Raw genomic sequence first — 57671 nt, forward strand, 5'->3', positions numbered from 1 at the left:
GCCGGTCTTTCTTCCCTGACCGAAACCCCGGTAAGTGGATCGTCTAGGGTGGGACCGCCGCCGAGACCTCCTCGTGACAAAGATGCAGCATGCGGACACACTCCCGAAATATCGGCAGGCCTTTACGTCATCTGGATGTCATGACATATTGGCCGGGTTCCTGGCTTTAAGGACATGTCGGAGGGTTTGCATGGGATTGCGGAAAAGGTCGGTAGGCGCGGTCGCGGTCCTCGCCGTGTCCACGCTGGGGCTCGCCGCGTGCGGCCAGTCGTCCGGCGGCGACTCCGGTGGCACGATCGAGTTAACGATCGCCCAGAACGCCATCGCGGGCGGCAAGAACGCGGCGGCGGCCGAGTTCCTCGCCAACTGGGTCGCCCCCAAGTTCGAGGCGGCCGAGAAGGCGAAGGGGAAGGACGTCAAGGTCAAGTTCGTCCCCAGCGGTGTCGACGACGAGCAGTACAAGACCAAGCTCTCCCTCGACCTGAAGTCAGGCAAGGGCGCGGACGTGATCGACCTCGACGGCATCTGGGCCGGTGAGTTCGCCGAGGCGGGCTACATCAAGCCGCTGTCCGAGGTGGTGGGGGCGAGCGCCGACAGCTGGGACGGCTGGCAGCAGATCCCCGAGTCGGTCCAGGGACTGGCCACCTTCAACGGCAAGAAGTACGCCCTGCCCGTCGGCACGGACGGCCGGGTGCTCTACTTCAACAAGACGCTCTTCCAGAAGGCCGGGCTGCCCGCAGACTGGCAGCCGAAGAGCTGGCAGGAGATCCTCGACGCGGGCGCCAAGCTGAAGACGGCGGGCGTACCGGTGCCGATCCAGATCAACGCCGGCACCGCGATGGGCGAGGCCACCTCGATGCAGGGCGTGCTCCCGCTGCTGGCGGGCGCGGGCGGCGAGGTGCAGAAGGACGGCAAGTGGACCGGCGCGTCCCAGCCGCTCAAGGACGCGCTCGGTCTTTACCAGAAGATCTACGGCGGCAGCGGCCTCGGTGACCCCAAGCTCCAGCAGGAGGCCAAGGGCCGCGACAAGTCCTTCCAGCAGTTCGCCGGCGGCAAGATCGGCATCCTGATGGAGGGCGACTACTTCTGGCGCGGCGTCGTCAACCCCAAGGACGGCGTGGCCAAGATGGCCGACCGCGACCAGACCGTCGGCTACGCCCTGATCCCCGCCATGGAGCCCGGCAAGGGCCTGCGCGGCCAGGACTTCGTCAGCATGTCGGGCGGCGCGCTGCGGACCGTCAACCCCAACAGCAAGCATCCGAAGGAGGCCTTCGACCTGCTGGCCTTCACGCTCTCGCCGGAGGGGCTGAAGGAGGAGACCAAGAACGGCAACGTGCGCATCACCCCGCGCACCGACGTCAACAAGGAGATCCTCGCCGGGGAGCCGCTGCTGACGTTCATCTCGGAGAAGGTGCTACCGCTGACGGCCTACCGGCCGCCGGTCGCCGTCTATCCGCAGGTGTCGGCCGCACTCCAGGAGGCCACGGCCGCCGTCGTCGGGGGCACGGCACCCGACCAGGCCGCCGCGGACTACCAGAAGAAGCTCGAAGGAATCGTCGGTGGCGCAGGCAATATCGCCTCCTGAAGCTCTCGAGGACGCACCGGCCCGTCGCTACAGCTCGGACGCGGCGGGCCTGGGCAGGCTGAGAGCGGGCGCGTTCGTGGCGCCCGCTCTGGCGCTGATCGCGGTGTTCCTGGTCTTCCCCGCGCTCTGGGTCCTCTACCTCGGCCTCACCAACTACCGCCTCACCGGAGCCGCCGCCGCCGAGCCCCAGCTCGTCGGCCTGGACAACTTCGTCAAGGCGGTCTCCGACCCCGCGTTCTGGAACTCGACCTGGCTGACCGTCCAGTTCGTGCTCGGCTCGGCCGTCATCGGCCAGGTCGTGCTCGGGTTCACGATCGCCTGGCTGATGCGCGATCGCACCGGACCGCTCAAACGGACCGTCGAGGGCCTGGTCATCCTGGCCTGGATCCTGCCCAGCGCGGTGGTCTCGTTCCTGTGGGTGGCGCTGCTCGACCGCGACGGCGGCACGCTCCAAGCGCTGCTGCACGTCCCGGGATTCGCGCCGCTGCTCGACCACCCGATGCTGTCGATCGTCATCTTCAACACCTGGCGCGGCGCCGCCTTCTCGATGATGTTGTACGGCGCCGCGCTCGGGAACGTGCCGCCCTCGCACCTGGAGAGCGCCCGCCTGGCCGGAGCCTCCGGCTGGCAGCAGTTGCGTGACGTGGTGTTCCCCCACATCAGGGGACACATCCTGACGAACCTTCTGCTGATCAGCCTGTGGACGTTCAACGACTTCACCCCGTTCATGCTCACCGCGGGCGGGCCCGACGGTCAGACCGAGGTGCTGGCGGTCCACGTCTACAAGGTCGCGCTGCAGGGCAGCGAACTGGGCTACGGCGCGGCCGTCTCCACGGTCATCCTGCTGATCAACCTGGTCGTGGCGGTGTTCTACCTGCGCCTGCTCAGGAGTAAGAAATGACGCGGTTCGTGCTGGGCCGGATCGGCTTCTACACGCTGATCGCGGTGCTGCTGGCCTTCTTCACCATCCCCTTGCTGTGGCTGGCCGCCGCGCCGTTCACCTCGGACCCCACCTACGAGGTCCGGGTGCCCGACTTCACGCTGGACAACTTCACGGCGATCCTGGAGCATCCGTACGCGCTGCCGTCGCTCCTGAACTCGCTGGTGCTGGCGGTCGGCACGGCCCTGCTCGTGGTGGTCTTCGCGGCGCTGGCCGCGTACGCGCTGAGCCGGGTGCGGCTGCCGGGCCGCGACGCGCTGCTCTACGCGCTGCTGCTGCTGTCCTCGATCATCACCGGGACGGCCGCGATGGTGCCGCTGTTCCAGCTGGCCGTCGAGCTGAACCTGATCGACTCGCAGTTCGGGGTGATCCTCATCCTGACCGGCGGCCTGCTGCCCGCGGCGATCTTCATGCTCAAGGACTTCATGGACTCCACGCCGAAGTCCTACGAGGAGTCGGCGCGCGTCTTCGGGGCCTCGCCGCTGCAGATCGTCCGCCACGTGGTCGTCCCCCTGGTACGGCCCGGACTGGCGACGATCGCGGTGTGGGCCGTGGCCAACGTGTGGGGCAACTTCCTGATGCCGTACCTGCTGCTCAGCGATGTCGAGAAGCAGCCCGCGGCGGTCATCATGTACACGCTCTACACCGAGGGCGGCCAGGCCAACCTCACTCTGCTGTCCACGTTCGGCCTGCTCTATTCGGTCCCCGTGGTGCTCATGTACCTGTTCGTCAGCAAGAAGTATGGCTTCCGCTTCCACGGAGGGATCAAGCGCTGATGGCCGCAATCGAACTGCGAGCCCTGACCAAGGTCTACCCCGGGGGAGTCAAAGCGCTCGACTCGCTCGACCTGGCCATCCCCGACGGCGAGTTCTTCGCCCTGCTCGGCCCGTCCGGCTGCGGCAAGACCACGCTGCTGCGCACGATCGCCGGGCTGGAGACCGCCACGAGCGGCGCCGTCGTCATCGGCGACCGCGACGTCACCGGCGTCCAGCCGGGCGGCCGGGACATCGCGATGGTCTTCCAGGACTACGCGTTGTTCCCGCACATGGACGTCACCGACAACATCGCCTACCCGCTGCGCATCAAGAAGGTCGGCAAGGCCGCCCGGCAGCGCAAGGCCGAGGAGGTCGGCGCCAGGCTGGGCCTGGACCAGCTCATGGACCGGCGCCCCGGCCAGCTGTCCGGCGGCCAGCAGCAGCGGGTCGCGCTGGCCCGCGTCATGGCGACGCAGGCGCAGGCGTTCCTGTTCGACGAGCCGCTGTCGAACCTCGACGCCCGGCTCCGCCTGGAGGCCCGTACGTTCCTGAAGAAGCTGCAGCGCGAGCTCGGCGTCACCACCGTCTTCGTCACCCACGACCAGGCCGAGGCCCTGGCCATGGCCGACCGGATGGCCGTCATGGAGGCCGGGCACATCCGGCAGATCGGCACGCCGGCCGAGGTGTTCCAGCGGCCCGCCAACACCTTCGTCGCCGGCTTCATCGGCTCGACGCCGATGAACCTGCTCGACGGGACCGTCCGCGGTGACACGCTGGAGGTGGCCGGATGCAAGGTGCCGGTCCCCGTCTCGGCCGAGGGACTGCTGACCGACGGCGAACGGATCGTGTACGGCGTGCGGCCCGAGTACAACACCTACTCGGCAGAGCCCGCCGAGGGCTCGCTGGGTGGAAAGGTGGTCATCGTGGAGAACCTGGGGGCGTCCCACCTGGTGACGCTGGAGGTCGGCGAGGTGCTCGTGCAGGCGGTCGTGCCCGAGGGCGGCGAGCCGTCGATCGGGGCCGACGGCTTCGCCGCGCCGCGCCGCGACCGGGCCCTGGTCTACCGGGACGGCGAGCTGGTGTCGGCATGACCGTGATCCGCGGCCACTGGAGCCTGGACGACCGGCTGGAGCGGATCCTGCGCGAGTTGCCCTTCGAGGTGCCGGCCGGGACCGGCGCGCTGACCGTACAGCTGAGCTTCGACCGGTCACAGGGCGTGCTCGACCTCGGCTGCGGCTCGCCCGACGGGTTCCGTGGCTGGTCGGGCGGCGCGCGCGACGAGTACACGATCACCGCCGACTGGGCGACCCCCGGCTACCTGCCCGGCGAACTGGAGCCGGGGACGTGGCAGGTGTGGCTGCGGCTGCACCGGGTGCCGCCGCAGGGGCTCGACTACACGCTGCAGATCCACACCGAGGCCGCCGCGCCCCCACGGCCGGTGACCGAGGAGCCGCCCCACGGGGACCGGCCGCCGCGCCGCGACCTGCCGGGCGTCGACGGCCTGCGCTGGTTCGCGGGCGACTTCCACTCCCACACCGTCCACAGCGACGGCGTGCTGACCATCCCCGAGCTGGCCGAGCTGGCCAAGGGCCGTGGCCTCGACTTCCTGGTCGTCACCGACCACAACACCGTCAGCCACCACCCCTGGCTCGGCGACGATCGAGGCATCGCCCTGCTGCCCGGCCAGGAGGTGACCACGGATCGGGGGCACGCCAACGTGTTCGGCGACGTGGGCTGGGTGGACTTCCGGCAGCCCGCCGACTCCTGGGCCCGGCACGCCGCGCGCGAGGGCGGGCTGATGTCGATCAACCACCCGCTCGGCGGCGACTGCGCCTGGCTCCAGCCGCTGAGCGAGCGGCCGCGGATCGCCGAGGTATGGCACTCCGGCTGGTGGGACCGGCGCTGGGGCGCGCCCTTGGCCTGGGCCGACGCCTGGGGCCCCGATCTGGTCGCGATCGGCGCCAGCGACTTTCACCGCGTCGGCGACGACGGCCTGCCGGGCGCGCCGACCACCTGGGTCCTGGCCGAGGACACCAGCACGATCTTCGATGCCGTCGCCGCGGGCCGTACCGCGATCTCCGCGGGCCCCGGCGAGCCGCTGCTGCTCAGGCTGGGCGACGAACTGCTCGCGCTCGACGCCGACGGCCTCGTCCTGGTGCGCCCCGGCGGCGATCGCCAGGTCATCCGCGGTGAGCGGGTACTGGTCCCCGCGAGAGAGGGACGGCACCGCCTGGAAACGTACGAGAACGAGGTGATCGCCATATGCGCGTGACACGAGTCGCCAACGCCCCTGTGAGTTTCGGCGTGTTCGAACTGGCCGACGCGCCGCCTCCGCTGAGCGCCGACCAGATGGTCCGTGCGCTCGCCGACGCCGGTTACGCGGGCATCGACCTGGGGCCCATCGGCTATCTCGGCACCGGCGCCGACCTGGTGGAACGCCTCGACGGGCTGCTGCTCGCCGGCGGCTGGGCCGACCTGCGCTACAGCGACGCCGTGGAGTTCGAGAAGGGACTGGCCGCGCTGGACGCGACGCTCGACGTGTTCGCCGCCGCGCCGCCCGCCCCCGAGCACCTGGCGCCCCGGCCCACGCTCGGCTGCTCGGGCTCTCCGGCGAGGTTCGCCAGGCCGGGCGGGAACGCTCCCGGGCTGGCCGCCGCCGACTGGCCCGGCTACGCCTCCCGCGTCCAGATCGCGGCCGACCGCTGCCGCGAACGCGGCTTCGAGCCAGCCTTCCACCACCACCTCGGCACCTACGTCGAGACGCCCGAGGACGTCGAGCGGCTGCTGGAGCTGACCGACGTACAGCTCTGCCTGGACACCGGCCACCTGCTGCTGGCCGGCGGCGACCCGGTGACCGCCCTGCGCGACTGGTCGGATCGGGTCGGCCACGTGCACGTCAAGGACGGCGACACCGCGATACTCGGCCAGGCCCTCGCCGACGGCGTGGATCTGCGCGAGCTCATGGGCCGGGGCGGCTTCGCGCCGCTGGGCGAGGGCGAGCTGGACCTGCCGGGCGTCGTCCGCGCGCTCGACGAGATCGGCTACCAGGGCTGGATCATCATCGAGCAGGACACCCTGCCGGGTCGCCGGTCAGTTGAGCGGAACATCGCCGATCAAGCCGCCAACCGCGAGAAGCTGAGAGAACTGGGACTGTGACTCCCAGGCTGACCCCACGCTGGAGGATCGGGTTTTGAAGATCGCGCTTGTCGGGTGCGGCGCCGTCACGCAGGCGGTGTACGTGCCGCTGCTGTCGAGGCGCCGCGACCTGTTCGAGGTGACCGCCGTCTGCGACCTGTCGCGGGCCCTCGCCGACGTCGTCGGCGACCGGCTGGGGGCGCCCGGGCGCTTCACGGCCGTGGAGAGCATGCTGGCCGAGGGCGGGTTCGACGCCGTGCTCATCCTCGCCTCCGGCTCCCACGGCGAGCCGGTACGCCGGGCGCTGGCCGCGGGCTACGCCGTGCTGTGCGAGAAGCCGCTCGCGCTGACCAGGGCCGAGGTCGAGGCGCTGCCCGAGGGGCGGCTGATGGTCGGCTACATGAAGCAGTACGACCCGGCCGTACGCCGGGCCGAGGAGCTGCTGGCCGAGCTGGGCGGCCCGGCCGCGATCCGGTCGGTCGAGGTGACCGTGCTGCACCCGAGCGCCGAGTCCCAGCTGGCCTTCGCGAGCCTGACGCCGGCCCGCGACGTCGACCCCGCGCTGCTGGCCTCGCTGCGCGCGGCGGAGCACTCGCTGGTCTCCTCGGCGCTGGGGGAGTCGGCTCCCGACTCGGTCCGGGCCCTCTACGGGGTAGCCCTCGGCTCGATATGCCACGATTTGTCGCTCCTGAGGCGATTTAGTGGGTCGCCAGCGGAAATTTCGGCTGTTGAGACGTGGGGGCCGGGGCCCGGGTCCGTCGAGATCTCCGGAACGCTGCCGGTCAGCGGGCGGTTCTCGATCCGGTGGCACTACCTGGAGGACTACCCGGCCTACCGGGAGACCGTGGTCATCCACCACGACAAGGGCTCGCTGGAGCTGGTCTTTCCCTCTCCCTACCTGATGAACGCGCCCACGACGCTGACCGTGGTCTCGGGTGACGGCTCGGGCGGCGAGAGCCGGACCGAGTGGCGTGACGTCACCGAGGCGTTCGAGGTGCAGCTGGCCGCCTTCCACGCCTACGTCACCAAGGACGAGCCGCCGCTCACCGCCGCGGCCGGCGGACTGGCCGACATCGTCACGGCCCAGAGCATCGCCGCGCGCTATGCCGTACAGCATGACCTGCCCATCGGAGGGGAAGCCGCGTGAGCGCCGAAATCGTCGTCGTCCCCCACACGCACTGGGACAGGGAGTGGTACGAGCCCTTCCAGCGCTTCCGGCTGCGGCTGGTGGCGCTGCTCGACGAGGTGCTCGACACGATGGAGCGCGAGCCCGACTACCACTTCACCCTCGACGGGCAGCTGGCCTGCGTGGACGACTACCTGGAGGTCCGGCCGGAGAATCGCGACCGCATCGCCGCGCTGGTCGAGTCCGGGCGGCTGGCGGTCGGGCCGTGGCAGATCCTGCTCGACGAGTTCCTGTGCTCGGGCGAGAACATCGTGCGCAACCTCGAACTCGGCATGAACCGGGCCGACAAGCTCGGCGGGGCCATGGCGGTCGGGTACCTGCCCGACATGTTCGGGCATACAGCGCAGATGCCGCAGATCCTGCGGCGGGCCGGGCTGCTGCACGCCTGCGTCTACCGGGGTGTGCCGTCGTCCGTGGTGACCGACGCCTTCGCCTGGGTCGCGCCCGACGGCACGGCGCTGCGGACCCAGTACCTCCCGGCCGGCGGCTACGGCAATGGGGCGCACCTCTTCGAGGATCCGGCGCGTCTGCCGGAGCGGGCCGCCGAGTTCACCGAGCGGATGCGCGAATGGCACGGGCCCGAGGGGGCCTTGCTGGCGATGTACGGGACCGACCATTCGGCCCCCGTGCGCGGGTTGCCCGGCATGGTGGCGGACATCGGCGCCCGCATGGACACCTTGTCCGGATACATCGGCGCTTATTCGGGTGATGTGGAGGGGCTGCCCCGAGTCTCCGGCGAGCTGCGCTCCCACGCCCGCGCGAACATCCTGCCCGGCGTCATCTCCGTACGCGCCCACGTCAAGCAGGCCATGGGCCGGGCCGAGCGGATGGTCGAGCGCTACGCCGAGCCGCTGGCCACCCTCTGGGGTGGCGACTGGCCCGGCCGCTTTCTCGACATGGCGTGGTGGCGGCTGGTGGACGCCAGCGGGCACGACTCGGTGACCGGCTGCGGCGTCGACGACACGGCCCAGCAGGTCGCCGCGCGCATCGCCGAGGCCGAGCACCTCGGGCAGGCCGTACGCGACATGGTGACCGCCCGGCTGTCCGCCGCCGTCCCGTCGGACGGGGTGCTCGTCGTCAACCCGACGCCCGCCACGCGGCGCGGCGTCGTGCTGGTGGACGTGGCGGGCCGGGATCCCCTGGTGGACCCGACCGGCGCGCGGGTGCCCGCGCAGACCCTGGAGTACGCGCCCACGCTGCTGCTGGACGCCGAGATGGACCCGGCCACGGCGCTGACGTTCATCCATGGCACGGAGCTGTACGGCCAGCACATCACCGGCTGGTCGGTGGACGACGGCACGCTGACGTTCACGGTGACGCGGGAGTCGGCGACGACCTTCAACGTGGCGCAGCTGCGCGGGGCGCTGGACGGGGTGACCCGGGTACGCATCGTCGCCGAGGCCCGCCGTACCGTCGCCGCCCTCGTCGAGACGCCACCTTTGGGACACACCAGCATCCGACCGGCGTCTGCCGACACCCTGCGCGACACCGGCCCGGCGCCCGACGGCTCCGTGGCGGCGTCGGGCGGCTCTCCCGCCGAGTCCGGTGGTGCGGGTTCGGCATCCGGTGCCTCCGCCGCGATGAGCGCGCCGGTCGCCGGGGTGCGGGCCGAGGAGCGGGCGCTCGACAACGGGCTGCTGCGCGTCGAGGTGGCGGCGGACGGGACGCTGGCGCTGACCGGCGCCGAAGGGGCCACCGTCACGGGCGCCGGCCGCATCGTCGACGGTGGCGACGTGGGCGACACCTACAACTACGCGCCCCCGGCCGACGACCGGATCGTGTCGGACCCGGTGTCGGTCGAGCTCACGCTGGTCTGCTCGGGCCCGCTGGTGGCCGCCTTCGACGTCCGCCGTACCTACCGCTGGCCCGCCGCCGGCCAGGGCGTCGAGGGCACTCCCGAGATCCCGGCCGCCGCCAGGACCGAGGCGACCGAGGAGATCGTCGTCGACACGCGGGTCGAACTGCGGGCCGGAGAGCCGTACGTCAGACTGCACGTCTCGTTCGACAACCGATGCTCCGACCACCGGGTACGCCTGCACGTACCGCTGCCCACGCGGGCGGCGGCCTCGCACGCGGAGGGCCAGTTCGCGGTCGTCACCCGCGGCCTGTCCGCGGAGGGCGGCTGCGGTGAGGAGCCGCTGCCCACCTTCCCGGCCTCCGGGTGGGTGGCCGCCGGTGGCGTCGCTGCGCTGCTGGAGCACGTCACCGAGTACGAACTGGTGGAGGACGGCGCGGAGCTCGCGCTCACCCTGCTGCGCTCGGTCGGCTACCTCTCCCGCAACCTGCACGTCATGCGCCCCGAGCCCGCCGGTCCCCAGCTGCCGACCCCGGCCGCTCAGTCTCGCGGCCTGCGCTCGGTCAGCCTCGCGCTCATGCCGTACGGCGGGTCGTGGGCGGCGGTGCCGCCGGCGGCCGAGACCTTCCGGCACGACCTCCTCGTGGTGCCCGGCATCGGCGACCCGTCACTCGCCCTGCCCCCGGCGGCCTCCGGCCTGTCGGTGACGGGCGACGGCGTGGTCATGACCTCGCTCAGGGTCCGCGACGGCCGACACGAACTCCGCGTCGTGGCGTACTCGGAAACCCCCACGAACGCGACCATCTCCGGCACGTTCACTCAAGCCCGCCACGCCGACCTCCGCGGCCGCCCAGGCGACCCGATCCCTGTCTCCTCCGGCACGATCCACCTTCCTCTGCGCCCTTGGGAGATCGCCACCGTCCAACTTGGAAACTGAGAGTATTTTCATGACTACGTAGAGTAATATCTCGGCCATGATCACCCCATTGCACGAGGGGCTGGTCGGGATCACCACTCTCGACCCCGAACTTACGGCGCGGATGCTGCGCGAGCTGTTCGCCCTCCCGATACCCGACAAGTCCAAGGGCACCCAGGTGTCCTGCGACCTGTCGGAATGCGTGCCGGCCGTCTACCGGGCGGACGCGGCACTGCTGTACGGCGATGACCCCAAGAAAGCCGAGCTGGGGGTCATCGCCGAGGTTCAACTGGAGCAGGACGAGAGGAAGCGGTTGTCCTGGCTTGCCTACATCGCCAACCTCCGCGCCCGCGACAAGTGTCCTGTCTGCCTCGTCGTCATTTGCCCCAAGCGAAGGACCGCCGAGTGGGCGGCTCTTCCCATCGAAACCGGCCATCCGGGCCTGACTCTCACCCCGCTGGTGATCGGGCCCGACAACACTCCCGTCATCACGGATGTGGTCGAAGCCGTCGGCAACATCGGCCTGGCGGCCATCTCCGCGATCACGCAGAGCAAGCATCCGCTGATAGCGGACATCCTCGCCACCCTGACGGAGGCTTTGGACAGCCTCGATTCGGACGTGGCCCGACGCTACGCTGAATATGTCACCGTGGCGCTGACCGGCAACGCGCAGAAGGAAATGGAGCGACTCATGGCCACAGAGACCTACGTCTACCAGGGAGAGTACGCACAGAGCCTGCTCGCCAAGGGCGAGGCAAAGGGCGTGGCCAAGGGGCGCGTCGAGGAGGATATCGAGTCCCTGCTCATGGTGCTCGAGACTCGAGGGATGGCGCTGTCCGACGGCGACCGTGAGCGCATCACGACCTGCGGTGACATCGCACGCCTCCGGCTGTGGCTGAAGCGGGCGGTTCTGGCCTCCACGGTGGAGGAAATCTTTGCCTGAGAGCTACCTCTACCAGGGGGAGTACGCCCAGAGCCTGATCGCCAAGGGGATGGTCAAGGGGCTCCTCAGGGTGCTCGCGGCCTGCGAGGTCGTGTTGTCCGACAGTGACCGCGAGCGCATCTCGACCTGTGATGACGCCGCACAACTCGAGCTGTGGCTGAAGCGGGCGGCTCTGATCTCCACGGCAGAGGAACTCTTCGCCTGACCCGCAGCCGAACGATGACTTGAGGCGGGCGTACAGACCCGCCTCCAGTCAGCTCAGCGCGTCCCCCACGAGTACGTCTGCTTACGCAGCTTCAAATACACGAACGACTCGGTGGCCCGCACAGCCGGGATGGCCCGGATCTTGCTGAGGATCTCCAGCAGGTGCCCGTCCCCCTCGCACACCACCTCGACGATCACGTCGAAGGACCCGGCCGTCAGCACGACATAGTCGATCTCGTCGATGGCCGCCAGTTCGTCCGCGACCGACTCCAGGTCGCCCTCGCAGTTGACCCCGATCATCGCCTGGCGCGGGAAGCCGAGCGTCAGGGGGTCCGTGACCGCGACGATCTGCATCACCCCGGCCTCCTGCAGGCGTTGTACCCGCTGCCGGACCGCCGCCTCCGACAGGCCCACGGCCTTGCCGATCGCCGCGTACGGCATGCGCCCGTCGCTCTGCAGCTGTTCGATGATCTGCTTGGAGAGATCGTCGAGCACGAACGGCCCAGAGGGCGCGTCACTGTTGCGTCGTACGCGGGGCGGCGTGGACATTGCGAGGATCCTCCTAGCGGTCCGGCGTTGCGGGCGCATTCCCGCGGTGTTGCCGTCCTGGTGCGACATGGTGTCAGTTCTGATCGCTCTGTCAAGCGAATTCGTAGCAATTTGGTATATTCGCCACGAAATCCCTTGTCGTGAGGCGTGTGCTCTGTAAGAGTCTCGGCATCTCAGCCACCTCACCAGGAGGTCATATGACCGAGCTTGTCGAGGTCATCCATAGACACAGCACCTTGGTCAGGCGACCGAAGGAGAGCGCATGAGCACCCGTCTGCAGAACTTCGTCAACGGTGCGTTCGTGGACGCCAAGAGCGGCCGATTCTCCGATGTCATCGACCCCTGCACGGGCGAGGCCTACCTGCGGGCCCCGATCTCGGGCAGCGAGGACGTCGACGCCGCCTACGCCGCCGCGGCTGCCGCGTTCGAGTCATGGGGCCGGACCACCCCGGGCGAGCGGGCCAACCTGCTGCTCAAGGTGGCCGACGCCATCGACGCCCGCGCCGACGAGATCAACGAGGCGGAGTGCCTGAACACCGGCAAGCCGCGGGCCCGCATGGCCGAGGACGAGACCCCGGTCGCCTCCGATCACTTCCGCTTCTTCGCCGGCGCGGCCCGTACGCTGGAGGGCCCCACCTCGGGCGAGTTCCTCGCCGAGCACACCAGCGTGATCAGGCACGAGCCGATCGGGGTGATCGGGCAGGTCACGCCGTGGAACTACCCGATGATGATGGCGGTCTGGAAGATCGCCCCGGCGCTGGCCGCCGGCAACACGATCGTGCTCAAGCCGTCCGACACCACCCCGGCCTCCACGCTCAAGCTGGCCGAGATCCTCGGCGAGGTGCTGCCCGCCGGGGTCTTCAACGTGGTCACGGGTGACCGGGAGACCGGCGCGCTCGTCGTGGGTCACCCGACCGCGGCCATGGTCGCCATCACCGGCTCCGTCGGCGCCGGCATGTCGGTGGCCAAGACCGCCGCCGACGACCTCAAGCGGGTGCACCTGGAGCTCGGCGGCAAGGCGCCCGTCGTGGTCTTCGAGGACGTCAAGGACCTGCGCAAGGCCGCCGGCGACATCGCCACCGCGGGCCTGTACAACGCGGGCCAGGACTGTACGGCCGCGTGCCGCGTGCTGGTCCACGAGAGCGTGCACGACGAGTTCGTCGCCGCGCTGACCGAGGCCGCCGCCGGCACCGTGACCGGTGACCTGTCCAACGACGAGGCGCTGTACGGCCCCCTCAACAACGAGAACCAGCTGGCCAGGGTGCAGGGCTTCATCGAGCGCGTTCCGGCGCACGCCAAGGTGCTCACCGGTGGTCACCGGATCGGCGAGAAGGGGTACTTCTTCGCCCCCACGATCGTCGACGGGCTCAAGCAGGACGACGAGATGGTGCAGAACGAGGTGTTCGGCCCGGTCATCACCGTCCAGACCTTCTCCGACGAGGCCGACGCGCTGGCCAAGGCCAACGACGTCAGGTACGGCCTGAGCGGCTCCGTCTGGACCTCCGACCACGGCCGCGCCATGCGCATGTCCAACAGGCTCGACTTCGGCGTGGTCTGGGTGAACACCCACATCCCGTTCGTGTCGGAGATGCCGCACGGCGGCTTCAAGCACTCGGGCTACGGCAAGGATCTCTCGGTGTTCGGTCTGCATGACTACACCCGGGTCAAGCACGTCATGCACTACATCGGCGACTAAGGACTGTGCCGGGACATGGCCGAGTTGAACGCGATCGAACTGGATGACGTCGTCAAGGAGTACCTCTCGCACGGCGAGGTCGTTCAGGCCGTGAAGGGCATAACGCTGGGCATCGCCGAGGGGGAGTTCTTCTCGCTCCTCGGCCCGTCCGGGTGCGGCAAGACCACGACGATGCGGATGGTCGCGGGGTTCGAGGACCCCTCGCGTGGCGTGGTCAGGCTGCACGGCAAGGACGTGACGGATGTCCCGCCGAACAAGCGTGATGTGAACATGGTTTTCCAGTCCTACGCGCTGTTCCCGCACATGAGCGTGTGGGACAACGTGGCGTTCGGGCTCAAGCAGCGCAAGGTGCCGCAGCAGGAGATCAGGCAGCGCGTCGGCGAGATCCTGGAGATCGTCGATCTCACCGGCCGGGAGAAGCGCCGGCCGCGCGAGATGTCCGGCGGCCAGCAGCAGCGGGTGGCGCTGGCCCGCGCCCTGGTCAACAAGCCGCGGGCGCTCCTGCTCGACGAGCCGCTCGGCGCGCTCGACCTCAAGCTCCGCCAGGCCATGCAGATCGAGCTCAAGCGCATCCAGCGCGAGGTCGGCATCACGTTCGTGTACGTGACGCACGACCAGGGCGAGGCGCTCACCATGAGCGACCGGATCGCGGTCATGAACGACGGCCTGGTCGAGCAGCTGGCCGGGCCGCGCGAGATCTACGAGCGGCCCGCGACGGCGTTCGTGGCCGGGTTCATCGGCACCTCCAACCTGCTGGTGGGCACGGCGGCCGGCGGCGTGCTGACCGTCGGCGGCGGCCGGGTGCTGGTGCCCGAGCGGGACGGCCAGGTCACCGTGACCGTCCGGCCGGAGAAGATCACCATCTCGACGGAGCAGCCCGACGGCGATGTCAGCGCCGTGCCCGGCACCGTGGCCGAGGTGGTCTACCTGGGGACCTACAACAGTTACGCCGTGAGCCTCGCGGACGGGGCCGAGATCACGGTGTTCCAGCAGAACGCGCTCGACTCGACGACCACTGCGGAGCGGGGCGATCCCGTCTGGCTGTCGTGGAGGGCGCAGCACTCTTATGCGATCGGAAGTTGATTCATGGACCCCTCGCTCAACCCAGCCCTCCTGAGGGGCATGACCCAAGCCCGTACCCGTCGAGACGCCTTCAGGATCGCCGGTCTGTCCGCCGCCGGGCTCGCCCTGGCCGCCTGCGGCGTGCAGGGCAAGAAGGCGGCGCCGCCCAAGGCCGACGCGGTCAAGGAGTTCTGGGCCAAGCAGACCAAGCACGGCCGCGTGGTCTTCGCCAACTGGCCCGAGTACATGCCTGAGAACCAGGCGCCGCTGAAGAAGTTCCAGCAGGCCACCGGCATCTCCTACGAGTACAAGGAGGTCATCCAGGAGAACGCCGAGTTCTTCGGCAAGGCCGACCCCGTACTCAGGGCGGGCCAGTCACTCGGCTTCGACATCGTCGTGATGACCAACGGCGTCCAGCTCCAGCACATGATCGACCTGGGCTACGTGACGGCGCTCGACCACTCGCAGATGCCGAACTTCCTGGCCAACGTCGGCGACAAGTACAAGGATCGCGCCTACGACCCGGGCAACGTCTACACGATGCCGTACACCTCGGGCGTGACGGGGATCGCCTACAACACCAAGTACGTCAAGGACGAGCCCAAGAGCATCGAGGCGCTCTTCGATCCGAAGTACAAGGGCCGGGTCGGCATGATGAGCGACGCGCAGGAGATCGCCAACTTCGGCATGTTCGCCCTGGGCCTGGACCCGGAGAAGTCGACCGAGGCCGACTGGCAGAAGGCCGGGGCGAAGCTCAAGGCCCAACGCGACGCCGGAATTGTCCGGAAATATTATGACCAGAGCTATATCGATGCCGTGTCCAAGGGCGACGTCTGGATCAGCATGGCCTGGTCGGGCGACGTCTTCCAGCGGCAGCTGGCCGGTGAGCCGGTCAAGTTCGTCGTGCCCGAGGAGGGCGGCACGATCTGGACCGACAACATGCTCATCCCCAAGAACGCCGCCAACCCGCTCGACGCGCTCATCCTCATGGACTACCTCTACCAGCCGGCCGTCGCCGCCGACCTGGATGAGTTCATCCAGTACGTCACGCCGGTGCCGGCCGTACAGGATCTGCTGCGCGAGAAGGCCGGGAAGGCGACGGGCGAGGCGAAGAAGTCGCTGGAGGACATGGTCGACAGCCCGCTGATGTTCCCGTCGGAGGCCGACTACGCCAAGCTGCGCACCTACACCAAGTTGAGCACCAAGCAGGAGCAGGTGTTCAACCCGATCTTCCAGTCGATCACGCAGGCGTAGCCGATGAGGCGGCTCACCCCCTACCTGCTGGCGCTGCCGAGCTGGATGTGGCTGGGAATCTTCCTGGTCGTGCCGATGGCCGCGATGGCGTCGGTGTCGTTGCAGACGGGCAACGCGATCGACGGCTTCGCCATGACGTTCAGCTTCTCCAACTACACCGACGCGCTCAGCCGCTACAGCCCGCAACTCCTGCGCTCCCTCCTGTACGGCGGGCTCGCCACGGTGGCGATGCTGGTCATCGGCTACCCCGTGGCGTACTGGATCGCCTTCAAGGGCGGCGCGCGCAAGTCGATGTACCTGTTCCTGCTGCTGCTGCCCTTCTTCGTGTCGTTCGTGCTGCGGACGATCTCGTGGGGCTTCCTGCTGGCCGACGACGGCGTCCTGTTCGGCCCGCTGAAGAGCTGGGGCGTGCTGCCCGCCGGCTTCCACGTGCTGGCTACGACGTTCGCGGTGGTGGGCGGGCTGACCTACAACTTCCTGCCGTTCATGATCCTGCCGATCTACGTGGCGCTGGAGCGGGTCGATCCGCGAGTCATCGAGGCGGCCTACGACCTGTACGCCTCGCGCACGGCGGCCTTCCGCCGGGTGGTGCTGCCGCTGTCGCTGCCGGGTGTGTTCGCCGGGGTGCTGATGACCTTCGTGCCCGCCACGGCGGACCCGGTCAACGCGCAGATCCTCGGTGGCACGTCCAATACGATGATCGGCAACATCATCCAGACCCAGTATCTGACGAACCTCGATTACCCGACGGCCTCGGCGCTGTCCTTCACGCTGATGGCCGTGCTGCTCGTGGGCATCTTCATCTACGCCAAGGCGCTCGGCACCGAGAACGTCCTCGAGGCGGCGGCTCGATGAGGGGCCGCGGGCTCGGGGACCGGCTGCTGCACGTCTACACCTGGCTGATCATCGTCTGGCTGTCGTCGCCGATCGCGGTGATGATCCTGTTCGGGTTCAACGACAAGAAGAGCAAGTCGAACACCACCTGGCAGGGCTTCACCCTCAAGTGGTACCACCAGCTCTTCGACATCTCCGACCTGACCGTCGCACTGCGCAACTCGCTGGTGATCGCCCTGGTCAGCACGCTCATCACGGTCGTGATCGGCACGATGCTGGGACTGGCCATCGGCCGCTACCGCTTCCGGGGCCAGGGGGTGACCAACTTCCTGGTGTTCGCCGCGATCTCGACGCCCGAGCTGGTCATGGGGGCGTCGCTGCTGTCGCTGTTCGTCTCGGGCAACGTGCCGCGCGACGCGAACACGATCATCGTCTCGCACGTGCTGTTCTCGCTGTCGTTCGTCGTCGTCACCGTACGGGCCAGGGTGATCGTGCTGGATCCGGCGCTGGAGGAGGCGGCCAAGGATCTCGGGGCGACCAGCTGGGGGACCTTCCGGCAGGTGACGCTGCCGTCGATCCTGCCGGGCGTGCTGGCCGGGGCGATGCTGTCGTTCGCGCTGTCGATCGACGACTACGTGGTGACCAGCTTCGTCAACGGCTCCACCGTCACCTTCCCGCTGTGGATCGTCGGATCCGTCAAGACCGGCATCCCGCCGCAGGTCAACGTCATGGGTACGCTGATCTTCGGAGTCGGGGTACTGATCGCCATCGCCACCTCGGTCACGGCTCGCCGTCGTGCCTGAAAGTCCTCGACTCTGAAGTCCTCGACTCTGAAGTCCTCGACCCTGAATCCTCGAACCGAATCTGTGGGGAAGTGGAATGTGTGGATCCGCTGAAGGCGCTTGCTGACGCGGAGCGCAAGCCGTACTGGCTGGACAGTCCGGCCAGACCGGAGCCGCGACCGCGGCTCCTCGGAGACACCAGCGCCGACCTCGTCGTGGTCGGCGGCGGCTTCACCGGGCTGTGGACCGCCCTGCTGGCCAAGGAACGCGACCCTGACCAGGACGTCGTCCTGCTCGAAGGCCGCAGGATCGGCTGGGCGGCCTCCGGCCGCAACGGCGGCTTCTGCATGGCGACCCTCACCCACGGCCTGCCCAACGGCCTCGAACGCTGGCCCGACGAGATCGACCGGCTCGAACGCCTCGGCGTGGCCAACCTCGACGAGATCGAGCGGACGCTGGAGCGCTACGGCATCGACTGCTCCTTCGAGCGCACCGGCGAGCTGAACGTCGCCACCGAGCCATGGCAGCTCGACGCGTTCGGCGAGCACCTCGACCTCGTCTCCGAGCTCGGCCTCGACTACGTGCCACTCGACCAGGACCAGGTGCGGGCCGAGGTGAACTCGCCCACCTACCTGGGCGGGTTCTGGGACCGCAGCGGCTGCGCCATGCTCGATCCCGCCCGGCTGGCCTGGGGGCTGCGCGAGGCCTGCGTGTCGCTCGGCGTCCGGGTCTATGAGCGCAGCCCGGTCCGCTCGCTGGTCGACGACGGCGTCACGATCAGCCTGCGCACCCCGCACGGTGTCGCCACCGGCCGCCGCGTCGCGCTCGGCACCGGCGTGTTCCCGCCGCTGCTGCGGCGGCTCAAGCACTTCGTGGTGCCGGTGTACGACTACGCGCTCATGACCGAGCCGCTGACCGAGGCGCAGCTCGCCGAGGTGGGCTGGCGCAACCGGCAGGGCGTCGGCGACGGGGCCAACCAGTTCCACTATTACCGGCTGACCGACGACAACCGCGTCCTGTGGGGCGGCTACGACGCCGTCTACTACAACGGCGGCCTGGTCAAGCCGGAGTACGACCAGCGCGACGAGACGTTCGTCAAACTCGCCGGGCACTTCGTCACCACGTTCCCACAGCTCGCCGACGTGCGCTTCACACATCGCTGGGGCGGTGTGATCGACACCTGCAGCCGGTTCAGCGCCTTCTACGGCCAGGCGCACGCCGGTCGGCTGGCCTACGCGGTCGGCTACACCGGCATGGGCGTCGGCGCCACCCGCTTCGGCGCGAACGTCATGCTCGACCTGCTCTCGGGCGAGCGCACCGAGCGGACAGACCTGCGGATGGTACGCGAGAAGCCGATCCCGTTCCCGCCGGAGCCGGTGCGGTCCGGGGTGATCCAGTTCACCCGGTGGTCGATCGCCCAGGCCGACCAGCACGAGGGCAGGCGCAACCTCTGGCTGCGCGCCCTCGACCGGATGGGCTTGGGCTTCGACTCATAACCCGGGCAAAAGGCGGGATCATCGACATATGAGGGTTGAGTTCACCGCTGACGGGATCGTGCTGGCCGGGGACCTGCGGATGCCCGAGGGAGAGGGTCCGTGGCCCGGTCTGGTGTTCACCGGGCCGTTCACCGGGGTGCGTGACCAGGTCACCGGGCTCTACGCGGAACGGCTGACCGCGCGGGGCTACGCGACGCTGGCCTTTGACCACCGCAACTGGGGCGAGTCCGGCGGCGAGCCGCGCCGCCATGAGGACCCGCAGGGCAAGCTGGGCGACCTGCGGGCCGCGGTGTCGCTGCTGCGGTCGCGACCCGAGGTGGACGCGGCGCGGATCGGCGCGGTCGGTATCTGCCTGGGCGGGGGATACGCGCTGCGGTTCGCCGCCTTCGATCCCCGGGTGAAGGTCTTCGCCGGGATCGCCGGGGCGTACAACAATCCCTACGCGATGCGCTCGGGCATGGACTACCAGGCGGCCCTGGCCTCCTTCACCGAGGTGCTGGAGCGTCAGGACCTCGGTGGGCCGGTGGAGTACCTGCCCGCCGTGGCGCAGGAGGGCGAGGCGGCCATGCCCGGCGACGAGCCGTACGCCTACTACGGTGGCGCGCGTGCCGCGTCGGCGACCTGGGTGAACGAGGTCACCCGGGCCAGTGTGCGCGAGCTGATCACCATGGACAACGTGATGGGCGCCGACTTCCTGTCGCCCAAACCGGCGCTGATCGTGCACGGCGTGGTGGACCGGTTCTGCTCGCCGGAGGGCGCGGAGGAGGCGTTCCGGCGGCTCGACCAGCCCAAGAAGCTCGTCTGGGTCGATGCCAAGCAGCACATCGACCTCTACGACCAGGAGCCGTACGTCACGCTGGCCGTCGACGCGACAGCGGACTTCCTGCGCGAGCACCTGTGAACGTCAGACCCTGGCCGCTTCGGACACGGTCTCGGGAATGACCTTGGGCACGCCGCGCAGCCCTACCAGCGCGAGCACCGCCACCACGGCCAGCATCGCCGCGGTGGCCAGCGCCGTGACCTGGACGGCCTCGACGTAGGCGACCCGGGCCGCCTCGATGAGCTGCCCGGCCTGTGCCGCGGGCAGGGTCTGGGCCGTGTGCAGCGCGCCCGCGATCGACTCCCTGGCGGCCTCGTCCGGCACTCCGGCGGGCACGCGCAGGCCGGCGCTGTAGGAGCTGTTCAGCAGGGTGCCCAGGATGGCGATGCCCAGTGCCCCGCCCAGCTCGAACGCCGTCTCCGACACCGCGGCCGCCGCCCCGGCCCGCTCCTTGGGCGCGGTGGCCAGCACGTTGTCGTGGTTGACGGTGAAGGCGAACCCGATCCCGATCCCGCTGAGGAACTGCGGAGCGAGGATGACGAGCAGGCTCGTGTCGAGCCCGAACGTGCTGTAGCAGAGGAACGCGCCCGCGGCCAGCGCCAGGCCGAGCGCCACGACGCCGTTCCTGCCCAGGCGCCCGATGGCCCGGCCCGCGAGCATGCCGCTGATCGCGCCACTGAGCCCGCCCGGCAGGCTCGCCAGCCCGGCCTGAAGCGGCGTCCAGCCGAGCACGAGCTGGAAGTACCAGGCGGACATCAGCGACATGGCGGTCATCGTGAAGATCGCCAGCAGGTTGGTGCCGATCGACGCGCTGAAGGCCCGGTTCCTGAACAGCCGCACGTCGATCAGCGGCTCCGCCAGCCTGGTCTGCCGCCACCCGAACAGCCCCAGGCACGCCACACCCAGCACGGCCGCCACCGGCACGCCGACGTTCCCGAACCCCTGGTGAGCCGCCTCCTTGATCGCGTAGATGGTCGTCACGATGCCGATGAAGGAGAGCGCCACGCTCGGCAGGTCGACGCGGCCGGCGTCGGGGTTGCGTGACTCCGGCAGTACGAGAACGCCCCCGACCAGCACCAGCGCCATGATCGGGACGTTGATCAGGAAGACCGAGCCCCACCAGAAATGGTCGAGCAGCAGCCCGCCGATGACCGGCCCCACGGCGAACCCGGCGGCGCTCATCCCGCTCCAGAGGCCGACGGCGGCGGTTCGCTCCCCGGGATCGGTGAAGACGTTGCGGAGGATCGACAGCGTCGACGGCATGATCGTCGCCCCGGCCACGCCGAGCAGCGCCCTGGCCGCGATGAGCAGCTCCGGATTGGGGGCGTAGGCGGTCACCGCCGAGGCCGCCCCGAACGCGGCGGCGCCGATGAGCAGCAGGCGCTTGCGGCCGATGCGGTCGCCGAGATTGCCCATGGTGACGAGCAGGCCCGCGAGCGCGAAGCCGTATATGTCGCCGATCCACAGGAGCTGCGTGGCGTTCGCGCCGAGGTCGCCGACCAGTCTGGGCAGGGCCAGGTGCAGGACCGTCATGTCGAGCGAGAGGAGGAGGCTGGCCAGGCACGCGACGGCCAGACAGGACCATTTGCTATTGATGGTGCGCATGCGGACCACCATGTTCGGAGGCGCTGACCGATCGCCTACCGCTCGCTGACGATCTCCCCGGACCATCGCCTACCGCTCGCTGACGATCTCCCCGAGCTTGGTCAACCCGGCCTGGATGCGGGCGCGGACCTCTCCCGCGCTGTACCAGTCGCCGGGGCACTCGGCCAGGGCCTGCTCCATGAGCGCGCGGGCCTCGTCGTGGTCGCCGCGGAGCATCGCCAGCTCGCCCAGCCCCACGTGCGCCCTGGCCATCGTGTCACCCGAGCCGATCCGGCGGGCCATCTCGGCGGCCCGCAGATAGTCGGCCCGCGCCCCGTCGAGGTCGCCCAGACGGGCCACGGAGTCCGCGCGCAGGCACTGGCACTCGGCCATGTCCGCCTTCGCGCCCAGCTCCCTGGACGTCCGCAGCCCCTGGTCGGCCAGGTCGCGCGAGGCCGCGTAGTCACCCTGCTCATAAGCCAGCTCGCCGAGCCCGCTGAGCGCCAGCGTGGCCCCCCATCGCTCGCCGAGTGCCCGGAACGCGGCCAGCGCCCGCTCGAACTCGGCCCTGGCCTCGTCACCACGGCCGATGATCTGCAGCATGAACGCGAAGCCGCAGTGCATCAAGGCCCGCGACCAGGGCGACAGGCTGCCGGAATAGTGGGCCACCAGCTTCTGGACGCCCTCGTAGTCGTCGGGCGGACCGGTGAACATCGGCAGCATCATCGTCAGGGACTCCAGCCGCGTCGGCAGATAGGCGACCGGCATCAGGTGGCGGAGCTTGCCCAGGCGGGCACGCAGCTCGTCACCCGGCTGCCTGCCCCAGGCCGCGACCAGCACGCACATGGCGTACTCCTCTTCGAGGCCCTCGGGCGGGGTGCTGCCCATATCGGCGATCAGCCCGTCGGCCAGGCTCGCGCTGGTGCCCCGGTGGCCGCGCATCCACCAGTAGTAGGCGGAGTAGGCGAGGATCCGCAGGCCCAGCTCCTGCCGACCGGTCTCGGCCGCCCAGCGTACGGCGGCGGCCACGTTGTCGCTCTCCTCGTCCAGGCGCGCCAGCCACTCCAGCTGCTCGGCCTTGCGCATGTGGCCGTCCGCCTCGACGGCCAGCGCCAGGTAGCAGTCGGCGTGCGCCTCGCGCACCACCTCGGTCTCGCCCGACTCCGCGAGCTTCTCGGCGCAGAACGCCCGGATCGTCTCCATCATCCAGTAGCGGCCGTCCACGGCCTCGACCAGCGACTTCTCCGCCAGCGAGAACAGCACCTCCTCCGGCAGCCCGCACACCCGCTCCGCCGACTCGGGCGTGGCACCGCCCACGAAGACCGTCAGCCGCCTGGCCATCCGCTGCTCCCGCTCGTCGAGCAGGTCCCAGCTCCACGCCACGACCGCGCGGAGCGTCTGGTGCCTGGGCAGGGCCGTACGGCTGCCGCGGGCCAGCAACCGGAAGCGGTCGTCGAGCCGCGCCGCCACGTCGCCGACCGACATCGTGCGCAGCCGCGCGGCCGCCAGCTCGATCGCGAGCGGCAGCCCGTCGAGCGCCCGGCAGATGCCGGCCACCTGGGCCAGGTTCGTCTCGTCGACCGGCTGCCGGACCGCGGCCGCCCGGTCGGCGAACAGCCGGACGGCGGGGTAGTCGAGGGGGTTCGCGGCGTCGGGCGGCGGCAGCCGCAGCGGCGCCACGGGCAGCAGGGACTCGCCGGTGATGCCCAGGGCCTCGCGGCTGGTCGCCAGCACCCGCAGCGCGGGGCAGGAGGCCAGCAGCAGGTCGGTCAGCTCGGCCGCGGCCGCGACGAGGTGCTCGCAGTTGTCGAGCACCAGCAGCAGCGCGCGGTCGGCGAGCGCGGCGAGCAGGCGGGCCGTGGGATCGACTGCGGGCCGGTCGTGGCCGGACAGCCGGGTGTCGCGGATGTCGAGCGCCGCCAGCACCGCCTTCGGCACGTCGGCGGGGTCGGTGACGGGCGCGAGCTGCACGACGCAGACGTCACCGGTGGCCCGCTCGGCGGCCTCCATCGCGAGCCGGGTCTTGCCCGCCCCACCGGGCCCGATGACTGTGACGAGCCGGGCCGCCTCCAGCTGGACGCCCACCTGGCGCAGCTCCTCGGCTCTTCCGACGAAGCTGGTGAGCTGGGCACGCAGGCCCTGCCTGCTCACGGCCGCCACCGTGGCCGCCAGCGACGGGTCGGCCCTGAGCACGGCTAAGTGCGCCGCGGCCAGCTCGGCTCCCGGCTCGACACCCAGCTCCTCGTCGAGGATCCGCCGGGCGTCGGCGTAGGCGGTCAACGCCTCGGCCTGCCTGCCACTGCCGTACAGGGCCCGCATGAGCTGGGCCCGCATCCGCTCGCGCAGCGGGTGGGCGGCCGTCAGCCGCCGCAGCTCGGCGACCAGCTCGCGATGGGCGCCCAGCTCCAGGTCGGCCTGGACGCGGTCCTCGACGGCGGCCAGGCGCAACTCCTCCAGCCCGGCGGCGGCCGCCTCCGCGTGCGGGGTGTCCGAGAGCGGCGCACCCCGCCACAGGGCCAGCGCCTCGCGCAGCAGCGACGCCGCGCGGCGCGGGTCGCCGGCGCCGAGGGCGAGCCTGCCGTCGCCGGCCAGCCGCTCGAACCGGTGCGCGTCGACGTCCTGCGGGTCGGCCGCCAGCCGGTAGCCCGCCGGATGGAACTCCACCCGGTCCTTGCCCAGCGCCCGGCGCAGCCTTGACACCTGCGCCTGCAGCGCGTTGGCCACGCCCTCGGGCGGCTGCGGGCCGTACAGGGCGGCGGTCAGCCGCTCGGCGCCGACGACCCGGCCGGCGTCGAGCGCCAGCAGCGTGAGCAGCCCCCGCACCCGGGGGCCGCCGAGCGCGACCGGCTCGCCGTCCTCACCCAGCGCCCGGGCCGGACCGAGGATTTCGAAGCGCATACCTCGATTATCGCGGCCCCGCGAAGATCGCGGCGATCTCCACGTACGTCCGCTATCGCGGTTCCGGCAGCAGCGCGACGATCTCCGCGTACGTGGGCGCCGGTGGTGCCGTCTTCCCCTGTACGGCCAGCAGGCTAGTCAACGCCCCGTGCAGCGAGGCCCGATACAGCAGCGACCCGGTGCTCACCCTGGCGACGCCCACCGAGGCGAGCTGGGCCAGCGTGGGCCCGTCAGGCAGGAAGAGCACGTTGACCGGTAGCGGCGTGCTCGCCACCACCTCGGCGATCTCCCCAAGGTCGCGCAGGCCGGGGACGAAGACGCCGTCGGCGTGCCCGTAGGCGCTCACCCGCTCCCGCGTGTCGCCCGTCTTCAGCCAGTGGGTGTCGGTCCGGGCGTTGACGAACACGCCGTGGCCCTTGGCCGCCTCGATGATCCGCTGGTGCAGCCCGATCGGCCGCAGTGTGCCGTCGGGCCGGCCGTCCTCCAGGTTGACGCCCGCGACGCCCAGGGCCGCGAGCGCCGCGACCAGGTCGGACACCTGTGCCGGATCGTCGCTGAAGCCGCCCTCGATGTCGACGGTGATCAGGACGCCGAGGTCTTTGAGCAGCTCGGCCAGCTCGATCGTCTCCGCCTTGGTGGCGCCTGCGGCGTCCGGCTTGCCGTGTACGGCGGCCACGCCGAGGCTGGTGGTGCCGATCGCCGGGAAGCCCTGCGCGGCCAGCATGGCGGCGGACCCGTAGTCCCAGGCGTTGGGCAGCAACAGCGGGTCGCCCGGCCGGTGCAGGTCGCTGAAAGGGGTGCTCATCGGTTGTCCTCCGGTCGCAGGATCGCCGCCAGCACGCCGGCCGCGAGGGCGAGCGCGTGGGCGGAGGCGGGGCAGGGGCGCACGCCCGAGCCGAACGTCAGGTGGGGCGTCGGGCCGCGTGAGACGTCGAACCGCTCGGGCCGGTCGAAGACGTCCGGGTCGCGGTTGGCGGCCACCAGGTCGATCGTGATCTCCTCGCCCGTCTGCCGGTCGAGCCTGCGGCTGGCCTTGAGTGGCGGATCATGGCGGAGCGTCTCGTGCAGCAGGTCGTCGGTGTCGTCGCCGGGTTCGGCGTGGGTGAGCGCGTTCGCGATGAGGCCCGTCGTGGCGGCGTGGGCCTGCAGGAGGATGGTGATCGCGGGGATCGGGTCGCCCGCGCCGGACAGGAGCTCGACCAGTTCGGCCACCGCGGCGTCGGCCTCGGGCCCGGCCTCGCCCGACAGGTAGCCCGCGGCGGCGGCCGTCACCGCTCCCGTCAGCCGCTTCTCGTCGGTGATCCCGAGCGCGGCGCCGAGCACCGCCGTCGGGACGCCCGGCCAGTCGCCGCCCCGCTCCAGCGTCTTCGCCGTGGCGGCCTGTCTCAGCGCGGCCGGGTCGAGCGCGGCGAGTCGTTCGGTGACCAGGTGGCGTCGCTCGGCGTGGATCTCGCCGGTGCTGAACCGAGACACCTGGGAGCGGAGCCAGGCCAGCGTCCCGTAGGGCGCGTCCTGGCGCACCGGCGGCGGTACGTAACGGGTGTCGGCCAGCACCGAGACGGCTTCGGCATGGCGGGTGATGAGCATGGGACCCACGTTAGGCCGGAATCCCTTCGACGCCGGGCGAAGTGTCGGCGCGTCAGGCGCCAGGCGCCACCAGGGCGTTCAGGCCACCAGGCGTCCAGATGTTCAGGCCACCAGGCGTTCAGGCCGCTAGGCGTTCGGGATGTTCGGGCTGTTCGCTCGAACCGGGCTGTGCCGCCGGCCGGACCGTGGGGCGCCGATCCACGGTGCTCACGGCCATGCACATGACCAGCGCGATGTCGGCCAGCACCACGCCGCGCTCCAGCAGCCCGTAGTAGGAGCCGCCGCCGATCAGCGGCGAGGTGAAGGCGGCCGGGTGTGCGGCCAGGTAGGCGACCAGCGCCACCACCGAGGTCACGCTGAGCGCCCTGACCCGGTTCCACTTCGGCAGGGGCGCGCGGGCCCTGGCCAGGGTCCAGCCGGCCACGGGCAGGGTGGTGAAGATGACGGCCGAGGACCAGCGGTGGATCTCACCCGCCAGCGAGCCGACCGCCGCGTTGCCGGGGTCGGTGGGGAAGACCGCGCTCAGCATCAATCCGGCCGTGGCGGCCAGCAGCAGTACCCGGGCGGCCGCGCTGCGGGCGGGCTCGCGGGTCGCCAGCGCGTACGCGAGGGACAGGCAGGCCCCGGCCAGCGCGAGCATGCCGATCAGCACGGGCGCCATCCCGCCGGGGATCAGCGCGTAGTCGCTCAGCAGCGGCTGGCCGGGCAGCGCGAACTGCGCGTAGCCGAGCGCGGCGACGGCGGCCAGCGCGCCGGCCACGGCGCTCACCACGGGCACCGTCACCGAAACCGGCTCCACGCCGCGACCTGGGAGGTCCGTCCGGGTCATCGGGTCACCTCGTCATAGATCTTCTCGAAGCGGGCCAGGGAGTTCTGGTGGTCGTGCGTGAGGGCCAGGTCGCGGCTCGCCTTGCCGAGGCGGGCACGCAGGTCGTCGTCGGTGAGGATGGTGGTCATGTGGCGGGCCAGCGACATGACGTCCCGCGGCTCGAACAGGTAGCCGTTGTCCGCCACCAGGTGCGGCAGGGCCATGGCGTTCGCCGCGACCACGGGCAGCCCGCTGGCCATGGCCTCCAGGGTCGCGATGCTCTGCAGCTCGGCGACGCTCGGCATGGCGAACAGGTCGGCGGCGGCGAAGGCCTGCGGCATGTTCTCGTCGGGTACGTAGCCGAGGAAGAACACCCGCTCGCGGACCCCGATGCGCTCGGCCAGCCGCTCCAGCTCCGGCCGCTGGTTGCCCTGCCCGACGAGCGCGATCTGCGCGTCGGTCCCGTTGAGCACGTACGGCAGCGCGCGGACGAGCTCGTCAAGGCGCTTCTCCTCGTCCAGACGGCCGACGAACAGGGCGGTGGGACGGTCGGGCAGGTCGAACAGCTTGCGGGCCCACGCCTTCGGCTCGGCGTGCGGGTAGAAGCGGGCCAGGTCGATGCCGCAGGACACCGATTCCACCTCGCGGGCGAAGCCCTGGTCGGCCAGCAGCTTGGCGGCCAGCGGCGTGGGCGTGGTGATGTGGTCGGCGCGGTCGAAGATCCGGGCGAAGTCGCGCCAGGCCAGTTGACCGGCCTTCCGCCGGAGCCGGTCGGGGATGTGGCCGAACTGGAAGAGGTTGTCCGGCATGAAGTGGTTGGTGGCCACGATGGGCACCTGGCTGCGCCGGGCGGCGGCGATGGCGGCCCGGCCGACGACGAAGTGGCCCTGGGAGTGCAGGACATCGGGCTGGACGGCGTTCATCAGCCGGTCCAGCCGAGTGGGGACGGTGACCCGCATGGTGGGGTGGACCAGGAGGGGCGCGGAGCGCAGCCGGTGCACCACCACGCCGTCGACCACGTCGGCCGTGGCCGGGCCCTGGTCCGACTGGCAGACGACGTGCACCTCGTTGCCGCGCGCGGCCAGGCCACTGGCCAGGCGGTAGGTGAAGACGGCGGTGCCGTTGACATCGGGTGGATAGGTGTCGGTGGAGATCAGGATGCGCCGCGGGCGCGCGGGGGCGGGCGCGAGCTCTGGGCGCTGGGCGGTGGTGGTGCGCAGGGGCATGACCATGACAGGGGACTCCAGTCGAAAGGATGATCGCCGACCGGCTGGGGAAGGCCGGTGCGGGAGTAGGTGGTGGGGGGTAGGTGGTTCGGGGGCAGGTCAGTGGCGCGCCTCCAGCGGGGTGGTGCGAGCCAGCGCGAAGGTCCCCGCCGCGGTCAGCGCCGCCGCCGCGATCGGGGCCAGTCCGGAGGGCAGCGGCTCGCCCAGCAGCAGCGCGCCGAAGGCGACCGCCGTGAGCGGGTCGGCGATCTGCAGCGAGGCGAAGGAGACGCCGAAGTGGCCAACGGCGTAGGCCCGCTGGAGCATCATCAGCGCCAGCAGCGCGGGCACCGGCATCGCCAGCAGGTACCACCAGTTCCAGGAGCCGTCGACCAGCGCCCGCATGAGCGTGGCCGTGGCGCCGTACAGCACGCCCGAACTGGTGGCCAGCAGCGCCGCCCGGCCCGCCGGTGAGGCGATCTTCGAGCCCGCCCAGAGCAGCACCGACGCGATGCCGGCGACCGCCAGCAACGTCAGTACGCCGTTCGGGCTCAGGTACGTCGGGCCTTCGGCCGCGGGCACCAGCAGGACCAGGCCGATCAGCCCGGCCGCCACCACACCCGCGGCGCTCAGTTCCTTGCGGGAGGGCCGGCGGCCGTGCAGCGCGGCGGCGATCGGCAGCGCGAACAGCAGGCTCGCCACCCCCATCGGCTGCACGACGGTCAGCGGGCCCAGGCCCAGGGCGACGATGTGCAGGCCGCCGCCGGACAGGATCGACAGGCCGCCGAGCAGCCAGCGCGGCCTCCGCAACAGCATGAGCAGAGTGGGCTTGGTCGTACCGGCCGCTTCGAACTGCTGAAGCGCGGCGCCGAGCGCGAAGAACAGGGAACCGACCAGGGCGATAACGGCGGCCAGGACAGTCATGCCCACTCCTCTCAAACAGATGGTTACCGGGCGAGGTCAAACAGACGTGTCCACCGGAAGGCGCTCCGGGGAAGCCTGGGTGGCGCGTCGCTTCCGCGACCACCGGATGACCTCGACCAGGCCGGTGACGGACAGGGCGATGCCCAGGCCGAGCAGCAGTCCCTTGATCGGGTCGTTCTCGAAGGCCATCCCGCCGAAGAAGCCGATCAGGCCGGAGTACAGGCCCCACGAGGCGGCCGCGATCGCGTCGAAGAAGGTGAAGGAACGCAGCGGATGGCGTACGGCGCCCATGGTCAGCGTGGTCGCGGTGCGCCCGCCGGGGATGTAGCGAGCCGCCACGAGGATCATCCCGCCGCGCTCGGCCAGTGCGTTCCCGGCCCACACGAACGCCTTGCGGTGCCGCAGCCGCCCGCCCGACTTCTTGCCGATCAGGTAGGAGACATGGTCGCCCGCGAAGGCGCCCAGCGCGGACACCACGATCACCAACGCCAGGTTCGTCTGCCCGGAGGCGGCGAAGACGGCCGCGGTGATCACCGCGGTCTCCGCCGGCACGACCGGGAAGAACCCGTCGAGCAGCGCCAGCGCGAACAGCGCCACGTACAGCCAAGGTGACGACATCACCTGCTGGACCAGTTCCAGAATGGCGTGCGACATTGCGTGTACTCCGATCGTTGAGGCGCCCTCACAGCGTGTCTGCGTGAGGTGCCGTGGGACATCGGGGATCACCCCGGTCGAACGCGTGCCCCACCCCGATAGGGGTCAGGGCACGCACCTTTTGAAGCTAGAAACTCCGCAGGTCACGGCACATCAGTCGATCGGCACACATGACCCCCGACTTTCGTCAGGGGCGGTCATACGACCTCCGGGCGACACTCTTCGATCAAAGCGGGTCGCCGCTACCAGCACAGGAGTGTGGGTGGGCGGCTTTTGGGTGGGGTTAACACCACCGGGGATGGTTTATCCAGCACCACCCTGACTTTCGTCAGGGTAGTCCCCTACTCCGTCCGGACGCCGGTTCCCCCTCATGGGTGAGGCGGATCCCTCCGCTGCGGGAGGGATGGCCGGGGCGAGGAGGCGCACTGTTGGGACATGACTCCCCAGAAGGCCGGAATCGGCCGCATCACGGCGGCGGTCGTGGCAATGGCCGCCATGCTCCCGTACCTGACTTTGAAGATCTTCTGGCTGACCGGCCATCCGGTGGGCGTCTCCGACCCGGCGCTCATGAACGATCCGGCGATGGTCGGGCTGAACGTGATGACGTTCGGCATGGACGCGGTCGCGCTGCTCCTGGCGCTGGCGTTCACCACGCGGCAGGGCATGCGGCTGCCCGCCTGGCTGGTGCTGCTGCCCCTCTGGGTCGGCACCGGCCTGCTGTCGGTGGTGATCGTCACCGTGCCGGTCGGCGTCCTGGTCTCCGGCCCGTCGATCTTCGTGACGGACGGGCCCATCGCGCCCTGGGTGTACATGATGGTCTACGGCGGGTTCATCGGGCAGGGCGTGGGGCTGATCGTGGCGTTCGTCCTGTACGCCAGGGATCGGTGGCCCGTCGTCTTCTCCACAGCTCTCGGGTACGGCTACGCGAGCCCGACCAGGCCGTTCCAGACCGTCGTCGCCAGAGGGGCGCTACCGGTGTTGGCGGTGCTCGGCGCGACTCGCCTGTATTGGGCCGCCGGTGATCCCGCGCCGGAGCAGGTGCTGCAGGACGGCTTCAAGGGGCTGCTCACGCTCGGGGCGGGGATCGCGCTGGTCCTCCTAGTCGGAGGCCGGGGCCCCAGGGCGTTCTGGCCGCCGCTGGTGGTGGGCTGGCTCGGCACGGGCGTCATGTTCGCCTGGGGGCTGTACGCGATGATCCTCACGGTCACCGCCGGGCCGCTCGGGGCGAAGATGATCGGCGCGGAGGGTCTGGTGGAGCTGTTCGGCACGCTGACCGGGCTGGTGATGGCGATGTGCGGGGCGTTCCTGCTGGCCGAACGGTCAGGCGTGGGCCACGTGCAACCGGCGCAGGAGGCGCTTGAAGGCGAAGATCGAGAAGGCGATCGCGAGACCGCTGATCACGGCCACCGCTGAGGTGCGCAGCAGCATGAACGTGCTGAGCGACTCGTGCAGCGCGAGCCAGATGCTCACCGTCGAGTTGGCCATCAGCACGAACGCCCACAGCAGCGTGATCCTGGCGAAGAACCTGCGGACCCGCTCATGCTTGAGCACCGCCGACGGCAGGTGGATGTAGTCGAGCGTGAGCTTCTGCACGAGCGGCCTGTTGAGCCGCACCGAGGCCAGGAAGGCCATGCTGATGCAGAGCGTGCCCAGCTCCGGCTGGATGAAGTAGACCACCCAGCTGCCGGTCCAGAAGCCCACGGCGGCGCGCGCGGTGATCGCGATCGCGGCCAGGATCATCGTGGCGGGCACCCGGATGCCCCTGATCAACCGCCAGGCGACGCCGAGGTAGACCCAGGACACGGCCGCGACCAGCGCCCCGTTGAGTCCCAGCACGGCCAGGGCGGCGTAGAACACGGCGAGCGGCGCGACCACGCCTTCGAGCAGCCGAGGCACCGCCTGTCGCACAAGAGCGGTCAGACGCGGCAGGGTTACGGGAGGGTGATTCACGACTGCTCCGCAAATTGGCCGACGATCAGCGAACTACCCGAGCTTCGGGAGACCAGGCTTCCCGGACGGACCGGTGGAGATTACGAATTGGTTACTCCGGGTCTGCCGGTGGCTTACCGTACCCGACGAATCGGTATGCCACTGCCTCTTTTGCCACGTTCCATGAGTTTGTGGCTGTCCGACTCGGTGCGGCGCGGGTGGCGCGCCGCCGCCGATCGTCACTCAACCAGAGCTCGCTTGCGCCCCGCCGTAGAAGCGGTTTCAGCTCAGTGACGTGGTCGCCAACTTGGCCCCGAAACCGAGGAAAAGGGCGCCGACACCCGAGGTCAAGCCCGCGCTAAGTTTTCTGCGGGCGCGGAACTGGGTGGCCAGGAAGGTGCCCCCGAGGATGAGCGCGGTGAGGTAGAGCAGGCTGAAGACCTGGATGATCGCGCCCAGGATGAGGAACGACAGCACGGGGGCGGTGTAGCCCGGGTCCACGAACTGGATGAAGAAGGAGACGAAGAAGAGGATCGCCTTGGGGTTGAGCAGGCTGATCGTCAGCGCCTTGCGGAACGGGCGGAGACGGTTGCCCGGGATTTCCGCGTCAACGGTCTCGGCCGGGGCGGCGTCAGCGGTCTCGGCGATGCCGGGCCGGGAGCGCCAGGCGCGCCAGGCACTCCGCAGCATCTGGAAGCCGATCCACGCAAGATAGCCGGCGCCCGCGTACTTGACGATGCTGAACAGCACCGGGCTGGAGCGCAGCAGGGACGCCGCGCCCGCGGCCGTGAAGGCCATGAGAACCGTGTCACCGACGAAGACGCCCGCCGCGGCCCGGTAGCCGTGCCGCACCCCGTGCTGGGCGGCCGCGCTCAGGACGTACAGGGAGTTGGGGCCCGGCAGCAGGATGATGAGGAAGGCACCGAGGACGTAGGTCGAGAGATCCGTGATACCGAAGAACATGCCGCTCGCTCCTGGAATGCGTAATGACAAGCCAGGGTATCGCGCGATTAATCCCTCGGCGCGTACCAAATACCTCCGTGCGCTTGCTGGTAGCCGAGCGCCCGATAAGTGGCGTCCGCCAGAGCCTGGCCGCGCGGGTTGACGCCGAGTCCGATGCCCTGCTTGTTCATCGTGTAGCCGAAGGCCAGCCGGGCCGCCGGGTCGCAGAAGCCGAGCGAGCCGCCCATGCCCGCGTGCCCGAACGCGGTCGCCGACAGCAGCGCGCCCTCGCTGTCGGCGGGCGGCAGGTACCTGTTGTCGACCGCCTTCATGAACCCCGTCGAGAACCGGGTCGGCACGGCCAGCACCGCGTCGGTCCCGGCCGAGGCGGTCAGCCCCATGACGGCCAGCTGCTCCTCGGTCACGAGTTCGCCGCCTCTGAGGGACAGCGGCCGGTACATGCCCGCCAGACCCCTGGCATTCGTCACCGCGCCGACGGCGCCGTATTCGGCCGCGTGCGCCTCGCGGCTGTCCGACTCGCCGGGCGTGGTCATGTAGCCGCCCTCGTTGGCCAGCAGCAGCCCCGGAATCGAGGCGGGATCGGTGAACGCCTTGACGTAGAACTTGGGCGGGTCCGACGGCGGGTCGGCGGGGATCGTGGGCGCCACCCGGCCTTCCTGCTCCTCGGGCAGGCCCAGCCAGAAGTCCAGGCCGAGCGGCTCGGCCACCTCCTCGCGGAAGAACGTGCCGAGCGAGCGCCCGCTCACCCTCCGAACGACCTCGCCGACCAGGAACCCGAACGTCAGCGCGTGATAGCCGTGCCTGCTGCCCGGCTCCCAGAACGGCCGCTCGCCGGCCAGCCGGTCGACCATCAGCTTCCAGTCGTAGAACGCGCCGGGCACCAGCGGCTCGCGCAACACCGGAACCCCCGCCTGGTGCGAGAGCAGATGCCTGACCAGCGTCGCCTCTTTGCCGTGGGCGCCGTACTCGGGCCAGTAGCGGACGACAGGGGCGTCGAGATCCAGCTCACCGCGCGCGGCCAGCATGTGCGCGCAGAGCGCCGTGGCGCCCTTCGTACATGACCAGACATGGCCGATGGTGTCGTGCAGCCAGGGGACGCCGGGCGCGGCCTGGCCGCCCCAGAGATCGACGACCATCTCGCCGTCGAGCACTACGCACACCGACGCGCCGACCTCGCCGCGAAGCGCGAGGTTACGATCGAACTCCTCCGCGACCTGGGAGAACCTGGGGTCGCACGTCCCTTGTACGGTCATTGCCCGAATCCATCACGAAAGCCGACCGGTGTAAACCGACTGCCCCGATGGCCGCGGGTCTGAGGTTCTGTCAGGCGAAGAGCTCATCGGCGGTGGTGACGGTGAAGGCCCGGTCGGCCCATGATTCGAGGACGGCTATGTCGGTGCAGGTGCGGATGCGCTCGCGGGCCTCCTCGGAGAGGGTGATGCCTCGGCGGTCGAGGATCAGTAGCAGCATCTTGGCCTCGCCCTCTATATGGCCTTCTGCGCGGAGCTGCTGGGCGAATTCGGACTGGTATCGGTACGTCTTGGCCGACATCAGTGCTCTCCAGAGTTGTCGGGCGTCCGTGTCGCGGGCGTTCGGGCAGGCCGATCGTCTTCGGGCGCCGGGCCCAGCGGGCGGTGGTCCCGTCCAGGCACACCACCACCAGGATGACCGGGCAGTGGTGTTTGGCATGCAGGTAGCTCACGTAGTAAGCCCAGCGGCTGGCCGCGCTGCTGTTCGGCGGGTTCGCCGTTTGAGAGTGGGTACGCCTCGCGTGGCTAGGGGTGGTCGCGCGAGCCGTACCACTTGAGCGCCTATCCGGGGGAAAGCGGCAGGATGGGTGTCGTGCGGATATCCATCCTGGGGACACTGGAAGTGACCGGCGCGGAGCCGATCGCCGTCGGTGGGTTCCGGTTACGGGCGCTCCTGGCCATCCTCGCCCTCGAAGCCGGGCGGACCGTCACCTCGGAGCGGCTCATCGACATGCTGTGGCCGCAGGAGCCGCCGGGCAACGCCGCCAACGCGCTGCAGACGCTGGTCAGGCGGCTGCGCGTGGCGCTCAGGCCGTACGAGATCGTGGAGAGCCGGGCGGGTGGCTACGCGCTGGCCGTCGACGCCGACCAGGTCGACGCGCTGCGCTTTCGCCGCCTGACCGGTCTCGCCAAGCTCGATCTGAACGGCCTCGCCAAGCCCGATCTGAACGGCCTCGCGAAGCTCGATCTGACCGGTCTGGCGCAGCTCGACGAGGCGCTCGCGCTCTGGCGTGGGCCCGCGCTCGCCGGTCTCGGCGCCGTGCCGTACCTGGCCAACGTGGCCGCCGGGCTGGAGGAGGATCGGCTGGCCGCCGTCGAGACCCGTGCCGAGGCGCGGCTGGCGGCCGGGCTGTCGGCCGATCTGGCCGCGGAGGTGGCCGCGCACCCCCTCCGTGAGCGGCTGTGCGCGCTGGAGATGCGCGGGCTGGCCGCCGCCGGGCGGCAGGCCGACGCGCTGGCCCTGTTCGAGCGCACCCGCCGGACGCTCGCCGACGAGCTCGGCGTCGACCCGGGGCCCGAGCTGCGCGCCGCTCACCTGGCGGTCGTGTCGGGCGAGGTTCCCGTACGGCAGGACCCTCCCAAGGGCCTGCCCAAGGGCAACGTCCGGGTCCCCCTGACCACGTTCATCGGCCGCGAGGACGAGCTGGACCTGCTGACCACCGTCCTCGGTCACGCCCGGATGGTCACGATCGTCGGACCGGGCGGCGCGGGCAAGACCAGGCTGGCCGCCGAGGCGGCCCTGCGCATGGGCACGCGGTTCGACGGCGCCTGGATGGTCGAGCTGGCCTCCGTCACCGACCCCGCGGCTCTGCCCGGCGCGGTGCTCGACGCTCTCGGCCTGCGCGATGACCGGCCCGGCTACTCGCATCACTCGCCGGAGGCGACCGGCTATCCGCGCCAAGGGCCGGACACGCCGGACACGCCGGACACGCCGGGCGCGTGGGCGGACGGGCGACCGGGAGGGGACGGGCGACCGGGAGGGAAGGGGGGACTGGGAGGGGGCGGCCGGTTTGGCGGGGGCGGGCCGCTCCAGCAGGTGGTCGAGGCCCTGGGCGAGCGCCGGGTGCTGATCGTGCTGGACAACTGCGAGCACCTCGTCGACGCCGCCGCGCGCCTGGCCGATGACCTGCTGGCCGGCTGCCCCGGCCTGCACGTGCTGGCCACCAGCCGGGAGCCGCTCGGTGTGCCGGGGGAGCGGCTGGTGCCCATCCCGCCGCTGGAGCCGCCCCCGCCCGGCGTGGACGCGACCCGGGCGGCCGAATACCCGTCGGTACGCCTGCTGCTCGACCGCGCCACCGCGGCCCGGCCCGCGTTCGCCCTCGACGAGGGCAACGTCGCGGCCGTGGTGGCCCTGTGCCGCCGGCTGGACGGCATGCCGCTGGCCATCGAGCTGGCCGCGGCCCGGCTGCGGACGATGACGCCGCGGCAGCTCGCCGACCGCATCGACGATCGCTTCCGGCTGCTGACGGGCGGCAGCCGTACGGCGCTGCCCCGCCAGCAGACGCTCAGGGCGGTGGTGGAGTGGAGCTGGGACCTGCTCGACGAGCCCGAACGCGAGCTGGCCCGCGGGTTCGCGGTCTTCGCGGGCGGCGCCACGCTCGAATCCGTCGAGGCGGTGTGTGGTGGCACCGCCCACGTGCTGGGCGCGCTCGCCGACAAGTCGCTGGTGCAGGTGTCGCCGGAGGGCCGCTATTCGATGCTGGAGACGATCCGCGCGTACGCCGCCGACCGGCTGGCCGAGACCGGGGAGATGGCGGCCTACCGGCGGCGCCATGCCGTACACCTGCTCGATCTCGCCGAACGGGCGGTTCCCCAGCTGCGGACCGGCGCGCAGATCGAGTGGATCGAGCGGCTCTCGGCCGAGCGGGACGACTGCTCGGTGGCGCTGCGCTGGGCGCTCGACGAGCGCGACGTGGAGATCGCGCTGCGGCTCTGCGCGGCACTCAACTGGTATTGGTGGATGTGCGGCTACCGGCACGAGAGCGCGAACTGGGCGGCGCAGGTGCTCGACCTGGCAGGCGACACCCCGCCTCCGGGCCTGGTGAGGGCGTACGTGGGCTGTCTGTTCGCGGATGGGGTGGGTAAGTTCGCGTCGATCGTCAGTGATCGGGGGGCCATGCGGGTCCTGTCCGTGCGGATGAACGAGCTGATCACGGCGGCGGAGCGGGAAGGGCCCGTCCACCCGCTGCTGCTGATCAGCCGGGCCGTCATGGCGAGCGCGGCCGGGCAGGACGAGAAGGCCGCCGCGCTGCTCGATCACCTCGCCGAGAGCGACGACCTCTGGCTGGCCAGCTCGGCCAGGATGCTCGGCGGGCCGCACGCGTCCGAGGAGCGGCTTGAGCAGGCGGTGGCCGGGTTCAGGAAGCTGGGCGAACGGTGGGGGCTGAGCGAGGCGCTGCTGAATCTGGCCGCGCTGCGCGCCGCGCGCGGGGCGCCCACGGAAGATCTGATCGCCGAGACCCAGTCGCTCACCAGCGAATGGGTGAGCTCGGAGGAGACGATCTCGACGCTGACCCGGTTGGCGACGCTCCGCGCGCAGAGCGGCGACCTTGACGGCGCCGCCGCCGACCTGGCCAAGGCCCGACGCGGAGTGACGGCGGACCGGATCACCAGCCGGGCCGCCGACGCAACCACCGATCGGGCCTCTGACGCAATCGCCGATCGGGCCGGTGCCCGGGTCGCCGACCGGAGCGGTGCCCGGCTCGGCGTGGATGCGGAGATCTCGGCGTTCACCCTCATCCAGCTCGGCCTGGGGGAGGCCGCGCTGGCCTACCGGCTCGGCGATGTCGAGGACAGCCTGGCCACCTACCGCGACCTGTTCCCGCTGCTGGCCGAGGCGCCGCCGATTCCGCAGCTCGCGGTGGCGGTGCACGCCGGCTACGGCAGGGCACTGACGGCCGGTGGTGACCCCGCGGCCGGGCTCGAACAGCACCGTCTGGCGCTCGGCCTGCTGGGTGCCACGCCTGATCTGCCGTACCTGTCGATCGTGCTGGCCGGGTGCGCGCTGGCCGAGCTGACGGGCGGTGACCCGGTACGCGCGGCCGTCCTGTTCGGCGCGTCGGCCGCCGTCGAGCCGCCCGACGCGTCGGCCGACACCGTCGCGGGGACGGCGTCGGCCAGGGCCGCGCTCGGTGACGCGCGCTACGACGACCTGTACGGCAAGGGCACCGCCATGACCAGGCAGGAGGTCTACGAGATGATCGGCAGCATCGCGTAGGAGGGATCGTGGATCGTGGTCGTGCCCTTCTGGGGGTTCCTGGCGAACCTGGGGAAGTTCGATCCCGCCACGTCGATCCTGATCCGGTGTCCGGGGCGGAAGAGGTTCGAGATCGCGCCCAGCTTCACCCTGACCTCGCGCACCTCGCCGGGAGTCAGGTCCGTCACCCGGGTGATGGCGTCGGTCAGCAGCTCGGCCCGGCCGCCGGGGTGCACGTCGATCAGTTTGACGGCGACGTCCGCGCTGGTCGCGGTGGACGACACGAGCACGATCAGCTCGACGTCCCCGGTCACCTCCAGCGCGGCGTCGAGCGGTTCGCTCTGGTGACGCAGCACGTCACCGCGCTCGTCGAGCGGGCGCTGGTCGAGCGGCCCGAAGGCGTCGAACGTCATCACCGCCCCGCCCACCGTGGGGACCGGATTGTCAGGGTCGCTGACGAACTCGCCGCCCCCGCCGCCCGCCGGGATGGTGCTGAGCGTGCCGTCCGGGCCCAGATGGTACGCCACGCGCCGGGCGGCGGGTGGCGGCCAGTCGGACGCGGTGCGCCACTCGTCGGCGCCCATCAGGAAGTACGTCACCGTGGCCCGGTCGGCCGGCGCCTCCCCGCGCAACCACTGGCCGAACCAGTCCAGGTGCAGGCCGGTCCAGTCGATCGCGTCCTGGCTCGCCTCTGCCCCGTAGTCCCGCCCGCAGACGTCGCCGTCCTGCGTGAAGTGCGCCCACGGGCCCACGACGAGCCGGGATCCGCCGCGCAGGTGCTGGTAGTGGCCGACGGAGGCGTCACGGAAGTAGTCGTACCAGCCGGTGCCCACCAGAGCCGGCACCTCGATCTCGGCGTAGCGGACGGCGCCGTCCCGCCACGGCTCCGCCGCCGGGTCGGGATGGTCCATCCAGTCGGCGTAGAAGGGCACGAGGTCGGTCAGGAGCGGCTGGTCGCTCAGCGGCAGGCGCTCGGCCAGCCGCAGCATGGTTTCGGAGAAGCGATCGGGGAAGCCCAGCGCCGCCAGATAGGCGTCCCTGTCGGCGGCGAGCGCCGTACCCCGGTTGATCCGGCGCTGCAGCTCGTCGAGCGCGAGCACGGCCGCGCTGACGGTCAGGGCCACGTTGAGGTTGGGCACGCCCGAGTGGTAGACCACCTCGTGCAGTGACGCGGGCGCCACGTGCGGCGCGATGGCCCGCAGGCCCGCCGGGCGTTCCTGGGCGGCCAGGAGTTGGGTGATGCCCAGGTAGGAGTCGCCGAACATGCCGACGTTCCCGTCCGACCAGGGCTGCGTGGCCGCCCACCGCACCGCGTCGTAGCCGTCGGCGGCCTCGCCGGTGATGAAGGTGAGCTCGCCGTCCGAGTCGCCGGTCCCGCGCACGTCCTGGACGGCGACCGCGTATCCGGCGGCCACCAGCCGGGCCAGGTCCAGGTGCATTCCGGGCCCCGGATCCGTCCTGCCGTACGGCGTGCGGGACAGCAGCACCGGGAAGGGGCCGGGCCCGGCGGGCCGCCAGAGCGTGGCGACGAGGGTGACGCCGTCGCGGGTGGTCATGGTCTCCGTGGTCTTGATCATGGGATCTTCCTGTCGCAGGCCCTCAGCACTGATACTCATGTCGCTCAGCGTGTCTGAACGCCCTGGTAGCGGGCTGGCATTAACCTGTCGCTTAGCTGCCAGGCCCTGGAGCCGGCAGGAAACGGGCCCACCGGACGGGCCGGAAAGTTGGGCCTTTCCCAACCACCGCAACGTCCTCACCCTCGGTTCAGGCGCGTGTAAACGACATCCCACGCGCCTGAGGAGGACTAGGTGAAACGCCGTTTTGTCATCCTGCTCGCCGTCCTCGGCCTGGTCTGCCTGACCGGCATGACCGGAGCCGGGGCCGCCGCCGAGCCGCCGCCGAACCGGCAGTATCGCGTGGAGGGGCCGGCGAACGCCCAGCAACGCAGCGCCGTCGCCGCGACCGGCGCCGCGATCGACGAGGTGGCCACGGAGTCGGTCCTGATCACCGCCACGACGGCCGAGGTGGACGCGATCAGGCGCCTCGGTTACCGGGTCTCGGAGGTGTCGCGCCCGTTATCGCCGTCCGGCGGCGTCGGGACCTTTGACTTCCCGCCGGCGGACTCCGGCTACCACAACTACGCCGAGGCGAACGCCGACATCAACGCGCTCGTCGCCGCTCATCCCAACCTCGCGACGGTCTCCACGTACGGCACGTCGTACGAGGGCAGAGCCATGCGCGTCATCAAGATCAGCGACAACGTCGCGACCGACGAGGCCGAGCCGGAGGTGCTCTTCACCGCGCACCAGCACGCCCGCGAGCACCTCACGGTGGAGATGGCGCTCTACCTGGCGCACCTGCTGGTGGACAACTACGGCACCGATCCCCGGATCACGAACCTGGTGAACTCCCGGGAGATCTGGATCATGCCGGACCTGAACCCGGACGGCGGCGAGTACGACATCGCCAGCGGCTCCTACCGCTCCTGGCGCAAGAACCGCCAGCCGAACAGCGGCTCGTCGGCCGTCGGGACCGACCTGAACCGTAACTGGGCCTACAACTTCGGCTGCTGCGGCGGCTCCTCCGGCAGCACCTCCAGCGAGACCTACCGCGGCGCGTCGGCCGAGTCGGCGCCCGAGGTCAAGGCCGTGGCCAACTTCGTACGTGGCCGCGTCGTCGGCGGCGTCCAGCAGATCAAGTCGAACATCGACTTCCACACCTACGCCGAACTCGTCCTGTGGCCCTACGGCTTCACCTTCAACGACACCGCCCCGGGCCTGACCCAGGACGACCACGACGCGTTCGCGGCGCTCGGCCGGAACATGGCCTCCACCAACAACTACACCCCGGAGCAGGCCAGCGACCTCTACATCACCGACGGGACGATCGACGACTGGCTGTGGGGCGCGTACAAGATCTTCAGCTTCACCTTCGAGATGTACCCCGTCAGCTCCAGCCCGGGCTTCTACCCGCCGGACGAGCAGATCGTCCCGCAGACCACCCGGAACAGGGAGGCGGTGCTCCGCTTCCTCGAGTACTCCGACTGCGTGTACCGGATCATCGGCAAGGAGTCCCAGTACTGCGGCACCGGCACCCCGCCCGTGACCGTCTACTCCGACACCTTCGAGACGGGCACCGGCTGGACCGTCAACGCGAGCGCCACGGACACGGCCACCCTCGGCGCGTGGGAGCGCGGCGTCCCAGAGGCGACCACCTCCTCCGGCGCCAAGCAGCTCGCCACCACGGTCAGCGGCACCAACGACCTGGTGACGGGCCGCCTCGCGGGCACCTCCGCGGGTGACTTCGACGTCGACGGCGGCATCACCTCGATCCAGTCGCCGCCCATCACGCTGCCCGCCACCGGCACGCTCAGCCTCTCGCTGTCGTGGTACCTGGCGCACGGCTCGAACGCCTCCAGCGCCGACTACTTCCGGGTCAGGGTGGTCGGCGACACCACGACGACCGTCTTCCAGCAGGCCGGCGCGGCGGCCAACCGCAACGGGGCCTGGGCCATGGCCACGGCCAGTCTGAGCGCGTACGCGGGGCAGACGGTCCGCATCCTCATCGACGCCGCTGACGCCTCCGGCGCTTCCCTGGTCGAGGCGGGCGTCGACGACGTCCGCATCACTCAGCAGAACTGATCGTCCAACGGTCGGTCATCACGGCGGAGCACCGAGTCCAGGTGCTCCGCCGTTGCTGTGCTTTCGGACCTCATCTTTGGGTCTTGTAAGACCCCGGTGTCAAGGCTACGATCGCGGCAACTCTTAGGAAACTTTCCTAAAAGAAATCATGAATCAGGAAGCCATGTCCCGGTCTCCGCCGCCCTCCTCCACTCTGGCCCAGAGTGTTGCGGGCCGTCGAAGTGACCCTCCGGCGTAGGCCGCTGACTGGCCGAGCAAAGCGAACCCTCCTGCTGCCACCTCCCCAGTGGCCCGCTCCACCTCGCGGGCCCATGCCGTACGGCTCGCGCTCTCACCCCCCGGCGCGAGCCGTACGGCACGCCACAAGGACATGACCCGTCACAGCCGCACCACCAGGGAATGCCATGAGATTTCGCCGCATGTTCCTCGCCTTACTCGCCGCCCTGGCCATGATGGGGGCCGGGCTCACCACCGTCTCGACCAGCGCCTATGGCGCCGTGGCCCTCGCCTACCCCGCGTGGACGGCATGGACCGCCTACAGCGTGGGCACCCGCGTCACCTACAACGGCGTCGACTACGAGTGCATCCAGGCTCACACCTCCCAGCCCGACTGGACGCCGGACGCCGTGCCCGCCCTGTGGAAGACCGTCTCCGGTGGCGGCGGCGACACCACCGCCCCCTCGGTGCCGGGCAACCTCCGCTCGACCGGCACGACCTCCAGCAGCGTCTCCCTGGCCTGGAACGCCTCCACCGACAACGTCGGCGTCACCGGCTACAACGTCTACCGGGGCTCGACGCTGGTGACGACGGCCACCGGCACCACCTACACCGACGGTGGGCTCGCGGCCGCCACCAGCTACACCTACACGGTCCGCGCCCGTGACGCCGCCGGGAACCTCTCCGCGGCCGGCAACTCCGTGACCGCCACCACCTCGGCCGGCACCGGCGCGCCCGGCCAGCCGGGCTCGCCGAGCGTCAGCGGGTCCACGAACAGCTCCCTCTCCCTGTCGTGGGGCGCGTCGTCGGGCACGGTCACCGGCTATCGCGTGTACGAGGGCAGCACGGTCAAGGCCACCGTCACCGGGACATCGGCCACCATCGGCTCCCTGGGCACCTGCACCTCGCACACCTTCACCGTCAGGGCGTACAACTCGGTAGGCGAGTCGGCCTCCAGCGCCGCGGTCACCGGGACGACCACCGGCTGCACCGGCGGCGGCAGCAAGCTGCCCGGCGCCCCCTACCTCTACATGGGCTGGGGCGACCCGCCCGCGCCCGCCACGGTGATGAGCGCGACCGGCGTCAAGTCGTTCACGATGGCGTTCATCCTGTCCAGCGGTGGCTGCAACGCGGCCTGGGACGGCAGCCGTCCGCTGACCGGCGGCGCCGACGCGCAGGCGATCTCGGCCATCAAGTCGGCCGGCGGCAGCGTGCAGGTCTCCTTCGGCGGCTGGTCGGGCAACAAGCTCGGCCCGAACTGCTCCTCGCCCTCGGCGTTCGCCGGCGCGGTGCAGACGGTCATCAACGCCGTCGGTCCCGCGGCCGTCGACTTCGACATCGAGAACACCGACGAGTTCGAGAGCGAGGCGGTCCAGGACCGCATCCTGAACGGCCTCAAGATCGTCAAGCAGAACAACCCCAACGTCAAGGTCGTCGTCACCTTCGGCACCTCGACCACCGGCCCCACCTACTGGGGCACCCGCCTGATCAACCGCTCGAAGGAGCTCGCGGTCCCGATCGACAACTACACGATCATGCCGTTCGACTTCGGCGGCGGCTCGAACATGTACCAGAGCACGGTCAACGCCTCCGAAGGGCTGAAGAACACCCTCAAGACGGCCTTCGGCTGGTCGGACGCCCAGGCGTACGCGCACATGGGCATCTCGGGCATGAACGGCCTGTCGGACCAGCAGGAGCTCACCTCCACGGCCACCTGGACGCAGATCCGTGACTACGCCAGGAACAACGGCCTGACCAGGCTCGCGTACTGGGCCGTCAACCGCGACCGGCCGTGCCCGGGCGGCGGGGTCGTCTCCAACTGCAGCGGGATCGCCCAGTCGAACTGGGACTTCACCAGGATCACCGCCGGCTTCTGAACCGGCACCGGCATTTGCACCGAGACCGGCATTTGCACCGAGACCGGCATTTGATCCGAAACCGGCCTGACCGTCGGCTTCTGAACCAGGACCGGCCGACCGCCGGTCTCTGAACCGAACCGACCCACTGCCGGCTCCTGAACCGGGACCGGCCCACCGCACCCGTCGCACCGGCGTCCCGCCGCCGGTGCGACGGGTGGCCCACGGGGGCGCGGCGGCACTTCCGCGAAGACCCGAGTTCCGCGAAGACCCGAGTTCCGCGAAGACCCGAATTTCACGAAGACCCGAGCTTCACGAAGACCCGAATTTCACGAAGCCGAGTTTCACAAGACGAGAACGTGAAGACCCGAGAACGTGAGGGACCTCCATGAACCTGCGAGGACTCGCGGCGACGGCCGCCATCGCCCTGGGCCTCATAGCCCTCCAAGCCACACCCGCCTCAGCCGCCAACATCCTGACGAACCCCGGCTTCGAGTCCGCCCTGACCGGCTGGACCTGCCAGGCTTCCGCCGCCGCCCAGGCGGTGTCACAACCCGTTCACGGCGGTACGAAGGCCTTGCAGGCCACCCCGGCGGGCAATGACTACGCCAGATGCCAGCAGATCGTGACGGTCCAGCCCAACACGACCTACCAGCTGTCGGCGTGGGTCCAGGGCAACTACATCTTCCTGGGGGCGACGGGCACCGGGATCGACGTCAGTACCTGGGGTGCCCCGGGCGGTCAATGGCAGCAGCTGAAAACGTCGTTCACCACCGGCGCCGGTGTGACGAGCGTGATCGTCTACGTCAACGGTTGGTACGGCCAGAGCGCCTACTACGCCGATGACGTCGTGCTCGACGGACCGGGCGGCGCCCCGGACACCCAGGCGCCGACCGTGCCGGGAAGCCCGGCGGTCGGTGGCGCCACCAACTCCAGCCTGAGCGTGACGTGGTCCGCCTCCACCGACAACTCCGGCAGCGTCGCCCGCTACGAGGTGTCCAGGGACAACGCGGCGCCCACGGCCGTCACCGGCACTACCTACACGGCCACCGGGCTCAGCGCCGCCACGACTTACGGCTTCCGCGTCCGGGCGTGTGACGCCGCCGGCAACTGCTCGGCGTACACGGCCTCCGTCAGTGGGAAGACCACCAACGACACCACGCCACCGCCGACCGGTGACATCCGCCACGCGCCCTACATCGACATCACCATGAACACCCCGTCCCTGGCCGGCGCCGCCGCCGCGACCGGGGTGAAGAACTACACGCTGGCCTTCGTGCTCGGCGACAGCACGGGCTGCAACCCGGCCTGGGGCGGGGTCATCCCGCTCACCGACGCAAGGATCATCAACGACGTCAAGGCGCTCCAGGCCCAGGGCGGCCAGGTGGTCGTCGCCAGCGGCGGCGCCCAGGGCCCGTACCTGGAGCACAACTGCGGCACCACCGCCACCCTGCTCGCCGCCTACAAGAAGGTGCTCGACGCGGTCGGCACGAACCAGCTGGACGTCGACGTCGAGGCGTCGATCGATGTGAACAAGGTCAACAGCGCGCTGAAGCAGTTGCAGTCCGAACGCGGCACCGTCGTGAGGTACACGCTGCGCGTGCAGGCACAGGACTACGGGCTCGACCCGTTCTCGGTGCAGATCCTCCAGGACGCCGCCGCCAAGGGCCTGAACGTGATCGTCAACCCCATGGTCATGGACTTCGGCTACACCGGCAATTGGGGCGACGCCATGGTCTCAGCCGCCCAGGCGACGCTCGGCCAGATGAAGGGCGTGTGGCCGTCGAAGACCGATGCCCAGATCAAGCGGATGCTCGGCGTCACACCGATGATCGGCAAGAACGACACGGGCCAGACCACCACTCAGGCCGACGCCCGCAAGCTGCGCGACTGGGCCAACACCAACCACATCGGCTTCGTCGGCTTCTGGTCGGTGGGCCGCGACAACGGCGGCTGCCCCAACGGCAGCGTCTCGCCGACGTGCAGCGGGATCTCCCAGTCGGCGTACGAGTTCACCGGCATCTTCAAGGGCTTCACCGGATGAGCGTCTTCACAGGGATCGCCGGACAAGTGCCTTCACAGGGCGCCGGATGAGCGCCGGCTAACGCACCAGTCGGCTAACGCACCAGTCGGCTAACGCACCAGTCGGCTAACGCACCAACTGGGTCGGTTTCACGGGCAGGCCCTGCCCCGGTGGACGGTACGTCGGCAGGGCCTCCCCGTACTCGTGCATCCACGCGTGATCGACCAGCAACCGCATCCGCCCTCCGGCGGCGACCGCCGCCGGATCCGGCGCGGCGGGCTCCATGTGATCGACGGTCAGCTTGGCCACCGCGTCCGCCACCAGATAGGCGTCGGGCGGCGCGAGGTCGCACCGGTCGTCGGGCCCGATGAGCAACTCCACCTCGGGCGGAAGCGGATAGATCGGGCGCGGAATGGCCAGCACACGCGGCGACGGCGCCATCGGCAACCCGTCACGCACCGCTTCGAGCAGCATCGACCGCGACGACCGCCGATCGAACAGCCCCTCGGCCAGCGGCCAGCTCAGCGCGCCCACGTCCGTGCCGTCCTCGCCGCACGCGTGCAGGCACAGGTACGGCACGAGCGGGATGGCCGACCCCGCCCCGGCCTGCGCCCAGCCTCCACCACAGCCGGTCAGTATGAGTAGCGCCAGCATCGCCCGGTAGGCGGTGTCGGCGTGGTTCGTCTCCAGCCGCCCGGGCACGATCATGCACCGCCCGCCGGTCCGCTCCGCCGTCGCCCCCAGCTCCCGCGCGATCTTCAGCGTGCGCGCGGCGGCCACCCCGGTGTACGCCTCCTGCCAGGCGGGCGTGTACGGCTCACCGCGATCGCCATAGCCGTCCGGCCAGCAACCCGGCAACCCGTCCCGCGCCACCCCGTACACCGCCAGCAGCAGGTCGAACACCGTCGTCACCGGCTCGTCGCCGTCCCTGACCACCGGCACCCCGCGGCGCAGCAGCCCCGGCCCGTCGTCGAAACGCGGCAGCAGCACCTCCACCGAGTCGCCGCCGTACACGCTCAGTCCTTCGGCGGGCCGCCCGGTCAGCCCGCCGGCCACGAAGGCGCCGCCGTGTTCGCGCAGCCGTACCAGGAACGGCAGGTCCGTGCGCTCCATCGCGTGCCCGGCGAACGCCGCCCGCTCCAGGAAGAACTCCTTGAGCAGCACATGCCCCATGGCCATGGCCAGCGCCCCGTCGGTGCCCGGCCGGACGACCAGGGTCTCGTCCGACAGGCGCGTCGGATGCGGACCGATCGCCACGACCTTCTGGCCCTTGTAGCGCCCGGCGATCACCAGGGGCATGTCAGGTGTGCGGGCGAGCCTGTTGTTCTCTCCCCACAGCAGTACGTACGCCGCCCGCGGCCAGTCCTCCGGCGACGTGCCGGGGAACCCCTGGCCGAGCAGCTGGTCCGGCACGCTGGACTGCTCGGTCAGCACCGCGCCGCCCAGGCCGCCGATCAACCCGGCGAGCGGCGAGGTGGACAGCGCGGCCACCCGGTCCGCGCCGTGCTCGGTGGCCGTGTGCACGATCGCGGCGGCGGTCAGCTCGGCCGCCGTCCCGTCGTCCAGCGGAACCCGCCTCCCACCCCTGGCCTGCTGGTAGACCTGCGAATTTCCTGTGAGTTTCGCCCACGCCGCGACCGGGTCACGCAGCCCGTCTTTCACCTCGAAGTAGAGCCTGACCAGAGCCTGGTTGACCTGCGATCCCCCCATGAGAAAAGTTCAGCACAGAGGGTCATGTTCTATCGCGTTACGACCCGCCATGTCAGAGTTAAGAATCGGAACCCTCGGTGGAAGTACTCAGAGGAGTACGGCAGGCTAGAAGCCGCCATGGAATACGCAGTTCTCACGGGGACGATCCTCGTCGTAGGTGTCTTGCTCGCTCTCATCGCCCAATGGCGTGACTGGCGACCCCCTCTCCTTGTCTCCGTGCTGGTCGGCGTGGCCGTACGCGTGGTGCTGATGTTCACCGCAGCCCACGACTCCTGGCAGCCCGTCGACTTCATGGAGAGCTTCCAGCCGGCGGGTCAGGCGGTGCTGAACGGTCAGGACCCGGTCCTGGCCAGCGAGGGCGGCTGGCACTTCCTGCCGACCATCCCCTACGTCTACGGGATCCTGCTGTGGCTGGGCATCCCGTGGGTCTACGCCGGGCGCCTGGTCACCGTGGTCGCCGACATCGTGCTGATCCCGCTGGTCGCCAAGCTGGCCGGCGGCCCCAAGGCGTCGCTGCGCGCCCTGCAGTACGCGCTCAACCCGCTCGCCCTGCTCGTCGCCTGCATCCATGGCCAGGTCGAGCCGGTGGCGCTGGCCTTCGGCGTGGCCGCCTTCGTGGTGGCCCGCGGCCCCGGCTCGCCCGACCGGGCCGGCGTCACGACCCAGGTGGTCGCCAAGGTACGCCGAGGCGTCGCGGCCTACGGCTGGCGGGCTTCGCTGCCCCGCGTCATCGGCCGCGGCGGCATGCTCCACCGCGCCCTCATGCCCGGCCCGATGGACCGGGCCGATCTGAAGCGCGGCGCGCTGGCCGGTCTGCTGATGGGTCTGGCCCTGTGCGCGAAGAGCTGGCCGATCTGGCTGATCCCCGGCATGCTGCTGCTCCTGCCCAACCTGCGGGCCAGGATCGCGGCGCTGTTCATGACCGGCGCGCTACCGGTGTTCTTCCTGGTCACGCTGCCGATCTTCGCCGGCACGTCGCTCAAGCAGATCCCCGCGGTCATCGACACCATTCAGGACATCCGGCCGATCATCGGAGAGTGGGGCTGGACGCCGCACTTCACCGGCGGCGACTGGGCGCTGATCCCCAGCCTGGCCAAGATCGGCACCTACCTGATCTACATCTGCGTCATCCTCGCGGTGCTGCTCTGGCGGCGGGCCGACCCGATCGACATGACCACGGCCATCCTGCTGATCTTCATGGTCGTCACGCCGCGGTTGGGCGCCCAATACCTCCTGTGGTTCATGCCGTTCCTGATCGCCAGGCCCACGAGGTTCGCCTGGCCGGCGATCATCGGTGTCTCGTTGTGGTCGGCGTACGGCTATCTGTACATGACCCAGTTCGGCGACAACGCCTGGTGGCTGCTGCACCGCGACTGGTCGAGAGCATCGATCGTGCTGCTGCCGATCCTGCTCATGGCGATGCCCTGGGGCCGCCGGTCCCCGGCGCCCCAGGTGCTCGCCCCGCCCGTCGGCCCGGCGGAGAAGGCCACGGTCACGTCAGCGGCATAGCCGCTCCCACAACGTGATCCACTGGTCGGGGTGGACGTGGCCCACCACCGTGTCGCGGGCGATGCCCGCGGCGGCGATGGCGGCGTCGACTCCCTCATAGCGGCGTCTGAGCGAGGCGCGCACCGAGCCGCCGACCCCGCCGAACCCCACCTCCACCAGCTCCTGGTAGCCACGCCGCGCCTCGACCAGCGGCGTGGGCCGCCGCTCGATCCGCAGGATCGCCGAGTCGACCGACGGGATCGGCCGGAAGCTCTCCCTGCCGATCCGGTCGCCCAGCCGCCAGTGGAACCACGGCCACGACTCCACCGTCACCAGGCTCCAGCGGCCATAGTCGCCCGAGCGCTTGCGGGCGTACTCCCGCTGGGTGAGCAGCGTCGCCGAGGTGAGCCCCGGCGCCCGCAGGCACCAGCCGACGATCCGCGAGGTGACCGAGTAGGGGATGTTGCCGACGACCGCGAACGGCTCGCGCGGCGCCCGCGCGGTCGTGAAGTCGGCTCTGACCACGTCGATCCGGGGATCGTCGCGGGTGCGCGCGGCGAGCCGGCCGGCCAGCCGCGGGTCGATCTCGTAGCCGATCACCTGGGCCCCGGCCTCGGCCAGCGCCCAGGTCAGTACGCCCTCGCCCGAGCCGGGTTCGAGCACCAGCCCATCGGGGGCGGCCGCCTTGACCACCAGCTCGACGGCATGCCGGTCGACCAGGAAGTTCTGCGACAAGGCGCGCCTGGCCCGGTCCCTGGGCGTGCGACCGCCGCTGTTCCTGGCGTTCTTCTGGGTATGTGAATAGTTTCCGTGCGCGAAGTTCTGCGCCACAGCCGCCCTCTCGGGTCTTCGAGATGTATGGGTCTCTCGAAGGGCCCGGGGCGCGCCGGCGGACGCCTAGGTCGTAACCGCGTCAGCTAGCGGGCCCGAGCCCGGTCGCTGCGCAGACGCATGAAGCAGAGATACATGCCGACGATGCTAGGAACGCGGCAGCCGGCGCGGCAACCCAATAAAAAACCTGATGCGCGCGACAGCCACGATTCGCCACTCTGAAGACGTGCAGGCGACGGTCACGGTCACTCCGATGCAGCTCCCCGAGCTGCTGCTGCACGTCGCCGTCGTCCGGCCGGTGTTCCTGTGGGGCGCGCCCGGCATCGGCAAGAGCTCGCTGGTCCGCGAGTTCGCCGACTCACTCGGCCTCGACTGCGTGACGCTGCTCGGCACCCAGCTCGCGCCCGAGGACCTCATCGGGGTGCCCGAGCTGGTCGACGGCCGCAGCCGGTTCGCGCCGCCCGAGTCGATCGCCCGCGCCGAGCCCTACTGCCTGTTCCTCGACGAGCTCAACGCCTCGGCGCCCGAGGTGCAGAAGGCGTTCTACTCGCTGATCCTCGACCGCAGGATCGGCGCGTACGAGCTGCCCGCCGGGTCCGTCGTGATCGGCGCGGGCAACCGGGCCACCGACAACGCGCTCGCCCGCCCGATGGCCTCCGCACTGATCAACCGGCTGGTCCACGTACACCTGCGAGCCTCGCCCGACGACTGGCTCAAGTGGGCCACCGCCAACGGCATCCACCCGTGGATCGTCGACTACCTGGTGCAGCGGCCCGACCACCTGTGGAGCGCGCCGCCCAAGACCGAGGAGCCGTTCTCCTCGCCGCGCGCCTGGCACATGCTCTCCGACGTGCTGACCTCCTACGGTGACGACGTCGCCGACGAGACGCTCGCCATGCTCGCGTTCGGCACGCTCACCGCCAACCACGCCTCCGCCTTCCGCGCCTACGTCAAGACCGTCCGGCACGCCTACGACCTCAACGCGGTGATCAAGGGCGAGGCGCCATGGCCGCGCCGGCCCGAGGAGCGCGACCTGCTCTACTTCCTGGCCGAGGCGTTCCGGGCCCGGCTGGTCAAGGAGCTGCCCGCGGACAAGCGCGGCGCCTCCTCCAGAGGGCGTGACCTGGGCTTCCGCGCCAAGACGCTGCTGGTCGAGCTGGCCGAGATCTCGCTGGAGTGCGCCCAGCTCGTCATCGCCTCCGACGCGAACGGCGCGCCCGCGCTGCCCACCTGGTTCCTCGTCGAGGTCGGCAGGGACGTGCCCAGGCTGATGGCGGCCCGATCATGAGCCCCCGCAACAAGGCCAAGACCGACCCGTGGCGCGCCGAGGTGCGCAAGGGCTGGCAGCTCGTCGACCGGCACCCGCTGTTCTCCGTCTACCACAGCTGGCTCTACGCGGCGGATGAGGGGGAGCTGTCGGCCGACACCTGGGCGGTGGTGACGGAGGACGGGGACATCCGCCACCACCCCCGCCGCCGCGCCGAGGCGGCCGAGTGGGCGTGGATCTTCGCCCACCTGCTGCTCCACCTCGGCTTCGGCCACGCCGACCCGCGCACCTGCGCGCCGAAGGACATCGAAGGCGACCGCCCCGAGCCCGCCTACCGGGCCGCGTGCTGCCTGGCCGTCGACCGGTTCCTGCGGACGCTCAAGATCGGCCGCTGCCCCGCGCCGCTGCCCGCCGAACTGCCCGAGCAGGACGAGGTCACGCTGTCGGAGCGCTGGCGCAGGCTCGGCATCCCCGAGGCGTACAAACCGCTCGGCGAGGAGGACTTCCGCGTCTGCTCGGCGGAGATGGCCAAGCACTTCGACTTCCCGTCCATGTTCGCGGTGGGCGTCGCCGAGGCGGCCACCGCCGCGCTCGACCAGGCGGGCACCCCGCGCGTCACGGCCGACAAGCACGTCGAGGGGCCGTGGGACGCGGCGCTGCGCTGGTTCGTCTCCTCCTACCCGCTGCTGGGCGCGCTCGCCGCCGGCATGAAGATCGTCGCCGAGGTGGAGCTGGCCAGGAGCTGGGGGATCTCCATCGCCGCGGTCAGCGCGGAAGCTGGCGAGATCTACATCAACCCGCTCGCCCGGCACTCCGAGGAGGAGTGGCGGTTCGTGCTGGCCCACGAGATGCTGCACGCCGCGCTCCGCCATGGCGAGCGGGTCGGCCCGCGCGAGCCGTACATCTGGAACGTCGCCTGCGACTACGTGATCAACGGCTGGCTCACCGAGATGGGCGTCGGCGAGATGCCCGAAGGGCTGCTGTTCGACCAGACCCTGTCCGGCATGTCGGCCGAGGCGGTCTACGACACGATCGTCACCGACCTGCGGCGGATGCGGAAGCTCGCCACGCTGCGCGGGCGCGGCCTCGGCGACGTCCTCGACCGGCCACCACGCCCGGCCGGCGGCTGCGTCGACCTCGACGAGTACTATCGCAGCGCGCTCTGCACGGGCCTGGCCTTCCACCAGGGCAACAGCCGCGGCTACGTGCCGGCCGGGCTGGAGCAGGAGATCCGAGCGCTCGACCAGCCGCCGCTGCCGTGGGACGCGCAGCTGGCCCGCTGGTTCGACGAGCACTTCCAGCCGGAGGAGACGCGGCGCTCCTACGCCCGCGCCTCCCGCCGCCAGGCCGCCACGCCGCACATCCCGCGCCCCGGCCGGGTGCGGCCGGAGGAGGTGGTCAGGAAGGCCACGTTCGGCGTGGTGCTGGACACCTCGGGCTCGATGGACGTCAAGCTGCTCGGCAAGGCGCTCGGCGCGATCGCCTCCTACGCCTCGGTCCGCGACGTGCCGCGGGCGCGCGTGGTGTTCTGCGACGCGATCGCGTACGACGCCGGCTACCTGCCGGTCGAGGACATCGCGAACCGGGTCAAGGTACGCGGCCGGGGCGGCACGATCCTGCAGCCCGGCGTCAGCCTGCTGGAACGGGCCGACGACTTCCCGACGGACGGGCCGATCCTGCTCATCACCGACGGCCAGTGCGACGTGATCCGCATCCGCCGCGACCACGCCTTCCTCGTGCCACAGGGCGCTTCGCTGCCGTTCCGGCCGCGCGGGCCGATCTTCTTCATGCGGTAGGGCGGAGACCGCGTCCTTCAGGGCCGGAAGGAAACGCCACTCCTCCTTTCGAAAACAGTATGGAAAGACTTGATTACGTTCGGTATTGTGTGCGGTGGGTGAGGGTGCTGTGACAGGAGGTGCGCGATGGCGATCCGCCGCTCCGCCACCAAACGCCACGGCCTGCCCACGGTCGTGCAACTGCGGCTCGCGCCCGCACCGGCCCAGGCTGAGGCGCTGGCCGCGGCGGTGCTGTTGTGCAATCAGGCGGCCACCGTCGTGTCCCGGCTGGCCTTCCAGCATCGCGTCTTCAGCGTGGGGGAGTTGCATCGGCTGGCCTACTACGAGGTGCGCGGGCAGGTGGCCGGGTTGGGTGCGCAGGCGGCCGTGCGGGCGATCGCCCGGGTCGCGGGCGCGTATGCCAACCGGCGCGCCAGCAAGAAACGCGCTCATATCTTCCGCCCGCACGGTGCTATCCCCTATGACGCCCGGCTGATGAGTTTCAACCGTGATGCCCGGACGGTGTCGCTGTGGACTCCCACCGGCCGCGTCACCGTGCCCTACACGGGTCGGCCGGAAGACCTCAAAGCCATCGAGGCGCTGCCGATGGGGGAGGCCGACCTAATCTACCGGCGCGGGGTGTGGCTGCTGCACGTAGCGCTCACTCTGCCCAAGCCAGCGGTGCGTGAGCCCGTCCACGGCTTCATTGGGGTGGATCAAGGCGTGGCGAACCTGGCTGTCACCAGCGATGGTGTAGTGCTGCCCGGCCCCGCCCTGTCGGGGCCGGCCGGCGGCAATGGCCACGTCCGCACCCTGCGGGAGCGGCGCCATCGGCAGCGCCGTCGGTTGCAGAAGAAGGGGACGTCTGCGGCGCGGCGGGTGCTGCGCCGTCTGTCCGGTCGTGAGCACCGGATGATGACCGACCTCAACCCACCAGATCAGCACGTTCGTGGTGCGTGAAGCCGAACGCACCGGCCGCGGTGTCGCCCTGGAGGATCTTCAGGGCATCCGCGGCCGGGTAAGGGCTCATCGGTTCCAGCGGCGCACCCTGCACGGCTGGGCGTTCGCCCAGCAGATCGCCTTCACCCGCTACAAGGCCGCCTGGGCCGGGATCGCCTTCCTGCTGGTCGACCCCGCGTATACGTCGCAGGCCTGTCCGGACTGCGGGCATATCAGCAGGGCGAACAGGCCGGCGCGGGGCCGGTTCGTCTGCGCCAGGTGTGGCCTCGCTGGGCACGCCGACCACATCGCAGCCCGCAACATCGCCACACGCGGCATCGCGGGCTGGGCTGCCATCAACCAGCCACACGCTACCGGCCTCCCCTCACCCAGACGGGACCGAGAGAGCAAACCACCGGCTTCAACCGGTGGTAGCTGATGAAATGAACTTTGAGCTGGCTTTGAACTGGCTTGGGTAGACCTTTGACCATGGATCGACCGGCCAGGGTGCTCGTCGTGGACGACGAGCCGAACATCCGTGCCCTGCTCTCGCAGACGTTGCGCCTGGTCTCGTTCGAGGTCAGGACCGCCGAGTCCGGCGTCGAGGCGGTGCGGGCCGCCAGGGAGTTCGAGCCCGACATCGTGGTGCTCGACGTGATGATGGCGGACATCGACGGGTTCGAGGTGGCCAGGCGGCTTGGGGAGAGTGTCCCGGTGCTGTTCCTGACCGCGCGGGACACGGTCGAGGACCGCGTCAAGGGGCTCACACTGGGCGCTGACGACTACGTGGCCAAGCCGTTCAGCCTGGAGGAGGTGGTGCTGCGGATCCGGGCCATCCTGCGGCGCAGCCGTACCGAGACCGGGCGCGAGGACGTGCTGCGCTACGCCGACCTGGAGCTCGACGTGGCCGCGCACGAGGTGCGCCGCGGCGGCGTGCTCGTCGATCTGTCGCCCACCGAGTTCAACCTGCTCGAATACCTGCTGACGAACGCCGGCCGGGTGGTGAGCAAGGCGCAGATCCTCGACAGCGTGTGGCGCTACGACTTCGACGGCGACTCCAGCATCGTCGAGTCATACGTCTACTACCTGCGCAAGAAGATCGACAAGTTCGAGCCGCAGCTCATCCACACCGTGCGCGGCGTCGGCTACACGCTCAGGACCCCGCGGTGAGGCCGGGCAGGTGGACGCTGCGCGCCCGGCTCGTCATGGCGATACTCGGGCTCACCACGGTCGCGCTCGTGCTGGCCAACGTGATCGGCATCGCGCTGCTCGGCGACAATCTCCTGCGCCGCGTGGACTCCCAGCTCAACACGATGGGCGGCGCGGTCGGCAAGCTGCCGATGATGGCCGGCCTGATCTCCGGCGGTCAGACCATGGACTGGGAGAAGGTGCTGACCAAGCGGGTCGCCTCCGTGGCCAGGATCTACGTCTACTCCGCCGACGGCAGACTGGTCAGCGAGCTGCCGGGCGACTCGGACCCCGGCCCGGTGCTCGGCGACGTCCACGTGGGCGATCCCTACACCGTGAGCGGCACCACGGGGCCGTCCTGGCGGCTGAAGGCGATCACGACCTACGACGGCGGCACCGTGGTGGTCGCGCAGTCCCTCGGCGAACTGGAGGCGACCCGCGCCTCGCTCGTCGCCATCGCCTTCGCCGTCAGCGCGCTCATCCTGCTCCTGCTCGGCCTGGCCGCCGACGCCGTCGTACGCCTCGGCCTGCGCCCGCTGACCAGGATGGAGCGTACGGCCGGCCAGATCGCCATGGGCGACTTCGCCAGCCGGGTCCCCGCCCCCGACCCGCACACCGAGGCGGGCCGTCTGGGTGCGGCCATGAACGTCATGCTCGACCGCGTCGAGAACGAGATCGCCGCCAGGACCGACTCCGAGTCCCGCATGCGCCGCTTCCTGGCCGACGCCTCGCACGAACTGCGCACCCCGCTCACCTCGGTCCGTGGCTTCGCCGAGCTCTACCGCCGGGGCGGCGGCGACGAGCAGGAGATGATGCGCAGGATCGAGGAGGAGGCCGCCAGGATGGGCATGCTGGTCAACGACCTGCTCACTCTGGCCCAGCTCGACCAGGAACGCCCCATCGACCGCCACCCCGTCGACCTGCTGGAGGTGGCGGCCGACACCATCCGGGACGCCCGCGTCCGGGTGCCCGGCAGGCAGGTCAGGCTGCGCGGCCTGGGCGGGACGCTGGCCCCCGTCTCGGTGGTGGGCGACGAGGCCCGGCTGCGCCAGGTCGCCGCCAACCTCGTCGGCAACGCCCTCACCCACACCCCGGAGGACGCGTCGGTGACGGTGAGCGTGGGCACCGCACGCGGCATGGCGGTGTTCGAGGTGGCCGACACCGGGCCTGGCGTGCCGGAGCAGCACATCCCCCACGTCTTCGACCGCCTCTATCGCGTCGGCCAGGGCAGATCCAGGACCGACGGCGGCGCGGGACTGGGCCTGGCCATCGTGGCCGCGATCGTGCACGCCCACGGCGGCACGATCGAACTGGACTCCGCGCCGGGCCGGGGCGCCACCTTCCGCGTGCTCCTACCCGGCTCCTAGGCGGTTCCCAGGCTCCTTTGATCGGCGCTCGGCACATTCGGGGCATGAAGCGAAGAATCCTGATCGCCACCGGCGTGCTGGCCCTGGCCGCCGCCGGATGCGGCTCGGCGCCCAGCTCCGCCGGAGTCGCCTCCGTCAAGACCGCATCGCCCGCCGCCACGGCCAGCCCGTCGCCCTCGGCGACCGTGGACAAGGCCGAGCAGGGCAGGAAGTTCGCCGCGTGTTTGCGTGAGCACGGCCTCGATGTTCCCGACCCCGACCCGAACGGCGAAGGGATGTTCCAGGCGCTGCCCAAGTCGGAGCTGAACTCGGGCAAGGTCCAGAAGGCGTTGGAGGCCTGCCGCTCCGTCGCCCCCGTCAGGGACGCCAAGGGGCTGAGCCCGGCGGACCAGGACAAGATGCGCCAGTTCGCCGCCTGTATGCGCGAGAACGGCATCGACCTGCCCGACCCGGACTTCAGCGGGAAGACCAACCAGAACCTCGCCAAGAGCTTCAGGCTGGACGACCCCGACTTCAAGCAGGCCTATGAGGTCTGCCGGGCCAAGTTCCCGCAGCTGGGCAAGACGCAATGACGCGGGTCCAGTTCACGCAGTTGGGACGGACGCGATGACGCAGGTCGGGTCCCAGCCTGAGGTCGTTCCCGACCGGCCGCTCCGGCCCAGGCGGCGCTCGCTCCGCACCGTCGCCTGGGCCGGAGGTACCGCCCTGCTCGCCGCCGCCGTCGCGGCCGCCGCCATCGGCTTCGGCGGCAACGGCTCGGGCACGGCCGTCGCCGACCGTACGCCCCCGGCCACCGCGAAGGTGGCCCGCACGACGCTCACCGAGACCAAGACCGTCGACGGCACGCTCGGCTACGGCGACACCATCACGGTCACCGCCAAGTCGCCGGGCACGATCACCTGGTTACCCGAGGAAGGCGCCACCATCACCCGGGGCAAGGCCGTCTACAGCGTCGACGCCGACCGCCGCCCCCTGCTCTACGGCGGCATGCCCCTCTACCGCGTGCTCAAGGACGGCGTCGAGGGCAAGGACGTCGAGTTGCTGGAGCGGAACCTGGCCAAGCTCGGCTACACCGGCTTCGACGTCGACAAGGAGTTCACCTGGGCCACCCGCGAGGCCGTCGAGGACTGGCAGGACGACCTCGGCCTGGACGTCACCGGCGAGGTCCAGCCCGCCGACGTGGTCGTGGAGCGCGGACCCCTCCGCGTCGCCGGCCTCAAGACCACGCTCGGCGCCGGCGGCACGGGGCCCGTGCTCACCGCGACGGGCACCACCCGCCAGGTGCTCGTCAACCTCGACGTGGCCGACGCGCATCTGGTCAAGAAGGGCCTCGGCGCTACGGTCGAGTTGCCCGACGGCTCCACCGTGAAGGGCAAGGTCACCAGCGTGGGCAAGGTCGCGACCGAGACGGGCACGGGCGGCGACGCCACCACCACGATCGAGGTCAAGGTGTCGGTGAGCGGTCTGAAGAAGCCGTTCGACTCCGCCCCCGTCGACGTCACGATCGTGTCGGCCCAGCGCGAGAACGTGCTGGCCGTACCCGTCGGAGCGTTGCTGGCCCTCGCGGAGGGCGGCTACGGCGTTCAGGTCGTGACGGGCGGCACCACCCAGTACGCGGCCGTCGACATCGGCATGTTCGC

47 protein-coding genes (1 of these 47 running past the window's edge) are annotated in these 57671 nt (G+C 70.5%); 31 read left to right on the plus strand and 16 right to left on the minus strand.

All coding sequences use genetic code 11. From position 1 onward, the window contains the following. Positions 1 to 190: 190 nt before the first annotated feature. Genes ACIBO2_RS06295 through ACIBO2_RS06340 form a run of 10 tightly spaced genes read left to right on the plus strand, consistent with a single transcriptional unit; the run spans position 191 to position 11460 of the window. Positions 191 to 1585 carry an extracellular solute-binding protein gene (locus ACIBO2_RS06295; RefSeq protein ID WP_358553784.1) on the plus strand — a complete coding sequence of 465 codons (1395 nt, stop codon included), beginning with the start codon at positions 191 to 193 and terminating at the stop codon, positions 1583 to 1585. Further along, positions 1560 to 2486 (plus strand): sugar ABC transporter permease, encoded by a 927-nt coding sequence (locus ACIBO2_RS06300; RefSeq protein WP_358553786.1) that lies wholly within the window; start codon positions 1560 to 1562, stop codon positions 2484 to 2486. The genes ACIBO2_RS06295 and ACIBO2_RS06300 overlap by 26 nt, the downstream gene beginning before the upstream one ends. Continuing rightward, positions 2483 to 3301 carry a carbohydrate ABC transporter permease gene (locus tag ACIBO2_RS06305; protein ID WP_357943003.1) on the plus strand — a complete coding sequence of 273 codons (819 nt, stop codon included), beginning with the start codon at positions 2483 to 2485 and terminating at the stop codon, positions 3299 to 3301. Before ACIBO2_RS06300 ends, ACIBO2_RS06305 begins: the two co-directional genes overlap by 4 nt. Further along, positions 3301 to 4371: an ABC transporter ATP-binding protein gene (locus tag ACIBO2_RS06310; RefSeq protein ID WP_358553788.1), complete on the plus strand. Its 1071-nt coding sequence runs from the start codon at positions 3301 to 3303 to the stop codon at positions 4369 to 4371. The genes ACIBO2_RS06305 and ACIBO2_RS06310 overlap by 1 nt, the downstream gene beginning before the upstream one ends. After that, positions 4368 to 5552, plus strand: coding sequence for a CehA/McbA family metallohydrolase (locus ACIBO2_RS06315; RefSeq protein ID WP_358553790.1), 1185 nt, complete (start codon positions 4368 to 4370; stop codon positions 5550 to 5552). The genes ACIBO2_RS06310 and ACIBO2_RS06315 overlap by 4 nt, the downstream gene beginning before the upstream one ends. Continuing rightward, a complete protein-coding gene (locus ACIBO2_RS06320; RefSeq protein ID WP_358553792.1) occupies positions 5543 to 6436 on the plus strand; it encodes a TIM barrel protein in 894 nt (297 codons plus the stop codon). Before ACIBO2_RS06315 ends, ACIBO2_RS06320 begins: the two co-directional genes overlap by 10 nt. 34 nt (positions 6437 to 6470) lie before the next feature. Beyond that, entirely contained in the window at positions 6471 to 7562 is a 1092-nt protein-coding gene (locus ACIBO2_RS06325; RefSeq protein ID WP_358553794.1) for a Gfo/Idh/MocA family oxidoreductase, read from the plus strand. Beyond that, positions 7559 to 10333: an alpha-mannosidase gene (locus tag ACIBO2_RS06330; protein WP_397295642.1), complete on the plus strand. Its 2775-nt coding sequence runs from the start codon at positions 7559 to 7561 to the stop codon at positions 10331 to 10333. The genes ACIBO2_RS06325 and ACIBO2_RS06330 overlap by 4 nt, the downstream gene beginning before the upstream one ends. Positions 10334 to 10370: 37 nt before the next feature. Beyond that, positions 10371 to 11255: a hypothetical protein gene (locus ACIBO2_RS06335; RefSeq protein ID WP_358553798.1), complete on the plus strand. Its 885-nt coding sequence runs from the start codon at positions 10371 to 10373 to the stop codon at positions 11253 to 11255. Beyond that, entirely contained in the window at positions 11248 to 11460 is a 213-nt protein-coding gene (locus ACIBO2_RS06340; protein ID WP_358553800.1) for a hypothetical protein, read from the plus strand. Before ACIBO2_RS06335 ends, ACIBO2_RS06340 begins: the two co-directional genes overlap by 8 nt. 53 nt (positions 11461 to 11513) lie before the next feature. Here the strand turns inward: ACIBO2_RS06340 and ACIBO2_RS06345 are convergent, their stop codons facing one another. Then, positions 11514 to 12008: an Lrp/AsnC family transcriptional regulator gene (locus ACIBO2_RS06345; protein ID WP_225290547.1), complete on the minus strand. Its 495-nt coding sequence runs from the start codon at positions 12006 to 12008 to the stop codon at positions 11514 to 11516. 262 nt (positions 12009 to 12270) lie between these two features. Between ACIBO2_RS06345 and ACIBO2_RS06350 the strand changes: the two genes are divergently transcribed. The 7 genes from ACIBO2_RS06350 to ACIBO2_RS06380 all read left to right on the plus strand — a co-directional run bounded on the left by ACIBO2_RS06350 (position 12271) and on the right by ACIBO2_RS06380 (position 20033). Next, complete coding sequence (locus ACIBO2_RS06350) at positions 12271 to 13704, plus strand: gamma-aminobutyraldehyde dehydrogenase (protein WP_397295645.1); 1434 nt, start codon at positions 12271 to 12273, stop codon at positions 13702 to 13704. Between the two features lie 15 nt (positions 13705 to 13719). Further along, positions 13720 to 14787, plus strand: coding sequence for an ABC transporter ATP-binding protein (locus ACIBO2_RS06355; RefSeq protein ID WP_397295647.1), 1068 nt, complete (start codon positions 13720 to 13722; stop codon positions 14785 to 14787). Positions 14788 to 14826: 39 nt separating this feature from the next. Next, on the plus strand, positions 14827 to 16020 hold the full coding sequence (locus ACIBO2_RS06360; protein ID WP_397295649.1) for a spermidine/putrescine ABC transporter substrate-binding protein: 1194 nt from the start codon (positions 14827 to 14829) through the stop codon (positions 16018 to 16020). Between the two features lie 3 nt (positions 16021 to 16023). Next, the gene (locus ACIBO2_RS06365) at positions 16024 to 16875 is read left to right on the plus strand and encodes an ABC transporter permease (RefSeq protein WP_364012956.1); all 852 of its coding nucleotides are present in this window, start codon (positions 16024 to 16026) and stop codon (positions 16873 to 16875) included. Further along, positions 16872 to 17657 (plus strand): ABC transporter permease, encoded by a 786-nt coding sequence (locus ACIBO2_RS06370; RefSeq protein WP_397295651.1) that lies wholly within the window; start codon positions 16872 to 16874, stop codon positions 17655 to 17657. Before ACIBO2_RS06365 ends, ACIBO2_RS06370 begins: the two co-directional genes overlap by 4 nt. An 80-nt stretch (positions 17658 to 17737) precedes the next feature. Then, positions 17738 to 19132, plus strand: coding sequence for an FAD-dependent oxidoreductase (locus tag ACIBO2_RS06375; RefSeq protein WP_358553810.1), 1395 nt, complete (start codon positions 17738 to 17740; stop codon positions 19130 to 19132). Between the two features lie 28 nt (positions 19133 to 19160). Next, complete coding sequence (locus ACIBO2_RS06380) at positions 19161 to 20033, plus strand: alpha/beta hydrolase (RefSeq protein ID WP_397295654.1); 873 nt, start codon at positions 19161 to 19163, stop codon at positions 20031 to 20033. Between the two features lie 3 nt (positions 20034 to 20036). Here ACIBO2_RS06380 and ACIBO2_RS06385 read toward each other — a convergent pair whose 3' ends face one another. The 8 genes from ACIBO2_RS06385 to ACIBO2_RS06420 form a co-directional block, all read right to left on the minus strand. Further along, positions 20037 to 21557, minus strand: a complete 1521-nt coding sequence (locus ACIBO2_RS06385; protein ID WP_358553814.1) for an MFS transporter — start codon at positions 21555 to 21557, stop codon at positions 20037 to 20039. 69 nt (positions 21558 to 21626) lie between these two features. Then, a complete protein-coding gene (locus ACIBO2_RS06390) occupies positions 21627 to 24434 on the minus strand; it encodes a BTAD domain-containing putative transcriptional regulator (protein WP_397295656.1) in 2808 nt (935 codons plus the stop codon). A gap of 52 nt (positions 24435 to 24486) precedes the next feature. Beyond that, a complete protein-coding gene (locus tag ACIBO2_RS06395) occupies positions 24487 to 25239 on the minus strand; it encodes an isocitrate lyase/phosphoenolpyruvate mutase family protein (RefSeq protein ID WP_358553818.1) in 753 nt (250 codons plus the stop codon). After that, entirely contained in the window at positions 25236 to 26021 is a 786-nt protein-coding gene (locus tag ACIBO2_RS06400; RefSeq protein WP_358553820.1) for a cytochrome P450, read from the minus strand. The genes ACIBO2_RS06395 and ACIBO2_RS06400 overlap by 4 nt, the downstream gene beginning before the upstream one ends. A 118-nt stretch (positions 26022 to 26139) precedes the next feature. After that, on the minus strand, positions 26140 to 26850 hold the full coding sequence (locus ACIBO2_RS06405) for a DUF998 domain-containing protein (RefSeq protein WP_358553822.1): 711 nt from the start codon (positions 26848 to 26850) through the stop codon (positions 26140 to 26142). Then, complete coding sequence (locus tag ACIBO2_RS06410; protein ID WP_397295660.1) at positions 26847 to 28061, minus strand: glycosyltransferase; 1215 nt, start codon at positions 28059 to 28061, stop codon at positions 26847 to 26849. Before ACIBO2_RS06410 ends, ACIBO2_RS06405 begins: the two co-directional genes overlap by 4 nt. 93 nt (positions 28062 to 28154) lie before the next feature. After that, positions 28155 to 28958 carry a DMT family transporter gene (locus tag ACIBO2_RS06415; protein ID WP_357943044.1) on the minus strand — a complete coding sequence of 268 codons (804 nt, stop codon included), beginning with the start codon at positions 28956 to 28958 and terminating at the stop codon, positions 28155 to 28157. 36 nt (positions 28959 to 28994) lie between these two features. Further along, entirely contained in the window at positions 28995 to 29612 is a 618-nt protein-coding gene (locus ACIBO2_RS06420; RefSeq protein WP_358553824.1) for a DedA family protein, read from the minus strand. A gap of 435 nt (positions 29613 to 30047) precedes the next feature. Here ACIBO2_RS06420 and ACIBO2_RS06425 point away from each other — a divergent pair, with 435 nt between their 5' ends. Next, positions 30048 to 31025 carry a hypothetical protein gene (locus tag ACIBO2_RS06425; RefSeq protein WP_358553826.1) on the plus strand — a complete coding sequence of 326 codons (978 nt, stop codon included), beginning with the start codon at positions 30048 to 30050 and terminating at the stop codon, positions 31023 to 31025. Here ACIBO2_RS06425 and ACIBO2_RS06430 read toward each other — a convergent pair. From ACIBO2_RS06430 to ACIBO2_RS06445, 4 genes are all read right to left on the minus strand, one after another. After that, on the minus strand, positions 30933 to 31562 hold the full coding sequence (locus ACIBO2_RS06430; RefSeq protein ID WP_358553828.1) for a VC0807 family protein: 630 nt from the start codon (positions 31560 to 31562) through the stop codon (positions 30933 to 30935). The genes ACIBO2_RS06425 and ACIBO2_RS06430 overlap by 93 nt on opposite strands. Before the next feature lie 261 nt (positions 31563 to 31823). Continuing rightward, positions 31824 to 32504: a leucine efflux protein LeuE gene (gene leuE / locus ACIBO2_RS06435; RefSeq protein ID WP_358553830.1), complete on the minus strand. Its 681-nt coding sequence runs from the start codon at positions 32502 to 32504 to the stop codon at positions 31824 to 31826. 47 nt (positions 32505 to 32551) lie between these two features. Beyond that, positions 32552 to 33757, minus strand: a complete 1206-nt coding sequence (locus tag ACIBO2_RS06440) for a serine hydrolase domain-containing protein (RefSeq protein ID WP_358553832.1) — start codon at positions 33755 to 33757, stop codon at positions 32552 to 32554. Between the two features lie 70 nt (positions 33758 to 33827). Then, positions 33828 to 34055, minus strand: coding sequence for a hypothetical protein (locus ACIBO2_RS06445; protein WP_358553835.1), 228 nt, complete (start codon positions 34053 to 34055; stop codon positions 33828 to 33830). Between the two features lie 291 nt (positions 34056 to 34346). Here ACIBO2_RS06445 and ACIBO2_RS06450 point away from each other — a divergent pair, with 291 nt between their 5' ends. Next, the gene (locus ACIBO2_RS06450; RefSeq protein ID WP_358553838.1) at positions 34347 to 37751 is read left to right on the plus strand and encodes a BTAD domain-containing putative transcriptional regulator; all 3405 of its coding nucleotides are present in this window, start codon (positions 34347 to 34349) and stop codon (positions 37749 to 37751) included. Here ACIBO2_RS06450 and ACIBO2_RS06455 read toward each other — a convergent pair. After that, a complete protein-coding gene (locus ACIBO2_RS06455; protein ID WP_397295664.1) occupies positions 37724 to 39346 on the minus strand; it encodes a CocE/NonD family hydrolase in 1623 nt (540 codons plus the stop codon). The two genes, ACIBO2_RS06450 and ACIBO2_RS06455, sit on opposite strands and share 28 nt — an antisense overlap. A gap of 192 nt (positions 39347 to 39538) precedes the next feature. On the opposite strand from ACIBO2_RS06455, the gene ACIBO2_RS06460 reads away from it, so the two are divergent. The 3 genes from ACIBO2_RS06460 (at position 39539) to ACIBO2_RS06470 (ending at position 45487) form a co-directional block, all read left to right on the plus strand. Next, entirely contained in the window at positions 39539 to 41371 is a 1833-nt protein-coding gene (locus ACIBO2_RS06460; protein WP_358553844.1) for a M14 family zinc carboxypeptidase, read from the plus strand. 404 nt (positions 41372 to 41775) lie between these two features. Then, complete coding sequence (locus tag ACIBO2_RS06465; protein ID WP_358553847.1) at positions 41776 to 43464, plus strand: fibronectin type III domain-containing protein; 1689 nt, start codon at positions 41776 to 41778, stop codon at positions 43462 to 43464. Positions 43465 to 43831: 367 nt separating this feature from the next. Continuing rightward, entirely contained in the window at positions 43832 to 45487 is a 1656-nt protein-coding gene (locus ACIBO2_RS06470; RefSeq protein ID WP_358553850.1) for a carbohydrate binding domain-containing protein, read from the plus strand. Positions 45488 to 45592: 105 nt separating this feature from the next. Here ACIBO2_RS06470 and ACIBO2_RS06475 read toward each other — a convergent pair whose 3' ends face one another. Then, positions 45593 to 47176 carry a molybdopterin-dependent oxidoreductase gene (locus ACIBO2_RS06475; RefSeq protein WP_358553853.1) on the minus strand — a complete coding sequence of 528 codons (1584 nt, stop codon included), beginning with the start codon at positions 47174 to 47176 and terminating at the stop codon, positions 45593 to 45595. Positions 47177 to 47293: 117 nt separating this feature from the next. Between ACIBO2_RS06475 and ACIBO2_RS06480 the strand changes: the two genes are divergently transcribed. Further along, on the plus strand, positions 47294 to 48685 hold the full coding sequence (locus tag ACIBO2_RS06480; protein ID WP_358553856.1) for a hypothetical protein: 1392 nt from the start codon (positions 47294 to 47296) through the stop codon (positions 48683 to 48685). On the opposite strand, the gene erm is transcribed toward ACIBO2_RS06480, so the two are convergent. Beyond that, positions 48674 to 49495 (minus strand): ErmE/ErmH/ErmO/ErmR family 23S rRNA (adenine(2058)-N(6))-methyltransferase, encoded by an 822-nt coding sequence (gene erm / locus ACIBO2_RS06485; protein WP_358553859.1) that lies wholly within the window; start codon positions 49493 to 49495, stop codon positions 48674 to 48676. The two genes, ACIBO2_RS06480 and erm, sit on opposite strands and share 12 nt — an antisense overlap. 226 nt (positions 49496 to 49721) lie before the next feature. Here erm and ACIBO2_RS06490 point away from each other — a divergent pair, with 226 nt between their 5' ends. The 8 genes from ACIBO2_RS06490 to ACIBO2_RS06525 form a co-directional block, all read left to right on the plus strand. Continuing rightward, positions 49722 to 50783, plus strand: a complete 1062-nt coding sequence (locus ACIBO2_RS06490) for a MoxR family ATPase (protein WP_358553862.1) — start codon at positions 49722 to 49724, stop codon at positions 50781 to 50783. Beyond that, positions 50780 to 52558 (plus strand): hypothetical protein, encoded by a 1779-nt coding sequence (locus tag ACIBO2_RS06495; RefSeq protein ID WP_358553865.1) that lies wholly within the window; start codon positions 50780 to 50782, stop codon positions 52556 to 52558. Before ACIBO2_RS06490 ends, ACIBO2_RS06495 begins: the two co-directional genes overlap by 4 nt. Positions 52559 to 52684: 126 nt before the next feature. Then, complete coding sequence (locus ACIBO2_RS06500) at positions 52685 to 53497, plus strand: hypothetical protein (protein WP_397295669.1); 813 nt, start codon at positions 52685 to 52687, stop codon at positions 53495 to 53497. Continuing rightward, positions 53490 to 53915 (plus strand): zinc ribbon domain-containing protein, encoded by a 426-nt coding sequence (locus ACIBO2_RS06505; protein WP_397295672.1) that lies wholly within the window; start codon positions 53490 to 53492, stop codon positions 53913 to 53915. The genes ACIBO2_RS06500 and ACIBO2_RS06505 overlap by 8 nt, the downstream gene beginning before the upstream one ends. A 50-nt stretch (positions 53916 to 53965) precedes the next feature. Then, positions 53966 to 54646, plus strand: coding sequence for a response regulator transcription factor (locus tag ACIBO2_RS06510; RefSeq protein ID WP_358553871.1), 681 nt, complete (start codon positions 53966 to 53968; stop codon positions 54644 to 54646). Then, the gene (locus ACIBO2_RS06515) at positions 54643 to 56031 is read left to right on the plus strand and encodes an ATP-binding protein (RefSeq protein WP_397295675.1); all 1389 of its coding nucleotides are present in this window, start codon (positions 54643 to 54645) and stop codon (positions 56029 to 56031) included. The genes ACIBO2_RS06510 and ACIBO2_RS06515 overlap by 4 nt, the downstream gene beginning before the upstream one ends. Before the next feature lie 44 nt (positions 56032 to 56075). Continuing rightward, a complete protein-coding gene (locus ACIBO2_RS06520; protein WP_397295677.1) occupies positions 56076 to 56603 on the plus strand; it encodes a hypothetical protein in 528 nt (175 codons plus the stop codon). A 34-nt stretch (positions 56604 to 56637) separates the two neighbouring features. Further along, a protein-coding gene (locus ACIBO2_RS06525) for a peptidoglycan-binding protein (protein ID WP_397295680.1) crosses the window boundary here: on the plus strand, positions 56638 to 57671 show its 5' portion. It continues 61 nt past the right edge of the window; the window shows 1034 of its 1095 coding nt (coding positions 1-1034); it begins with the start codon at positions 56638 to 56640; its stop codon lies beyond the right edge, outside the window.

The organism is Nonomuraea sp. NPDC050022, from assembly GCF_044460705.1.
Classification (GTDB): Bacteria; Actinomycetota; Actinomycetes; order Streptosporangiales; family Streptosporangiaceae; genus Nonomuraea.

Coding starts and splice junctions, on each gene's coding strand:
- ACIBO2_RS06295 (WP_358553784.1), top strand. CDS start 191: ATGGGATTGCGGAAAAGGTCGGTAGGCGCGGTCGCGGTCCTCGCCGTG.
- ACIBO2_RS06305 (WP_357943003.1), top strand. CDS start 2,483: ATGACGCGGTTCGTGCTGGGCCGGATCGGCTTCTACACGCTGATCGCG.
- ACIBO2_RS06310 (WP_358553788.1), top strand. CDS start 3,301: ATGGCCGCAATCGAACTGCGAGCCCTGACCAAGGTCTACCCCGGGGGA.
- ACIBO2_RS06315 (WP_358553790.1), top strand. CDS start 4,368: ATGACCGTGATCCGCGGCCACTGGAGCCTGGACGACCGGCTGGAGCGG.
- ACIBO2_RS06320 (WP_358553792.1), top strand. CDS start 5,543: ATGCGCGTGACACGAGTCGCCAACGCCCCTGTGAGTTTCGGCGTGTTC.
- ACIBO2_RS06335 (WP_358553798.1), top strand. CDS start 10,371: ATGATCACCCCATTGCACGAGGGGCTGGTCGGGATCACCACTCTCGAC.
- ACIBO2_RS06345 (WP_225290547.1), bottom strand. CDS start 12,008: ATGTCCACGCCGCCCCGCGTACGACGCAACAGTGACGCGCCCTCTGGG.
- ACIBO2_RS06350 (WP_397295645.1), top strand. CDS start 12,271: ATGAGCACCCGTCTGCAGAACTTCGTCAACGGTGCGTTCGTGGACGCC.
- ACIBO2_RS06355 (WP_397295647.1), top strand. CDS start 13,720: ATGGCCGAGTTGAACGCGATCGAACTGGATGACGTCGTCAAGGAGTAC.
- ACIBO2_RS06360 (WP_397295649.1), top strand. CDS start 14,827: ATGACCCAAGCCCGTACCCGTCGAGACGCCTTCAGGATCGCCGGTCTG.
- ACIBO2_RS06365 (WP_364012956.1), top strand. CDS start 16,024: ATGAGGCGGCTCACCCCCTACCTGCTGGCGCTGCCGAGCTGGATGTGG.
- ACIBO2_RS06370 (WP_397295651.1), top strand. CDS start 16,872: ATGAGGGGCCGCGGGCTCGGGGACCGGCTGCTGCACGTCTACACCTGG.
- ACIBO2_RS06380 (WP_397295654.1), top strand. CDS start 19,161: ATGAGGGTTGAGTTCACCGCTGACGGGATCGTGCTGGCCGGGGACCTG.
- ACIBO2_RS06385 (WP_358553814.1), bottom strand. CDS start 21,557: ATGCGCACCATCAATAGCAAATGGTCCTGTCTGGCCGTCGCGTGCCTG.
- ACIBO2_RS06390 (WP_397295656.1), bottom strand. CDS start 24,434: ATGCGCTTCGAAATCCTCGGTCCGGCCCGGGCGCTGGGTGAGGACGGC.
- ACIBO2_RS06395 (WP_358553818.1), bottom strand. CDS start 25,239: ATGAGCACCCCTTTCAGCGACCTGCACCGGCCGGGCGACCCGCTGTTG.
- ACIBO2_RS06400 (WP_358553820.1), bottom strand. CDS start 26,021: ATGCTCATCACCCGCCATGCCGAAGCCGTCTCGGTGCTGGCCGACACC.
- ACIBO2_RS06405 (WP_358553822.1), bottom strand. CDS start 26,850: ATGACCCGGACGGACCTCCCAGGTCGCGGCGTGGAGCCGGTTTCGGTG.
- ACIBO2_RS06410 (WP_397295660.1), bottom strand. CDS start 28,061: ATGGTCATGCCCCTGCGCACCACCACCGCCCAGCGCCCAGAGCTCGCG.
- ACIBO2_RS06415 (WP_357943044.1), bottom strand. CDS start 28,958: ATGACTGTCCTGGCCGCCGTTATCGCCCTGGTCGGTTCCCTGTTCTTC.
- ACIBO2_RS06420 (WP_358553824.1), bottom strand. CDS start 29,612: ATGTCGCACGCCATTCTGGAACTGGTCCAGCAGGTGATGTCGTCACCT.
- ACIBO2_RS06425 (WP_358553826.1), top strand. CDS start 30,048: ATGACTCCCCAGAAGGCCGGAATCGGCCGCATCACGGCGGCGGTCGTG.
- leuE (WP_358553830.1), bottom strand. CDS start 32,504: ATGTTCTTCGGTATCACGGATCTCTCGACCTACGTCCTCGGTGCCTTC.
- ACIBO2_RS06440 (WP_358553832.1), bottom strand. CDS start 33,757: ATGACCGTACAAGGGACGTGCGACCCCAGGTTCTCCCAGGTCGCGGAG.
- ACIBO2_RS06445 (WP_358553835.1), bottom strand. CDS start 34,055: ATGTCGGCCAAGACGTACCGATACCAGTCCGAATTCGCCCAGCAGCTC.
- ACIBO2_RS06455 (WP_397295664.1), bottom strand. CDS start 39,346: ATGAGTATCAGTGCTGAGGGCCTGCGACAGGAAGATCCCATGATCAAG.
- ACIBO2_RS06465 (WP_358553847.1), top strand. CDS start 41,776: ATGAGATTTCGCCGCATGTTCCTCGCCTTACTCGCCGCCCTGGCCATG.
- ACIBO2_RS06470 (WP_358553850.1), top strand. CDS start 43,832: ATGAACCTGCGAGGACTCGCGGCGACGGCCGCCATCGCCCTGGGCCTC.
- ACIBO2_RS06475 (WP_358553853.1), bottom strand. CDS start 47,176: ATGGGGGGATCGCAGGTCAACCAGGCTCTGGTCAGGCTCTACTTCGAG.
- ACIBO2_RS06480 (WP_358553856.1), top strand. CDS start 47,294: ATGGAATACGCAGTTCTCACGGGGACGATCCTCGTCGTAGGTGTCTTG.
- ACIBO2_RS06495 (WP_358553865.1), top strand. CDS start 50,780: ATGAGCCCCCGCAACAAGGCCAAGACCGACCCGTGGCGCGCCGAGGTG.
- ACIBO2_RS06500 (WP_397295669.1), top strand. CDS start 52,685: ATGGCGATCCGCCGCTCCGCCACCAAACGCCACGGCCTGCCCACGGTC.
- ACIBO2_RS06510 (WP_358553871.1), top strand. CDS start 53,966: ATGGATCGACCGGCCAGGGTGCTCGTCGTGGACGACGAGCCGAACATC.
- ACIBO2_RS06520 (WP_397295677.1), top strand. CDS start 56,076: ATGAAGCGAAGAATCCTGATCGCCACCGGCGTGCTGGCCCTGGCCGCC.